Annotated in this window: 51 protein-coding genes and 2 pseudogenes; 31 read left to right on the forward strand and 22 right to left on the reverse strand. The window is 74.0% G+C overall.

The genetic code is table 11. From position 1 onward, the window contains the following. Positions 1-210 precede the first annotated feature (210 nt). The 3 genes from AB0L29_RS29250 to AB0L29_RS29260 form a co-directional block, all read right to left on the reverse strand. Positions 211-546 carry a DUF5133 domain-containing protein gene (locus AB0L29_RS29250; RefSeq protein WP_365831212.1) on the reverse strand — a complete coding sequence of 112 codons (336 nt, stop codon included), beginning with the start codon at positions 544-546 and terminating at the stop codon, positions 211-213. Positions 547-577: 31 nt separating this feature from the next. Next, positions 578-1516: a SigB/SigF/SigG family RNA polymerase sigma factor gene (locus tag AB0L29_RS29255; protein WP_365831214.1), complete on the reverse strand. Its 939-nt coding sequence runs from the start codon at positions 1514-1516 to the stop codon at positions 578-580. Between the two features lie 195 nt (positions 1517-1711). Beyond that, positions 1712-2176 carry an ATP-binding protein gene (locus tag AB0L29_RS29260; RefSeq protein WP_365831216.1) on the reverse strand — a complete coding sequence of 155 codons (465 nt, stop codon included), beginning with the start codon at positions 2174-2176 and terminating at the stop codon, positions 1712-1714. Between the two features lie 367 nt (positions 2177-2543). Between AB0L29_RS29260 and AB0L29_RS29265 the strand changes: the two genes are divergently transcribed. Continuing rightward, positions 2544-2765 (forward strand): hypothetical protein, encoded by a 222-nt coding sequence (locus AB0L29_RS29265; protein WP_365831218.1) that lies wholly within the window; start codon positions 2544-2546, stop codon positions 2763-2765. A gap of 388 nt (positions 2766-3153) precedes the next feature. Further along, the gene (locus AB0L29_RS29270) at positions 3154-3609 is read left to right on the forward strand and encodes a cyclic nucleotide-binding domain-containing protein (protein ID WP_365831220.1); all 456 of its coding nucleotides are present in this window, start codon (positions 3154-3156) and stop codon (positions 3607-3609) included. A 52-nt stretch (positions 3610-3661) separates the two neighbouring features. Here the strand turns inward: AB0L29_RS29270 and AB0L29_RS29275 are convergent, their stop codons facing one another. Next, a complete protein-coding gene (locus AB0L29_RS29275; RefSeq protein ID WP_365831222.1) occupies positions 3662-4276 on the reverse strand; it encodes a LysE/ArgO family amino acid transporter in 615 nt (204 codons plus the stop codon). Between the two features lie 66 nt (positions 4277-4342). On the opposite strand from AB0L29_RS29275, the gene AB0L29_RS29280 reads away from it, so the two are divergent. Next, entirely contained in the window at positions 4343-5242 is a 900-nt protein-coding gene (locus tag AB0L29_RS29280) for a LysR family transcriptional regulator ArgP (RefSeq protein WP_365831224.1), read from the forward strand. 48 nt (positions 5243-5290) lie between these two features. Here AB0L29_RS29280 and AB0L29_RS29285 read toward each other — a convergent pair whose 3' ends face one another. Next, complete coding sequence (locus AB0L29_RS29285) at positions 5291-6040, reverse strand: TetR/AcrR family transcriptional regulator (protein ID WP_365831226.1); 750 nt, start codon at positions 6038-6040, stop codon at positions 5291-5293. A 120-nt stretch (positions 6041-6160) separates the two neighbouring features. Here AB0L29_RS29285 and AB0L29_RS29290 point away from each other — a divergent pair, with 120 nt between their 5' ends. Continuing rightward, on the forward strand, positions 6161-7381 hold the full coding sequence (locus AB0L29_RS29290; protein WP_365831228.1) for a saccharopine dehydrogenase C-terminal domain-containing protein: 1221 nt from the start codon (positions 6161-6163) through the stop codon (positions 7379-7381). Between the two features lie 112 nt (positions 7382-7493). Then, positions 7494-7745 carry a WhiB family transcriptional regulator gene (locus AB0L29_RS29295; RefSeq protein WP_365831230.1) on the forward strand — a complete coding sequence of 84 codons (252 nt, stop codon included), beginning with the start codon at positions 7494-7496 and terminating at the stop codon, positions 7743-7745. A 102-nt stretch (positions 7746-7847) separates the two neighbouring features. On the opposite strand, the gene AB0L29_RS29300 is transcribed toward AB0L29_RS29295, so the two are convergent. Continuing rightward, positions 7848-8297: a DUF6098 family protein gene (locus AB0L29_RS29300; protein WP_365831232.1), complete on the reverse strand. Its 450-nt coding sequence runs from the start codon at positions 8295-8297 to the stop codon at positions 7848-7850. Between the two features lie 152 nt (positions 8298-8449). Here AB0L29_RS29300 and AB0L29_RS29305 point away from each other — a divergent pair, with 152 nt between their 5' ends. Then, complete coding sequence (locus AB0L29_RS29305) at positions 8450-8800, forward strand: DUF488 family protein (protein ID WP_365831234.1); 351 nt, start codon at positions 8450-8452, stop codon at positions 8798-8800. 35 nt (positions 8801-8835) lie between these two features. Here the strand turns inward: AB0L29_RS29305 and AB0L29_RS29310 are convergent, their stop codons facing one another. Then, positions 8836-10509: an FAD-binding dehydrogenase gene (locus AB0L29_RS29310; protein WP_365831236.1), complete on the reverse strand. Its 1674-nt coding sequence runs from the start codon at positions 10507-10509 to the stop codon at positions 8836-8838. Between the two features lie 24 nt (positions 10510-10533). Next, complete coding sequence (locus tag AB0L29_RS29315) at positions 10534-11154, reverse strand: TetR/AcrR family transcriptional regulator (protein WP_365831238.1); 621 nt, start codon at positions 11152-11154, stop codon at positions 10534-10536. A 263-nt stretch (positions 11155-11417) separates the two neighbouring features. On the opposite strand from AB0L29_RS29315, the gene AB0L29_RS29320 reads away from it, so the two are divergent. Both AB0L29_RS29320 and AB0L29_RS29325 read left to right on the forward strand, forming a co-directional pair. Further along, on the forward strand, positions 11418-12164 hold the full coding sequence (locus tag AB0L29_RS29320; RefSeq protein ID WP_365831240.1) for an MBL fold metallo-hydrolase: 747 nt from the start codon (positions 11418-11420) through the stop codon (positions 12162-12164). A gap of 39 nt (positions 12165-12203) precedes the next feature. Beyond that, entirely contained in the window at positions 12204-13436 is a 1233-nt protein-coding gene (locus AB0L29_RS29325) for a DUF4032 domain-containing protein (RefSeq protein WP_365831242.1), read from the forward strand. Between the two features lies 1 nt (position 13437). Here AB0L29_RS29325 and AB0L29_RS29330 read toward each other — a convergent pair whose 3' ends face one another. Beyond that, positions 13438-14310 (reverse strand): universal stress protein, encoded by an 873-nt coding sequence (locus AB0L29_RS29330; RefSeq protein ID WP_365831244.1) that lies wholly within the window; start codon positions 14308-14310, stop codon positions 13438-13440. Between the two features lie 61 nt (positions 14311-14371). Between AB0L29_RS29330 and AB0L29_RS29335 the strand changes: the two genes are divergently transcribed. The 4 genes from AB0L29_RS29335 to AB0L29_RS29350 all read left to right on the forward strand — a co-directional run bounded on the left by AB0L29_RS29335 (position 14372) and on the right by AB0L29_RS29350 (position 18312). Continuing rightward, positions 14372-14725 carry a VOC family protein gene (locus tag AB0L29_RS29335; RefSeq protein WP_365831246.1) on the forward strand — a complete coding sequence of 118 codons (354 nt, stop codon included), beginning with the start codon at positions 14372-14374 and terminating at the stop codon, positions 14723-14725. Positions 14726-14825: 100 nt separating this feature from the next. Then, the gene (locus AB0L29_RS29340) at positions 14826-16502 is read left to right on the forward strand and encodes an FAD-dependent oxidoreductase (RefSeq protein WP_365831248.1); all 1677 of its coding nucleotides are present in this window, start codon (positions 14826-14828) and stop codon (positions 16500-16502) included. A gap of 11 nt (positions 16503-16513) precedes the next feature. After that, entirely contained in the window at positions 16514-17962 is a 1449-nt protein-coding gene (locus AB0L29_RS29345) for an ATP-binding protein (RefSeq protein ID WP_365831364.1), read from the forward strand. Then, positions 17959-18312 carry a UBP-type zinc finger domain-containing protein gene (locus tag AB0L29_RS29350; protein WP_365831250.1) on the forward strand — a complete coding sequence of 118 codons (354 nt, stop codon included), beginning with the start codon at positions 17959-17961 and terminating at the stop codon, positions 18310-18312. Before AB0L29_RS29345 ends, AB0L29_RS29350 begins: the two co-directional genes overlap by 4 nt. 134 nt (positions 18313-18446) lie before the next feature. Here AB0L29_RS29350 and AB0L29_RS29355 read toward each other — a convergent pair whose 3' ends face one another. After that, positions 18447-19010: a DUF6461 domain-containing protein gene (locus AB0L29_RS29355; protein WP_365831252.1), complete on the reverse strand. Its 564-nt coding sequence runs from the start codon at positions 19008-19010 to the stop codon at positions 18447-18449. A gap of 148 nt (positions 19011-19158) precedes the next feature. Here AB0L29_RS29355 and AB0L29_RS29360 point away from each other — a divergent pair. Further along, positions 19159-19482 (forward strand): annotated as a pseudogene (locus AB0L29_RS29360) (transposase); the annotation flags it as partial. On the opposite strand, the gene AB0L29_RS29365 reads toward AB0L29_RS29360, so the two are convergent. Next, a complete protein-coding gene (locus tag AB0L29_RS29365; protein ID WP_365831254.1) occupies positions 19475-19960 on the reverse strand; it encodes a hypothetical protein in 486 nt (161 codons plus the stop codon). The pseudogene AB0L29_RS29360 and the gene AB0L29_RS29365 sit on opposite strands and share 8 nt — an antisense overlap. 282 nt (positions 19961-20242) lie before the next feature. Here AB0L29_RS29365 and AB0L29_RS29370 point away from each other — a divergent pair, with 282 nt between their 5' ends. The 7 genes from AB0L29_RS29370 to AB0L29_RS29400 all read left to right on the forward strand — a co-directional run bounded on the left by AB0L29_RS29370 (position 20243) and on the right by AB0L29_RS29400 (position 28926). Next, complete coding sequence (locus tag AB0L29_RS29370; protein WP_365831256.1) at positions 20243-21481, forward strand: serine hydrolase domain-containing protein; 1239 nt, start codon at positions 20243-20245, stop codon at positions 21479-21481. A gap of 87 nt (positions 21482-21568) precedes the next feature. Continuing rightward, positions 21569-22936, forward strand: coding sequence for a CAP domain-containing protein (locus AB0L29_RS29375; protein WP_365831258.1), 1368 nt, complete (start codon positions 21569-21571; stop codon positions 22934-22936). Between the two features lie 79 nt (positions 22937-23015). Then, entirely contained in the window at positions 23016-23693 is a 678-nt protein-coding gene (locus AB0L29_RS29380; protein ID WP_365831260.1) for an AIM24 family protein, read from the forward strand. A 221-nt stretch (positions 23694-23914) separates the two neighbouring features. After that, the gene (locus AB0L29_RS29385) at positions 23915-24970 is read left to right on the forward strand and encodes a tetratricopeptide repeat protein (RefSeq protein WP_365831262.1); all 1056 of its coding nucleotides are present in this window, start codon (positions 23915-23917) and stop codon (positions 24968-24970) included. After that, positions 24967-25992 carry a polyprenyl synthetase family protein gene (locus AB0L29_RS29390; protein WP_365831264.1) on the forward strand — a complete coding sequence of 342 codons (1026 nt, stop codon included), beginning with the start codon at positions 24967-24969 and terminating at the stop codon, positions 25990-25992. The genes AB0L29_RS29385 and AB0L29_RS29390 overlap by 4 nt, the downstream gene beginning before the upstream one ends. 87 nt (positions 25993-26079) lie before the next feature. Further along, positions 26080-27039 carry a threonine/serine dehydratase gene (locus tag AB0L29_RS29395; protein WP_365831266.1) on the forward strand — a complete coding sequence of 320 codons (960 nt, stop codon included), beginning with the start codon at positions 26080-26082 and terminating at the stop codon, positions 27037-27039. 351 nt (positions 27040-27390) lie between these two features. Continuing rightward, complete coding sequence (locus AB0L29_RS29400) at positions 27391-28926, forward strand: serine/threonine-protein kinase (RefSeq protein WP_365831268.1); 1536 nt, start codon at positions 27391-27393, stop codon at positions 28924-28926. Here the strand turns inward: AB0L29_RS29400 and AB0L29_RS29405 are convergent. Continuing rightward, on the reverse strand, positions 28918-30363 hold the full coding sequence (locus tag AB0L29_RS29405; protein ID WP_365831270.1) for a serine hydrolase domain-containing protein: 1446 nt from the start codon (positions 30361-30363) through the stop codon (positions 28918-28920). The genes AB0L29_RS29400 and AB0L29_RS29405 overlap by 9 nt on opposite strands. Before the next feature lie 73 nt (positions 30364-30436). Here AB0L29_RS29405 and AB0L29_RS29410 point away from each other — a divergent pair, with 73 nt between their 5' ends. Continuing rightward, a complete protein-coding gene (locus tag AB0L29_RS29410) occupies positions 30437-31408 on the forward strand; it encodes an LLM class F420-dependent oxidoreductase (RefSeq protein ID WP_365831272.1) in 972 nt (323 codons plus the stop codon). Between the two features lie 30 nt (positions 31409-31438). Here AB0L29_RS29410 and AB0L29_RS29415 read toward each other — a convergent pair whose 3' ends face one another. Then, complete coding sequence (locus tag AB0L29_RS29415; protein ID WP_365831274.1) at positions 31439-32044, reverse strand: hypothetical protein; 606 nt, start codon at positions 32042-32044, stop codon at positions 31439-31441. A gap of 381 nt (positions 32045-32425) precedes the next feature. On the opposite strand from AB0L29_RS29415, the gene AB0L29_RS29420 reads away from it, so the two are divergent. Further along, a complete protein-coding gene (locus AB0L29_RS29420) occupies positions 32426-32866 on the forward strand; it encodes an SsgA family sporulation/cell division regulator (protein ID WP_365831276.1) in 441 nt (146 codons plus the stop codon). Positions 32867-32934: 68 nt separating this feature from the next. Then, the gene (locus tag AB0L29_RS29425) at positions 32935-33681 is read left to right on the forward strand and encodes a DUF2238 domain-containing protein (protein ID WP_365831278.1); all 747 of its coding nucleotides are present in this window, start codon (positions 32935-32937) and stop codon (positions 33679-33681) included. Here AB0L29_RS29425 and AB0L29_RS29430 read toward each other — a convergent pair. Beyond that, positions 33584-34027 carry a DUF6328 family protein gene (locus AB0L29_RS29430; protein ID WP_365831366.1) on the reverse strand — a complete coding sequence of 148 codons (444 nt, stop codon included), beginning with the start codon at positions 34025-34027 and terminating at the stop codon, positions 33584-33586. The genes AB0L29_RS29425 and AB0L29_RS29430 overlap by 98 nt on opposite strands. 367 nt (positions 34028-34394) lie before the next feature. Here AB0L29_RS29430 and AB0L29_RS29435 point away from each other — a divergent pair, with 367 nt between their 5' ends. After that, positions 34395-34760, forward strand: a complete 366-nt coding sequence (locus tag AB0L29_RS29435) for a hypothetical protein (RefSeq protein WP_365831280.1) — start codon at positions 34395-34397, stop codon at positions 34758-34760. A gap of 9 nt (positions 34761-34769) precedes the next feature. Here the strand turns inward: AB0L29_RS29435 and AB0L29_RS29440 are convergent, their stop codons facing one another. From AB0L29_RS29440 to AB0L29_RS29450, 3 genes are all read right to left on the reverse strand, one after another. Then, positions 34770-35753 (reverse strand): aldo/keto reductase, encoded by a 984-nt coding sequence (locus AB0L29_RS29440; protein ID WP_365831281.1) that lies wholly within the window; start codon positions 35751-35753, stop codon positions 34770-34772. Between the two features lie 117 nt (positions 35754-35870). Further along, positions 35871-37088 carry an FAD-dependent monooxygenase gene (locus AB0L29_RS29445; protein WP_365831283.1) on the reverse strand — a complete coding sequence of 406 codons (1218 nt, stop codon included), beginning with the start codon at positions 37086-37088 and terminating at the stop codon, positions 35871-35873. A 419-nt stretch (positions 37089-37507) separates the two neighbouring features. Beyond that, entirely contained in the window at positions 37508-38230 is a 723-nt protein-coding gene (locus AB0L29_RS29450) for a ribonuclease H (protein ID WP_365831285.1), read from the reverse strand. 269 nt (positions 38231-38499) lie between these two features. Here AB0L29_RS29450 and AB0L29_RS29455 point away from each other — a divergent pair, with 269 nt between their 5' ends. Beyond that, entirely contained in the window at positions 38500-39396 is an 897-nt protein-coding gene (locus tag AB0L29_RS29455; protein WP_365831287.1) for an aminoglycoside phosphotransferase family protein, read from the forward strand. A 42-nt stretch (positions 39397-39438) separates the two neighbouring features. Here AB0L29_RS29455 and AB0L29_RS29460 read toward each other — a convergent pair whose 3' ends face one another. From AB0L29_RS29460 to AB0L29_RS29470, 3 genes are all read right to left on the reverse strand, one after another. After that, complete coding sequence (locus AB0L29_RS29460; protein ID WP_365831289.1) at positions 39439-39921, reverse strand: VOC family protein; 483 nt, start codon at positions 39919-39921, stop codon at positions 39439-39441. 388 nt (positions 39922-40309) lie between these two features. Beyond that, positions 40310-42448, reverse strand: coding sequence for a LamG domain-containing protein (locus tag AB0L29_RS29465; protein WP_365831291.1), 2139 nt, complete (start codon positions 42446-42448; stop codon positions 40310-40312). Positions 42449-42630: 182 nt separating this feature from the next. Continuing rightward, positions 42631-43197, reverse strand: coding sequence for a TetR/AcrR family transcriptional regulator (locus AB0L29_RS29470; RefSeq protein WP_365831293.1), 567 nt, complete (start codon positions 43195-43197; stop codon positions 42631-42633). An 87-nt stretch (positions 43198-43284) separates the two neighbouring features. Here AB0L29_RS29470 and AB0L29_RS29475 point away from each other — a divergent pair, with 87 nt between their 5' ends. Then, positions 43285-43746, forward strand: coding sequence for a nuclear transport factor 2 family protein (locus AB0L29_RS29475; RefSeq protein ID WP_365831295.1), 462 nt, complete (start codon positions 43285-43287; stop codon positions 43744-43746). Between the two features lie 344 nt (positions 43747-44090). On the opposite strand, the gene AB0L29_RS29480 is transcribed toward AB0L29_RS29475, so the two are convergent. Then, positions 44091-44513 (reverse strand): VOC family protein, encoded by a 423-nt coding sequence (locus AB0L29_RS29480; RefSeq protein ID WP_365831297.1) that lies wholly within the window; start codon positions 44511-44513, stop codon positions 44091-44093. 136 nt (positions 44514-44649) lie between these two features. On the opposite strand from AB0L29_RS29480, the gene AB0L29_RS29485 reads away from it, so the two are divergent. From AB0L29_RS29485 to AB0L29_RS29500, 4 genes and pseudogenes are all read left to right on the forward strand, one after another. Continuing rightward, on the forward strand, positions 44650-45648 hold the full coding sequence (locus tag AB0L29_RS29485) for a WYL domain-containing protein (protein WP_365831299.1): 999 nt from the start codon (positions 44650-44652) through the stop codon (positions 45646-45648). A 208-nt stretch (positions 45649-45856) separates the two neighbouring features. Beyond that, positions 45857-46047: pseudogene (locus AB0L29_RS29490) on the forward strand (epoxide hydrolase); the annotation flags it as partial. A 133-nt stretch (positions 46048-46180) separates the two neighbouring features. After that, positions 46181-46837 (forward strand): ATP-dependent Clp protease proteolytic subunit, encoded by a 657-nt coding sequence (locus AB0L29_RS29495; RefSeq protein ID WP_365831301.1) that lies wholly within the window; start codon positions 46181-46183, stop codon positions 46835-46837. Then, positions 46837-47439, forward strand: a complete 603-nt coding sequence (locus tag AB0L29_RS29500; RefSeq protein WP_365831303.1) for an ATP-dependent Clp protease proteolytic subunit — start codon at positions 46837-46839, stop codon at positions 47437-47439. The genes AB0L29_RS29495 and AB0L29_RS29500 overlap by 1 nt, the downstream gene beginning before the upstream one ends. Before the next feature lie 25 nt (positions 47440-47464). On the opposite strand, the gene AB0L29_RS29505 is transcribed toward AB0L29_RS29500, so the two are convergent. Further along, positions 47465-47875: a helix-turn-helix transcriptional regulator gene (locus AB0L29_RS29505; RefSeq protein ID WP_365831305.1), complete on the reverse strand. Its 411-nt coding sequence runs from the start codon at positions 47873-47875 to the stop codon at positions 47465-47467. 660 nt (positions 47876-48535) lie between these two features. Here AB0L29_RS29505 and AB0L29_RS29510 point away from each other — a divergent pair. Further along, positions 48536-49423, forward strand: a complete 888-nt coding sequence (locus tag AB0L29_RS29510; RefSeq protein ID WP_365831307.1) for an RNA polymerase sigma factor SigF — start codon at positions 48536-48538, stop codon at positions 49421-49423. The last annotated feature ends 62 nt before the right edge of the window (positions 49424-49485 follow it).

Here is a 49485-nt window from a genome sequence, read left to right on the forward strand (position 1 = left end):
ACGAGACGAACCGGGTGGGCGCGCAGATCTGCGCGCCCGGGCCCGCAGCCGTTTCGGTTCACCGTCGTCGTCGGCCGCTCCCCGCCCCGCGGTGGCCATGGCGCTCCCCGGTCCGTGCCGGTTCGCCGGCGCGGGCGGGGATTCTCCGTCGTTCCCCGTGCCCACGCGGGTCAGGAGCGTCGGCCGGGCCCGGGCGGACGCGCCGTCGGATCACTCGGCCAGCACCGCCGGCTCACGCAGCGGCGGAGTCCGGCGCAGCGGCAGGGGCCGGCTCAGTGGCGAGGCCGAACGCGCCGGCACGGGCTCGCCCACCGGCAGCGTCTTCCGCGCGGTCGTCGTCTCCGGCGCGGTCGCGGACGCGAGCCAGCGGTGCGCCGTCTCCAGCGCGTCCTTCACGTCCCGCGTGCCGGTGGACACGCACAGCGTGTACTCCAGGTCGCGCGCCCGGGAGGCCGGCTCGGCGGCGCCGCCCACGGCCTCGACGGCCGCCAGCGCCTCGTACTCCTCCACGAGCCGGCTCAGCACTGCGGGATGGGGCCTCAGCATGTGTGTCTCACTCCTCGTCCGGTCCGGCCCGTCAGGCCGTAGTGGTGTTGCCCGTGTTACCCGCGTTGCCCGTGTTGCCCGTAGTTCCGGTGTTGCTGCTGTTGGTGCTGCCGGTGTTTCCCGCGCTTCCGTTCCTGCGGCGGCCCGCCCGCTGCCCCATCACCTCGTCGCGCACCCGGGCGCAGCTGCGGCTGATGAGGCGGGAGACGTGCATCTGGGAGATGCCCAGCCGGTCGGCGATGCGGCTTTGCGTCATGTCCTCGAAGAAGCGCATGTAGAGGATGGCCCGCTCGCGTTCCGGCAGGCGGCGCAGTCCCTCCTTGGCGGATTCGCGGTCGACCACGACGTCGTAGGCGGAGTCCGCCGTGCCGAGGGTATCGGCGAGGCTGTAGCCGTCGTCGTCGGCCGACAGCTCGGCGTCCAGCGACAGGGTGCTGAAGCTGTCCAGCGCCTCCAGCCCGGCGCTGACCTCTTCCTCGGTCAGGCCCGTGTGGGCGGCGATGTCGGCCACGGAGGGTTCGGGGCTGCCCGGGTTCTGGGTCAGCTCGCGCCGTGCCACACGCACCTTGTTGCGCAGTTCCTGCACCCGGCGGGGCACCCGCAGGGCCCACATGCGGTCCCGGAAGTGCCGCTTGACCTCGCCGGTGATGGTCGGCACGGCATAGCTCTCGAAGGCTCCCCGGCTCGGGTCGAACCGGTCGATCGCCTTCACCAGGCCGAGAGCCGCCACCTGCCGGAGGTCCTCGATGGACTCGCCGCGGTCACGGAAACGGCTGGCGATGCGGTGGGCCATGGGCAGCCAGAGCGTCACGAGCTCGTCGCGCAGGGTGTCCCGCTCGGGTCCGTCCTCCAGCTGGGCCAGGCGGGTGAAGAGCTCGGCGGTGTCGGGTGCGTCGTCGTGCCGCCGTCGCGTGGCGGCGGTCTTCGGCTCGGGCGTGCCGGGACGGTTGGTCGGCGTATCGATCAGCATGCGGATTCGCTCCTGAACGGTCTTTTCAGGGACTTACCGCGGGAAGGGCGCTGCCCGGATCACCTGGGCGGCCCGGGGCAGTCACACCACTCCCGCAGGGGCGCCTCCGGTCCGAAGCACGAAACTGCGTCTGCCCTCACCCCGGTGGAACAAACTCCGCTTCATCGCACAATTTGCTGGCGCACTTCTCCCTGGTCAGGACAGGGGCACCACGGCGGTGATGCGCTTGCCTCCCGAGGGCAGGTCCGACACCTGGATGTCACGCGCCAGCCGGCACACGATCGGCCAGCCGTGGCCGCCGTGCCTGCGGCGCCCCTGGCGGTCGGTGGGCGGCGCGGTCACCGGCAGGTCGGCACTGCGGTCGCTCACCGAGACGCGCAGGCCCGGGCCGACCACGTCGACGCGGAAGTCGGTGACGCCGCCGCCGTGCAGCATGGCGTTGGTCGTCAGCTCCGAGGCGACGAGCAGGGCGTCCGACAGGGCGTCGGCGTCACACGGGGTGCGTGTGGCGCGGCAGCGTTCGGCCACCGCGCGCTCCACGGCCCGGCGCGCCTCGGCGGGCTTGGCGGGCCGGGCGCGGTCCTCGCCGGGCCTGGCGGGCCGGGCGCGGCCCTCGCCGGGCGGCTCGGAAACGGATTCGGTCATGTACTCCTCACACATCCTTCAGCTCCCTGCTCGGCGTGGGCCGGAAGTCCGTGAAGGCGGCGGCCGGCGCCCCGGCCGGCGAGGACGCCGAAAGGCACGGCCGGCTCCGGCCCGCCCTCGCGGCCGCCGCTCGGGCGCGCACGCGTTCACGGATGCGACGGCTCTCGCGCGGTCCTCGGCGGTCCTCCGCGGCCCTCTCCGCGGCCCTCTGTTCTGTGGTGTTCGGCGGGTCCTCGACCCGTCCGCGGCGCCCGGGCGCGTGCCGCGCGAGCGCCGCGGGGTTTGCCGTCCTCTGTCCGGCTGACCTCTCCGGGTACCGGCAAACCTCCGGCACGCGGGGAATGCCTGCCATCACGGCGCGATGCGGGGGTACGCGGAAGCCATGACCGATGTGGTGGACTCCGACGAACTGCTGCGGCGCATCCAGCGCGCGAGGGCCTGCGCCGTACAGGAGGAACGGACCTGGCGCACGCGGACCGGCGAACTGGAGCGGTCCGATCCGGAGGGGGCCCGCGAGGCCGCCGTACGGACGATGGCCTACGAGGCCGTGCTCAGGGTGCTGGACGAGATCCTGACCCCGGGCAAGCACCCCGCGCCGGAGTGACGGCCGCGGGCCCCGGCGACCGCGGGACGCGGAGGGGGACGGCCAGGACGGAGTGAAACAGGTCACTCAACCCGGTTCTGGCTGTGCGGAACCTCTCCGAGTGGTTTATCGTTCATTCACGTGTGGTGACGGAGTCGACCGCCGATCCTCCCTCACCCCCTTTACCGCCCTGGCTGGTTTCCCCCGTCCAGCCAGGGCTTTCCTCTGTCCGCCGCGTGCCCGCGCCGTGAGGCGCGTGCCCCCGCGCCCGTATCCGGGCGGCGGCGACGGCTCCCCCGGAAGGGGCCCCCGCCGCGCCCCGTACGCCGAGGTGCCCGGGGCGGTCGCAGCGGCTGAAATGGGCGTAGGGAAAGCACCGGAACCGATTGCCGGCGAGGAGCCCCGCGTCATGACCAAAGCGATCAAACTGCTGAGCGCCCTCCCGCCGCCCCAGCGGGAGCGCCTGATGGCGCTCGCCCGGGAGGTGTCCTTCCCGGAGGACGCCCGGATCTTCGAGGCGGGAGGCACCGCCGACCGCTTCTGGGTCATCCGCTCCGGCGCGGTCTCCCTCGACCAGCGGGTGAACTCCCTGCAGCGGATGACGGTCGCGAGCCTCGGCGCGGGGGACCTGCTCGGCTGGTCCTGGCTGTTCCCGCCGTACCGGTGGGACTTCGGCGCGGAGGCGTTCAGCCCGGTGCGGGCCCACGAGTTCGACGCGTCGGCGGTGCTCGGGCTGTGCGAGGAGGACCCGCGGCTCGGGCTCGCGCTGGTGCGCGGCGTCGCCGAGATCCTCGCGCACCGGCTGGAGACGACCCGGGGCAAGCTGCTGGAGCAGTACGCGCTGCACCGGCGCGGCGCGCTCTAGCCCGGCCACCGCGGACCCGGCCGGCGGGCGGGCCCCGGGGGCCGCCGCGGCCTCAGGCTCCGGCGACGAGCAGCACGCCGAGGGTGATCATGGTGGCGGCGACCAGGCCGTCCAGGACGCGCCAGGCCGCGGGCCTGGCCAGGACGCGGCCGAGCAGCCGGGCGCCGAAGCCGAGCGCGGTGAACCAGCACAGGCTGGCCAGGACCGCGCCGAGACCGAAGGTCCAGCGCAGCGGGCCCTGGTCGGCGGCGATCGAGCCGAGCAGGAAGACGGTGTCGAGGTAGACGTGCGGATTGAGCCAGGTCATCGCCAGGCAGGTGAGCACGGCCCGCCGGCGCGATCCCGCGGCCTCGCCGTCGGCCCGCAGCGCGCCGCCCGGCCGGAACACCCGGCGGGCGGCCAGCACGCCGTAGCAGAGCAGGAACGCGCCGCCGATCCAGCCGACCGCCGTGAGCGCGCCCGGCCACGCCACGACCACCGCGCCGACCCCGCCGACGCCCAGGGCGATGAGGGCCGCGTCGGACAGGGCGCAGATGCCGACGACGGCGAGGACGGCGTCACGGCGGATCCCCTGGCGCAGGACGAAGGCGTTCTGGGCGCCGATGGCGACGATCAGGGACAGGCCGGTACCGAATCCGGTGGCGGCCGCGGTCAGGGCGTTGGGCATGCCCTCGACGCTACGGAGTCGATCACTGGGAGTACAGCTAAAGATTCTTACGTATCATTAGCGGACATGACGGCTGACCTTCCGCTCGACCAGGTGCGGACGCTGCTCGCGGTGGTGGACGGGGGCACCTTCGACGCGGCCGCGGCGACCCTGCACCTGACACCGTCCGCGGTCAGCCAACGGGTGAAGGCGCTGGAGCAGCGCACCGGGCGGGTCCTGCTGCTGCGCACCAAGCCGGTGCGCCCGACCGAGTCCGGTGAGGTGCTGGTGCGGCTCGCCCGCCAGGTGGCGCGGCTGGAGCGCGACGCGTTCGCCGAGCTCGGGCTGGGCGGCGCCGGGGAGCCGACGCGAGTGTCGGTGGCGGTGAACGCGGACTCGCTGGCGACCTGGTTCCTCGGGGCGCTCGGGCGGGTGCCGCGGGAGCCGGGGCTCTGCTTCGAGCTGCACCGCGAGGACGAGGACCACACGGCGGCGCTGCTGCGCGAGGGGCTGGTGATGGCCGCGGTGACCTCGTCGCCCGACCCGGTGCCGGGCTGCGCCGTGCGGTCCCTGGGGCGGATGCGGTACCTGCCCGTGGCGAGCCCGGACTTCGCCGCGCGGCACCTGGACGGGCCGCTGCCCGACGCGCTCGCCGAGGCGCCCGTGGTGTGCTTCGACCGGCGGGACGACTTCCAGGACGGTTTCGTGCGCGCACTGACGGGCGGGGAGCGCGGGGCGAGCGCGGCGCGGCACTTCGTGCCGACCTCCGAGGGGTTCGTCGAGGCCGTCGCCGCCGGCATGGGCTGGGGCATGGTCCCCGAGGCCCAGGCGGTGCCCCTGCTGCGCACCGGCCGGCTCCTGGAGCCGGCCCCGGGCCAGACGGTGGACCTGCCGCTGTACTGGCAGCAGTGGAAGCTCGACTCGCCCGCCCTGGCGGCGGTGGCCGAGGCGGTGACGGCCACGGCGGCGCAGGCGCTGCGCGGCTAGCCCTTCCGGGTACCCGGGGCGGGGACGCCTTCGGGCCGTGCGCGCTCGTCACTCCGGCCCGCGGGGGTGACGCCGCGCCGCGGCCGCCGGATCCTCACCGAGCGCCTCCAGCCGGGCGGAGGCGCTGTCCAGCAGCATCGCCAGGGCCGTCGGGTAGGCGCTGGTGACCATGCGGGTCGCGAGCAGGGGGGCCGCCTCCGCGATGCGCGGGTGGGTGGCGGCGGGCAGCCGGGCGTAGGTCGAGCGCCACATCTCCTCGTCGGCGCGCAGCGACGCGCGCGGGAGGGCCAGCGAGGCGGCGTCGAGCGCGGCGAACGCCAGCGTGGTGTCGACGAAGGCGTGGTAGACGCGCACCGCCTCCGGCAGCGGGAACCCCGCCGTGCGCAGCACGTCCAGGATCGCCTCGTCGGCCGCCAGTTCGTTCGCCCGGCCGGAGACCCGGCTCGCGGTCAGCACGGCCGCCTGCGGGTGCGCCACGTACGCGGCGTGGATGCGCGCCCCCAGGTCCCGCAGGTCGGCGCGCCACCGGCCCGTCGGCCGCCAGCCGTGCAGGGCCTGCCCGATGAGCGCGTCGCCGATGGCCAGGGTCAGGTCGTCCATGCCCCGGAAGTACCGGTAGAGGGTGCTCGGGTCGCAGTCGAGCGCGAGTCCGAGGCGGCGCGCGGTCAGGCCCGCGCCGCCGTGTTCGCGCAGCAGCCGCAGCGCGGTCGCGACGATCAGTTCCTCGGACAGCACGCGACCGCTCCTGGTGGGCCGCCGCCGGCGCCGCCTGTCCTCGGGCACCACCGGTTTCGCCATCCCGGCCCGCCCCCTTCCGCCTTATGCCAACGCCATTGACCTTACGCGACGGCGGGGCGTTGTATCTGCGCCAGGGGCCCCGCGATGTTCCGGACCTTCGACGCAGAGGGAGTTCTCGTCATGCGTGTACTGCTTGTGGGCGCCGGCGGTGTGGGCACCGCCCTCACCCGGATCGCCGCCCGGCGGCCGTTCCTGGAGCAGATGGTGGTGGCCGACCACGACCCGGCCCGGGCCGAAGCGGCCGTCGCCGCCCTCGGCGAGGCCGGATCCCGGTTCCGGGCCGAACGGGTGGACGCCGGGAACGAGGCGGAGGTGGCGTCGCTGCTGGGGCGGTACGGCTGCGACGTCCTGCTCAACGCCACCGACCCCCGGTTCGTGATGCCGCTGTTCCGGGCGGCGTTCGGCGCCGGCGCCACCTATCTCGACATGGCGATGTCCCTGTCGCGGCCGCACCCCGAGCGCCCGTACGAGGAGTGCGGGGTCAAGCTCGGCGACGCCCAGTTCGCGCGGTCGGCCGACTGGGAGCGGGCGGGCGCCCTCGCCCTGGTCGGGATGGGCGTGGAGCCCGGCCTGTCGGACGTGTTCGCCCGGTACGCCGCCGACGAGCTCTTCGACGAGATCGAGGAGATCGGCGTCCGCGACGGCGCGAACCTCACCGTCGAGGGGCACGACTTCGCGCCGTCCTTCAGCATCTGGACGACGATCGAGGAGTGCCTCAACCCGCCGGTCGTCTACGAGGCGGGCCGCGGCTGGTTCACCACCGCGCCCTTCAGCGAGCCGGAGGTGTTCGACTTCCCCGCCGGCATCGGTCCGGTGGAGTGCGTGAACGTCGAGCACGAGGAGGTGCTGCTGGTGCCGCGCTGGGTCGACGCGCGCCGGGTCACCTTCAAGTACGGCCTGGGCCGGGAGTTCGTCGAGACGCTCAGGACGCTGCACCGGCTGGGCCTGGACCGCACCGGACCCGTGACCGTCCCCGGTCCGGCGGGGCCGGTCGAGGTCTCGCCCCGGGACGTCGTCGCCGCCTGCCTGCCCGATCCGGCGACGCTGGGCGAGCGGATGCACGGCAAGACGTGCGCGGGCACCTGGGTGCGGGGCGTGAAGGACGGGGCGCCGCGCGAGGTGTACCTCTACCACGTGGTCGACAACCAGTGGTCCATGGCGGAGTACGGCTGCCAGGCCGTGGTGTGGCAGACGGCCGTGAACCCGGTGGTCGCCCTGGAACTCCTCGCCACGGGCGCCTGGTCCGGCGCGGGCGTCCTCGGCCCGGAGGCCTTCCCCGCCCGGCCGTTCCTGGACCTGCTGACCGCGTACGGCTCGCCCTGGGGCCTGCGCGAGCAGTGACCGGCGGGCCGGTTCCCGCAACTGCCGCTGTTTTGTCACGCGCTGACAGGTGACCCGAAGAGGAGCAAGACCTTCGAAAGGGACGTCTCTACCGCGATCGCAGGTGACTTCGATGGACAACTGGCGACACCACGCCGTCTGCCGGCACGAGGACCCCGACCTCTTCTTCCCGATCGGCACCTCCGGCCCGGCCCTGCTGCAGACGGAGCAGGCGAAGGCGGTGTGCCGACGCTGCCCGGTACGCGAGCAGTGCCTGCAGTGGGCGCTGGACACGGGACAGTCCATCGGGGTGTGGGGCGGCACGAGCGAGACGGAACGGCGCGCGATCAAGCGGCGCGTGGGCTCCCGCCGCGGCGCGGGCTGACCGGTGGTGGGGCCGCCTCGGCGGCCCCACCACCGCGACGGCCCCCGGGAATCCTCCCGGGGGCCGTTCCGGTCCGCGCCGGCCCGGCGCGCGGGGCCGTCCTCAGCGGCCGCTCCGCCGCAGCGGACCCCAGGGATGCTCCTGGCGGGCCACCTCGGCCTGCGCCTCCTCGATGACCTGGTCGTCGATCCAGCACAGCGGCCGGGCGTCGACGACCAGCGGCTCGTTGTCCGGCCCGCGGGCCGTCTCCTTGCCCGCGAGCACCCAGGGCCGTACGCCGGGGCCCTTCTCGTGCGGCAGGTGGGCGTAGTCGTGCAGACGGCGGGCCACCCACAGCGGTACGGGCCGGTCCTCCCACCACGGCTCCACGTCCAGGGGATTGGCGGACAGGCCCGGCATGCGCACCCCGGTGAGGTCGTCCTTGCTGGACACGCCGGGAAGATCGGTCGCCGGGCCGCGCGACCAGCGGACGTACAGGCCCTGGCGGTGTTCCACCAGGTCGGTGAGTTCGGCGAGTGTACGCACGACCGGCAGGTCGTCCGATGCGCTCATGTCGTGACCTCCCTCGACGCTGTCAGGCGGACGGAGTACCCGCACGGAGCCGGCGGAATCGGCTGATCCGCGCGGCGGGCCGTGCCGTGCGCCGTCCGCGCCCGGCCGCAGTACGCTCGCGGCACGCCCCTCCCCCGCGGAAAGGCCCCACCGTGAGCGTTCGCGTGCGCCGTGTCCAGGAACCGCCCGAGCCGGACGACGGCGTGCGCGTGCTGGTCGACCGGCTGTGGCCGCGCGGTGTGTCCAAGGACACGGCCCGGGTGGACGAGTGGCCCAAGGCCCTCACCCCGTCGGCCGGACTGCGCCGCTGGTACCACGCGGGCGAGGGGTCCTACGAGGAGTTCCGCGCGCGGTACGAGGCGGAGCTCGCCGCCCCCGAGGCGGCCGGGCTCCTGGACCACGTCCGCGCGCTGGCCCGTGAGGGACCCGTGACGCTGCTGACCGCCGTCAGGACACCGGAGCGCAGCCACGCGGCGGTCCTGGCCCGGCTCCTCGAGACCTAGGGGCCTGCCGTCGAACTCCCGTGCGGGCAGCACGCCTAGGCGGTCTGCCGGGCCGCCGCCCGGCCCGCCGCCCGGCCGGAGAAGAGGCAGCCGCCGAGGAAGGTGCCCTCCAGGGCGTTGTAGCCGTGGACCCCGCCGCCCCCGAATCCGGCGACCTCGCCGGCCGCGTACAGGCCCTCGACGGGCCTGCCGTCGGTGCCCAGGGCGCGGGAGTCGAGGTCGGTCTGGATGCCGCCGAGCGTCTTGCGGGTCAGGACGTGCAGCTTGACGCCGATCAGCGGGCCGGCCGCCGGATCCAGGATGCGGTGCGGGGCGGCGACCCGGCCGAGCCGGTCGCCGATGTAGCGGCGGGCGTTGCGGATGCCCTGGACCTGGGCGTCCTTGGCGTACGGGTGGGTGATCTGCAGGTCGCGGGCCTCGATCTGGCGCCGGATCTCCGCCGCGTCCAGGAGCGGCTCGTCGGTGAGCCCGTTCATCTTCTCGACGAGCCGCTCGACCGTGGGGGCGGTGACGAAGTCCGCGCCCTTGCGCAGGAACGCGTCGACCGGGCCGGGAGCGCCCTTGCCGAGGAGGCGTTCGCGCAGGAACCCGGCACGGTCCTTGGCGGTGATGTCGGGGTTCTGCTCGGAGCCCGACAGCGCGAACTCCTTCTCGATGATCTTCTGCGTGAGGATGAACCAGGAGTGGTCGTGGCCCGCGAGGTCCTCGGTGGTGCGCAGGTGCCTCAGCGTGCTCAGGGTGTCGTAGCCGGGCAGGCACGAGCCGGGCAGGCGGCGGCCGAGCGCGTCGAACCACATCGAGGACGGTCCGGGCAGGATGCGGATGCCGTGCCCGGGCCAGATCGGGTCCCAGTTGTGCAGGCCCTCGGTGTAGTGCCACATGCGGTCCCGGTTGACCAGCCGGACGCCCGCCGCGGCGCTGATGTCGAGCATCCGCCCGTCCACGTAGGCCGGCACGCCGGTCACCATCTTCCTGGGCGGGGTGCCGAGCCGCTCGGGCCAGTGGCGGCGGACGACGTCGTGGTCGGCGCCGATGCCGCCGCTGGTGACGATCACCGCCTGGGCGGTGAGTTCGAAGCCGCCGACCGGGTCGCGGTTGGAGGCGACACCGCGGGGTGAGGTGTCCTCGGCCAGGAGCGTGCCGCGCACCCCGCGCGCGGTGCCGCCCTCGACGATCAGTTCGTCGACCCGGTGGCGGTGGTGGAAGGCGAGCAGTCCGTCGCGCGCGGCCTGCCGGGCGTAGCGGACGAACGGCTCGACGACGCCCGTGCCGGTGCCCCAGGCGATGTGGAAGCGGGGCACGGAGTTGCCGTGCCCGTGCGCGGTGAGGTCGCCGCGCTCGGCCCAGCCGACGGTGGGCAGGAACGTGATGCCGTGCCCGCCGAGCCAGGACCGCTTCTCCCCCGCCGCGAACTCGACGTAGGCGCGCGCCCAGCGCACCGCCCAGGAGTCCTCGTCCGCCTGCCGGTCGAACTGCGCGCTGCCGCGCCAGTCGTTCCAGGCGAGGTCGAAGGAGTCCTTGATGCCCAGGCGCCGCTGCTCGGGGGAGCCGACGAGGAAGAGCCCGCCGAAGGACCAGAAGGCCTGCCCGCCGAGGTTGGCGGCGTTCTCCTGGTCGACCAGGGCGACCCTGCGGCCCCGGCTGGTCAGTTCGTGCGCCGCGACCAGACCGGCCAGGCCCGCCCCGACGACGATGACGTCGGCATCCATGGCGACCGTCCCTTCCTCAGTTCCTCATACGGGGGTGCCGCTGCCGTCGGTCAGCAGGGCGGTGAGCAGTTGCCCGAGCCAGGCGCGGGCGCGGGTGACGTCCCGGTCCAGCAGCAGCTGGGCGGTGACGCCGTCGTAGGCGGCGACCACGGCGTGGGCCGCGCCGTCGGCGTCGCCGAGGACGGCGGGCAGCCGGGTGCGGCCGCGCACGAGCCGGCCCGCGATGGCCTGGCGCAGGCGGGCGCGGTGTTCCAGCAGGGTCCGGGCCACGTCGGGGTCACGGGCGGCGTGCACCAGGAAGTCCGTCTTGACCAGCAGCCAGTCCCGGTCCAGGAGCAGCACCTCGGTGACACGGTCCACGGCGGCGGGCACGTCCGGTTCCGGGCCGTCGGCGGCGAGGGCCCGGGACACCTGCTCGGCGATGAGGTCGGCCCGCTCGCGGTACAGGGCGAAGAACAGCTCGTCGAGGCTGCCGAAGTTGGAGTAGAAGGCCCCCCTGCTGTATCCGGCGGCCTCGCAGACCTCCTCGATCGGGACACGCCCGAACCCCTTGGCCGCGAAGACCGAGAACGCGGCCTGCAGGAGCCGCGCGCGCGTGTGTGCCCGGCGCCTGGTCACGCGCCCGGTCGTGCCCTGTCCCCCCATGCCCCCCCGCTCGTTGCGATACACGAACGTATCCGATGCACGGGTGCATCCAGAAGCCCCCGGCGCGAGGACCGCCCGGGCCGGCGGCCCCGGTGCGCCGGGCCCGCATCCGGCGCCCGCTGCGCCCGCGCCGCGTGAACCGGGGCGCGGGCGGTGAACGCCGCCGGGCCGCACGGCCGTCGACCCGGTCCCGCCGCCCGCGGCCCCTGCCCGGTCTGGTTTCCTGATGCCGTCGGACAGGGACCACAGGACGCGAGGCGATCATGCGGGCGGACGTGCACCAAGTCGCGGAGGGCACCTACCTGGTGCACGGCTCCCACACCAACTGGGTGATCCTCGCGGAGGGAGACGCCGTCACCCTGATCGACACCGGCTACCCCGGCGACCGGGAGCGGGTCCTCGCCTCGCTCGCGGCCGTGGGGAGCGCGCCGGAGGCGGTCGCCGCCGTCCTGGTCACCCACGCGCACAACGACCACCTGGGTTCCGCCGAGTACCTGCGCGCCGCCCACGGCACCCCCGTGTACCTCCACGAGGCCGAAGTGCCCCACGCGCGGCGGGACTTCCTGCACCAGGTGACCGTCGGGGAGGTCCTGAGGAACGGCTGGCGCCCCGGTGTGCTGCCCTGGGCGCTGCGCGCGGTCCGCTCCGGCGGCACGGCCCACCTCCCGGTCACCGCGCCGCAGCCGTTCCCGCGGCCGGGCCCGCTCGACCTGCCCGGCCGGCCCGTGCCGGTGCACACGCCCGGCCACACCGACGGGCACTGCGCCTACCACCTGCCGGACGCCGGCGTGCTGGTCTCGGGCGACGCCCTGGTGAGCGGGCACCCGACGTCCCGGACCGAGGGCCCTCAGCTGCTGCCGGACATGTTCCACCACGAGCGCGCCCGGGCCGTGGCCTCGCTGGACGTCCTGGCGGGCCTGGAGGGCGACCTGCTGCTGCCCGGGCACGGGCCCGTGCACCGGGGGCCGGTGCGCGACGCGGCCCTGAAGGCCCGGGAACGCGCCCTCTAAGGTGGTGCCGATCACCGGCGAGGCGAGGACACCCGAGGCATGGCACTGCAGATCAGCGCGACCAATCCGGAGCACCCCGCGCTCCTGCTGGAGCTGCCGTGGCACATTCCGCTTCAGGAGTGGCCCGAGGAGCACCTGGTGCCGCTGCCGCGCGGCATCTCCCGCCACGTCGTGCGCTACGCCCGCGCCGGCGACGAGGTCGTCGCCGTCAAGGAGCTGGCCGAGCGGCCCGCCCTGCGCGAGTACGAGCTGCTGCGCGACCTGGACCGGCTCGGCATCCCGGCGGTGGACCCGCTCGCGGTGGTCACCGGCCGCACCGGCCCGGACGGCGGTCCGCTGGAGAGCGTGCTGATCACCCGGCACCTGCGCGGCTCCATGCCGTACCGGTCGATGTTCGAGACGACGATGCGCCCGGCGACCATGCACCGTCTGATGGACGCGCTCGCCGTGCTCCTGGTGCGGCTGCACCTGGCCGGGTTCGCCTGGGGCGACTGCTCGCTGTCCAACACCCTCTTCCGGCGCGACGCGGGCGCCTACGCCGCCTACCTGGTGGACGCCGAGACCGGCGAGCTGCACCCGCGGCTGAGCGACGGGCAGCGGGAGTACGACCTCGACCTCGCCCGCGTCAACATCAGCGGCGAACTGCTGGACCTGGAGGCGTCCGGGGCGCTGCACCCCTCCGTCGACCCCGTCGAGTTCGGCACGGAGATCTGCGTCCGCTACCGGGGCCTGTGGCAGGAGCTGACCCGCACCTCCGTCTACCCGGCCGGCAAGTACCACTACATCGAGCGCCGGATACGCCGCCTGAACGACCTCGGCTTCGACGTGGCGGAGATGCAGATCGAGCACGCCTCCAACGGCGACACCGTCACCTTCGTCCCCAAGGTCGTCGACGCCGGCCACCACCAGCGGCAGCTGCTGCGCCTGACCGGCCTCGACACCGAGGAGAACCAGGCGCGGCGGCTGCTGAACGACCTGGAGAGCTGGATGGCCGCCCAGGACGACCACGCCCCGGGCGACCCCCACGGCGCCCGCCGGGAGGTGCTGGCCCACCGCTGGGTGCGGGAGGTGTTCCGGCCGACCGTGCGGGCGGTGCCCCCCGAGCTGCGCGGCGACATGGACCCGGCCGAGCTGTACCACCAGCTCCTCGAACACCGCTGGTACCTGTCCGAGCGGGCCCAGCACGACATCGGCCTGGACCAGGCCGTCCGGGACTACGTCCGCACCATCCTCCCCGAGGCGCGCAGGGCGGCGGAGCCGACGGCCGGGTGAGTCAGCCGTGCGGCACCACCGCCACCGGGCAGTCCGCGTGGTGCAGCACCCCGTAGGCGACCGAGCCGATCCGGGCACCGACGGCCGTGCGGTGCGCACGGCGGCCGACGACCATCAGCTGGGCCGTCCCGGCCACCGACAGCAGCACCTGTCCCGCGCTGCCCATCTCCACGTGCTCCACCACCGGCACGTCCGGGAAGCGTTCCCGCCACGGCCCGAGCGCCGCGGCCAGTGCCTTCTTCTCGTACGGCTCCAGGCCGCCGGCGTCGTCCAGGAGCTTGAGCGAGGCCGGGCTGTAGGCGTACACCGGGGGCAGGGTCCAGGCGCGTACCGCGCGGACGGTGGCGCCGCGCGCCGCCGCCGTCTCGAAGGCGAAGCGCAGCGCGGCGGCGCTGTCCTCGGGCGCGCCCTGCTGGCCGACGACGATCTCGTGCCCGGCGACCTCGGCCGAGGCCCGGTCGCCGGCGCGCACCAGCACGACCGGCCGGGCGGCCTCGGCGATGACCTGCTGGCCCACCGAGCCGAGCAGGAAGCCCACGATCCGGCCGTGGCCGCGTGAGCCGAGCACCAGCGTCTCGGCCTCGGCCGCCGCGCCGAGCAGCGTGGCGACGTCGTCGCCCTCCAGGACGTCGGTGCTGACGTCGAGGCCGGGATGGCGTGCGGTGACGTGGCGGACGGCGTCGGCCACCGCGTTGCGCGCCCGCTCCGCCTGGGCCCGGGGGCCGTCCGCCTCCAGCGCCTCGTGCGGCTGGAACCGCCAGGCGTGCACCACCCGCAGCGCCAGCCCGCGGCGGACGGCCTCCCGTGCCGCCCAGGCCAGCGCGGCGAGGCTCTCCTCCGATCCGTCGACCCCTGCCGTGATCGGGCGTGTCATCCGCTTGCCTCCCTGTGTCGTGATCACTGCGTGCCGGGCCAGTCTTCACTACCCTGCCCGCATGGCCTTGGAGTGGGAGCAGGTACTGGTGGACGCGGCCGACCCGGTGGCGCTGGGCCGCTGGTGGGCCGAGGCGCTCGGGTGGGTGGTGGTCCACGACGCCGCCGACGAGTACGAGATCCGGCCCGAGCGGGACCGCCTGCCGGGTCTGATGTTCGTCCCGGTGCCGGAGGGCAAGACGGTCAAGAACCGCCTGCACCTCGATCTCCGGCCCGACGACCAGGAGGCGGAGGTCGCCCGCCTGCTCGCGCTCGGCGCCCGCCACGCCGACGTGGGGCAGGGCGAACAGACCTGGGTGGTCCTCGCCGACCCCGAGGGCAACGAGTTCTGCGTGCTCAGCTCGCGCCGCGGCTGACCGCCGCACCCGGGCGAAGCCGGGCGTTCGAACATACGATGGGCGCAACGCGGTGGCGGGGCGCCGTGTCGTGACACCGGACGCTCGACGTGGGGGACGTATGGCACAGGCCGCCGACGCAGCACGGACCGTCATCATGACGGTGGACGACGACCCGGGCGTCTCGCGCGCCGTCGCCCGGGACCTGAGACGGCGCTACGGGGCGTCGTACCGGATCGTGCGGGCGGAGTCGGGCGAGTCGGCGCTGGAGGCGCTGCGGGAGCTGAAGCTGCGCGGCGACCTCGTGGCCGTGATCCTCGCCGACTACCGGATGCCGCAGATGAACGGCATCGAGTTCCTCGAACAGGCCCTGGACGTGTATCCGGGCGCGCGCCGGGTGCTGCTGACCGCGTACGCGGACACCAGCGCGGCGATCGACGCGATCAACGTCGTCGACCTCGACCACTACCTGCTCAAGCCGTGGGACCCGCCCGAGGAGAAGCTCTACCCGGTCCTGGACGACCTGCTGGAGGCCTGGCGGACCAGCGACTTCCGTCCCGTGCCCGCCACCAAGGTGGTCGGCCACCGCTGGTCGGCGCGCTCCTCGGAGATACGGGAGTTCCTGGCCCGCAACCAGGTGCCGTACCGCTGGTACTCGTCCGACGAGCCCGAGGGGCGGCGGCTGCTGGCCGCGGCGGGCGAGGACGGGATGCGGCTGCCGGTGGTGGTCGCCCCGGACGGCACGCCGCTGGTCGAGCCGGAGGCCGTCGACCTCGCCGCCCGGGTGGGGCTGGCGACGACGCCGACGGCCGACTTCTACGACCTGGTGGTCGTCGGCGGCGGCCCGGCCGGGCTGGGCGCCGCCGTCTACGGGGCCTCCGAGGGCCTGCGGACCGTGCTGGTGGAGCGGTCGGCGACCGGCGGGCAGGCCGGCCAGAGCTCCCGCATCGAGAACTACCTGGGTTTCCCCGACGGCGTGTCCGGAGCGCAGCTCACCGAGCGGGCGCGGCGGCAGGCGGCGAAGTTCGGCGCGGAGATCCTCACCGCGCGCGAGGTGACGGGCCTGGAGACCGGCGGCGCCGCGCGGGTCGTACGGTTCTCGGACGGCTCGGCGGTCGCCGCGCACAGCGTGATCCTGGCGACCGGCGTGTCCTACCGGCAGCTGCGGGCCCCCGGGTGCGAGGAGCTGACCGGGTGCGGGGTGTTCTACGGGTCGGCGCTGACGGAGGCGCCCTCCTGCCGGGGCCAGGACGTGTACGTCGCGGGCGGCGCCAACTCCGCCGGGCAGGCGGCGATGTACCTGTCCCGCACCGCCAAGTCGGTGACGCTGCTGGTGCGCGGGCCCTCCCTGACGGCGTCGATGTCGCACTACCTGATCCAGCAGATCGAGGAGGCGCCCAACATCGTCGTGCGCACGGGCACGACCGTCGGGGCCGCGCACGGCGACGGCCACCTGGAGCAGCTGACGCTGCGCGACGTGACGACCGGGGGCAGCGAACTCGTCGACGCGCAGTGGCTGTTCGTGTTCATCGGCGCGGCCCCGCTGACCGACTGGCTGGACGGCACGGTGCTGCGGGACGGGGACGGGTTCCTCCTGGCCGGGCCCGACCTGACGCCCGACGGGCGGCCGCCGGCGGGCTGGGAGCTGGACCGGCCGCCGTACCACCTGGAGACCAGCGTCCCCGGCGTGTTCGTGGCGGGCGACGCCCGCGCCGAGTCCGCCAAACGCGTCGCGTCCGCCGTCGGAGAGGGTGCCATGGCCGTCATGCTCGTCCACCGTTACCTGGAGCAGTCGTGAGCGGGCGGCCCATGCCGTGCAGCCCGCAGGAGATCGGCTCCCTGTTCCTGTTCGAGAAACTCACGCCCGGGCAGCTCGGCCGGCTGTGCGCCGAGGGCCGGGTGGAGAAGTTCGAGCCGGGACCGGTGTACGCCGAGGGCGACCCCGCGACCTGCTTCTACGTGATGATCGAGGGCACGGTCGTGCTCTCGCGCCGGGTCGGCGACGACGACGTGGAGGTGACCCGGACCTCCCAGCCCGGGGTGTACGCCGGGGCCATGCAGGCCTACCTCGGGGACCGGGTGCGGCAGGTCTACAACAACTCGATGCGGGTGACCGAGCCGACGCGGTTCTTCGTCCTGCCGGCCGGCACCTTCGCCGGTGTCATGCAGGAGTGGTTCCCCATGGCGGTCCACCTCCTGGAGGGGCTGTTCTTCGGCTCCAAGAACACCCAGCGGATGATCGGGCAGCGCGAACGGCTGCTGGCGCTCGGCTCGTTGTCGGCCGGTCTGACCCACGAGCTGAACAACCCCGCGGCGGCGGCCGCCCGGGCCACGGCGACGCTGCGGGAGCGCGTGGCGAAGATGCGGCACAAACTCCGCGTCATCTCCGCGGGCCCCTACTCGCGCGAGGCCCTGGCGAACCTGATCGAGATCCAGGAGCGCACGGCCGAACGCGTCGCCAAGGCGCCCTCCCTGAGCCCGCTGGAGGCCTCCGACCGGGAGGACGCCCTGGCCGACTGGCTCGACGACCACGGCGTCGAGGAGGGCTGGCGGATCGCCCCCGTCTTCGTCCAGGCGGGTCTCGACGTCGACTGGCTGGAACAGGTCGCCGCGGCCGTGGACGAGGACATCCTCCCGGGCGCCGTCGGGTGGCTCAACTACACGGTCGAGACGGAACTGCTGATGGGCGAGATCGAGGACGCCACGGGCCGGATCTCGCACCTGGTCGACGCCGCCAAGCAGTACTCGCAGCTCGACCGCGCTCCCTACCGCGTCGTCGACGTGCACGAACTCCTCGACAGCACGCTGCTGATGCTCTCGGGCAAGATCGGCGAACGCATCGAGGTCGTCAAGGACTACGACCGTACGCTGCCGAGGATCCCGGCGTACCCGGCCGAGCTCAACCAGGTGTGGACCAACCTCGTCGACAACGCGGTCTTCGCGATCGGCGAGGCGGGCGGGGAGGGGACGCTGACCGTGCGGACGGCGCGGGAGCACGACCGGTTGCTGGTGGAGTTCCGCGACACCGGGACCGGGATCCCGCGCGAGGTCCGCGACCGTATCTTCGACCCCTTCTTCACCACCAAGCCGGTCGGTGAGGGGACCGGGCTCGGCCTGGACATCTCCTGGCGGATCGTGGTCGACAAGCACCACGGCAGCCTCCAGGTGGAGTCCGAGCCGGGCGACACCCGGTTCCAGGTGCTGCTGCCGCTCACGGCGGCGGGGACCGGGACCGACACCAGTGAGGAGCCGCAATGACCGACGGGAACGGAATCGACCCCGGTGTGCCGCCGAGCGGTACGGGGTGCGTCGAATGCGAGGCCGAGGGCGGGTGGTGGTTCCATCTGCGGCGGTGCGCGCAGTGCGGGCACGTCGGGTGCTGCGACAGCTCGCCCGCGAAGCACGCGACGGCCCACCACCGGGCCACCGGGCATCCCCTGGTGCGGAGCTTCGAGCCGGGTGAGGAGTGGTTCTGGAACTACGACACGAACGAGCTGTACGAGTCGGGGCCCGAGCTCGCGCCGCCGGCCAGCCACCCCGCGGACCAGCCGGCTCCCGGACCGGCCGGGCGGGTGCCGGCGGACTGGGCGCGGGTGCTGCGCGGCTAGGGTCTCGTCGACTCCCCCACGACGAGATCACCGCCTTCCCGGCCTCGCCGGTCGTCACCCTTGCAGCGGCTGCTCGACAGCCCCTCCACCGGTCCGGGACGGTCCGGACCGTCCCGGACCGGTCGCATGAGGGGTCACTCCGGCAAGGGGCTCAACCGGCCGCTCATGCGCGGATCGTCCACCTCTCCCGGGTGCGTCAGCCGGATGCCGAAAGCGTTCTCGACGAGCGCCAGGACGGCGTGCGGAGGGGACCACTCGCCGGGGACGAGCCCCAACGGCCGCATGTGCTCATCGAGCCGTGTCGGGTCCTGTCCGGTCGGTTCAATCGCCTGGAGCGTGTGGAAGTCGACGATGACGTCGCCGTCGACCGCGTACTTGAACCAGTACATCGGCTTCTCGTTGTGGTGCAGGGCAACGGCCTCGGTGCCGGCGGACACGGCGCTCAAGATCTGCTCCTCGAGCCCGTGCGCACCCCCTTGTTCCCACGCCCAGGTCCATGCTCCGTCGACGCCCGTGGTGACGACGGGTTCCTCATCGTCGAGGAGGTCGTCGCCAAAGTCGTCCGACAGGTCCATCCCGTCGCGAAGTGCGAGGGTTTCCTGGTCGACTCCCATGCGGGTGAGCAACTCGACAGGGCTCACCCCCCGTACGAAGGTCAACGTGTAGAGGGGGAAGTCGCCTATCCGGAACGTCTCCAAGCCGCGTCCTGCGTGTGCACTCGTCATTCGGCGGATGCTGTCACACCCCACTGACACCCCGGCCAACCACCGTCGCTGACGGGTCGACTGCATCGGAGCCTTCTTCGTGGCTCCGCAACGGGGCCTGCGGCCTTCGGGGATCGAGGCCGGCGGCGGCAGCACCTTCCCGGCCGCCGGCCACCTCGCCGCCTGTGCCGGACTCGCCCCGGCGACCTGCAGTTCCGGGTCCTCGATCCGCGGCGAACAACCCTCCCGGAAAGGCGACAAGCGGCTCAGACGAGCCTTCTTCCTCTCCGCGCTCGCGGCCCTGGGCGGCCCGGCCTCCCGGGCTCGCCACGGCAAGAGGACCGCCCGGGGCAGGCACCACACCCAAGTCCTGCCCTGCCTCGCCCGGCGGCGGGCGGACGTCCTCTTCGCGATGCTCCGTGACGGAGCCTTCCACCAACCGCGGCCGGCGCCGATCGTCACATGACGGGCGGCTCAGCCAGGAGGACGACCCGGTCGGAGGCGACGTCGAATCCCAGCACGGGATGTCCGTCATCACCCTGCGGATCCATCAGCACCGGCTTACCCAGCCGTCGTCCGATCGCCCGGAGGAAGCCGCAGAACACGTCAAGTCGCCCCTGGCCCTGCAACTCCCTCAGGTCCACATCAAAGCCGATCTCCTCCGCCGTGCAGAACTCGAAGATCGCCAGGATCCCCTCTACCGGCCAGACCCGAAGATCCGCGCATTCGGCGTCGGGCGGGCGGGACAGCACTGTCTCCGCCCGAGGCACCGGCATCACGGCATCGCCCTCGGAGTACTGGCACTTCCAGCCGCTCTCGCTGATGAGATCGAGGACCGCTTGCCAGTCCGCCACCGAGGCGTCAGGGACACGCACGTCCGGCAGCGGCCCCATCTCATCAGGGTCGAAGAAGTACTTGACGTCGTCCCACAACAGATCGGACACGCCGCCATGCTGCCCCGCAGCAGCCCCCAGCACAGCCCGATTTTCCCGACCGAAGGCATGGGGCCCCCGCGAGCAGGACATCCTGCGGCTGCTCGCGGGGGCCGTAGCAACCGGCGGATCGGCGAGGAGCTGTTCATCAGCGGCAAGGCGCGCATAGTCGCTTTGCCCGCATTTCATCGCCATACCGTGCCGGTCCGCATCGCCCGGTAGTCGGCCCGTGACCAACGCCGTGCGAACCGTGCGGAGGTGACGGGACGTGAGCGGAAGCGGGAGAAGAGCCGGATGGCCCCAGCAGCAACGGTACGCGCGGGTGCGGCCGCGGCGGTCCTCGCCCTGTCCCTCCTGACGGTCCCCGCGCATGCCGCGCCCCGGGACCTCGGCGGTGCGGCGGCCGGCCCGCCGCCCGAGCCCGACCTGACGGGGCTTCGGGCCCTGCTGCGCACGGCCCGGTCGCAGGGCGCGCCGGGTGCGGCGGCGCGGATCGACGACGCGGGGACGGTCCTCACGACGGCCGTCGGCGTCGCCGACCGCGGGACCGGACGGACGCTCGGCACCGCGGACCGGTTCCGCATCGGCAGTGTCACCAAGACCTTCTCCGCGGTGGTGCTCCTGCAACTGGCCGACGAGGGGAGACTGCGACTGGACTCCCCGGTGAACCGTCGTCTTCCCGGGCTGCTGCCCGACGGCCGGATCACGGTGCGGCACGTACTCGGCCACCGCAGCGGCCTGTACGACTACACCGACGAGATGTTCGCCAGGACGGTGCCCGGCTTCGAGGCCGTGCGCAGGCGGGTCTTCACGCTCCGGCAGCTGGTGGACCGGTCGCTGCGCCATCCCCGGACCACCGCCCCCGGCGGCGCCTACTCCTACTCCAACACCAACTTCGCCGTCGCCGGGATGCTCATCAGGAAGCTGACCGGCCATTCCCTGGCGACCGAGTACCGGGAGCGGATCATCGCGCCGCTGAAGCTGCGCGACACCTTCTACGTGCATCCCCGCACCGCGATCCCGGGCCGTCACGCCCGCGGCTACCTCACCCCCGACGCGGCGGGCGCCGCGCTGGTCGACGCCACCGAGCAGACGGCGTCCTGGGCGCAGAGCGCGGGCGCGCTCGTCTCCAGCGCGCGGGACCTCAACACCTTCCTCGCGGCCCTCCTCGGCGGCCGGCTGACCTCCGCCGCCGGGCTGGAGCAGATGCGGCGGTGGGTGCCGGCGGGCACCGGTCAGGCGTACGGGCTCGGTCTGCGGCGGCGCGACCTGCGGTGCGGTGTGCCGGTCTACGGCCACACGGGCGCCGTGCAGGGCTACTACACGTACGCGTTCGCGTCGGGGGACGGCCGGCGCAGCCTGACCGCGTTCGCCACCATCTCCCACAACGGCACGGTGATGGACACGATGCTGCGCACACTGGACTCCGCGTTCTGCGGCAGGCGGGCGACGGCCCGGCGCGGTTCCCCCGGCGGGCGGCAGGACGTCCCCCGGTGGGACGGGGCCGGCGCTCCGGGTGGCGTCCGCAACTGAGCACCGCCGGGCGGGAACCCCCGCGCCCCGGTGGCCGTTGTCCGGACACCATCCCCTCGGTCCGGCGGACGACAGCAGGGCGGCGCGATGAGCGAGTTGGCACCCGGGGGCAACCTGCCCCTTCCGGACGGCGTCGTGACCGTCCGGGTACCCGGTCCCTTCGACGTGTCCGCGCTGCTCACGGACGACGGCGGCAAGGTGCGGGACGACGGCGACTTCGTGTTCTACAACCAGCCCGACGCCCCGGGCGTCCGGCTGCGGGGTGACACGCTCACCGTCGATCCGGCGCGGCTGCGCGCCGGCGTCACCCGGGTCACGGTGGCCGTCAGCCCCGGCGAGCCGGGGACCCCCCTGAGCCGCCTGCCCTCCCCCACGCTGCACGTCGGCGACGCGGGCGGCGGTCCGCTCGCCCGGTTCGCCCCGCCGCGTCCCGGCCAGGAGACCGTCCTGCTGCTCGCCGAGGTCTACCGTCGCGGCGACCGCTGGAAGCTGCGGGCCCTGGGGCAGGGGTACGCCGACGGACTGGCCGGTCTGGCGCGGGACTTCGGCGTGGAGGTGGACGACGCGCCCGCGCCCCCGGCACCCGCGCCGGTCCCGGGCGGCCCGGCCGGGGCTTCCCGTCCCGCCCCGGCCGCCGTGCCCCCGGGGGGCGGCACTGCGCCGTCCGCTCCCTCCCTCGACCCCGACGGCCTGCTCGGTCCGGTCAACCAGGCCCGTACGGCGGCCGGTTCACCGCCCGTCTCCCTCGACGCCCGGTTGATGGCCGCCGCCCGGGCCCACGCCGCGGCGATGGCCGCAGCAGACCTCCTCGGGGTCGAGAGCCGGGACGGCGTCTCCGTCTACCAGCGGGTCACCTCCGCCGGATACGCGTACCTCACGATCGGCGAGCACCTGGTCCGCGGCCCGCGCACACCGGCCGAGTTCCTCGCGTACTGCCGGCGCACCGAGGCGGCCCGGCGCGTCCTGTACGCCCCGGCCTTCACCCACGCCGGCCTGGCGCATGCGGGCGGTGGCCCCTCCGGCGACACGTACTGGACCGCGGTGTGGGCCGGGCCGCTCACCCCGGACGGCCTGGCCCGCACGACCGCCGACGTCGTCGGTCTCACCAACCGGGAGCGCGTGCGGGCCGGACTGCGTCCGCTCGCCCCCGACCCGCGCCTCGCCGCCGCCGCGCAGGCGCACAGCGCGGACATGGCGGCCCGCGGCTTCTACTCCCACACCTGCCCCGACGGCGGCCGTCCCTGGGACCGGGCCGCCGCCGCGGGCGCCGGCCGGCGTTCGATCGGCGAGAACATCGCCTGCGGGCAGCGCTCCCCCGCCGAGGTGGTGGAGGGCTGGATGAACAGCCCGGGCCACCGCGCCAACATCCTGAAACCCGACTTCACGCATCTCGGGATCGGCTTCGCCGGCGGCGGCCGGGCGGGCACGTACTGGACGCAGCTCTTCGGCGGCTGACGGCGGGCGGCACCGGCCGTCACCCGCGCGCGAGCCGGGGTCCTAGGCGAAAGGAGGCCGTCCGGGTGAGGATGCCCGTATGAAGGGTGATCTCTTTTCCAGCGAGCACATGGTGCAGCCGGCCACGGCGCCGGGCATGACCGTCCAGAACGCCAAATGCATCCGGTACGCGGTGAACGGCGAGATGCTCGCCCGGCAGGGCGCGATGGTCGCCTACCGCGGCAGCCTCCAGTTCGAGCGCAAGGGCCAGGGCGTGGGCGGCATGCTCAAACGCGCGGTCACCGGGGAAGGACTGCCGCTGATGGCGGTGCGCGGACAGGGCGAGGCCTGGTTCGCGCACGAGGCGCAGAACGTCTTCGTCGTGGAGGTCGACCCGGGCGACGAGTTCACCGTCAACGGCCGCAACGTCCTGTGCTTCGACGCCTCGCTGTCCTACCGCATCGCGACCGTCAAGGGCGCGGGGATCGCCGGGGGCGGCCTGTTCAACAGCGTCTTCACGGGGCAGGGCCGGCTGGGGCTGGTGTGCGAGGGCACTCCGGTGGTCATCCCGGTCTCGCCGCAGTACCCGGTGTACGTCGACACGGACGCGGTGGTGGGCTGGACGGCGGGCCTGGCCACCTCCCTGCACCGTTCGCAGTCCATCGGGTCGATGCTGCGCGGCGGTTCCGGGGAGGCGGTGCAGCTGATGCTCCAGGGCGAGGGGTACGTCGTCGTCCGGCCGAGCGAGGTGACGCCGCAGAAGGCGCAGCAGCACTGACACCCCGTGGCGTGATCTGCGCCTCACGGGCAACCCCGTCCGCTCCACCGACGTCTTGACCTGCGACAGGTGACGCCCTGGCCCCTGGCCAGGGCTGATTCCGGACGCGCTATACACACTACGTATACACGCCACGTATACACATCACGTATACATCCCGCGTATACACAAAGTGTGCACAGGGTGCGTCCGGACGGTGTGCACACGGACGAAAGGCATCGATGTACGGCAAGGCATTCGCCCCGGAGTACCAGGGCGCTCTCACCACCCTGTCCGTCAACTCCTCGCTGACCGAGGTACTGGCCGCCGGCACCGAGCAGTTGAAGGCGGCCGAGCGGGCCGGCGAGCACGGCGAGGCGGCGCGCTCCGGGCTCGCGGTGGCCGAGGCGCACCGCCGGCTGGGCCGCGTCGAGGAGGCGGACCGGGCGTGGAAGGCCAGCTACCGCGCGGCCCGCGAGGCCGGGGACGTCGCGGCCATGGCGTGGGCGCTGTGGAGCGGCGGCACCCTCGCCCGGCAGCGCGGCGCGCTCCCCCTCGCCCGGCGGCTGCTCCAGCTCGCGGCCGACCTCGGCGAACGCGGCGGGGACGTCGTCGTGCGCGGCTACTCCCTGGCGGGCCTGGCCGAGACCGGACGCATCCAGGGCGACTACGAGGCCGTGGGCCGGCTCCACGAGCAGCTGCTGGCCGAGGCCCGGCGGCGCGGCGAGGCCCGGCACACGGTGTGGGCACTGGAGGGCATCGCGCAGATGCACCGCAACACCGGTGCCTACGACACCGCGTACGCCCTGTTCGAGGAGGCGGCCGGGATCGCCGCGCGCGCCGACGACCGGCGCGGCCACGCCTGGGCGCTGCGCGGACTGGCCGACGTCGTCTCGGTGCGCGACGGCGACACCGAGCGGGCGCTGGCCCTGCTGTCCGAGGCGGAGGCGACCTGCCGGGCGATGAAGCTGTCCAGCGCGCTGGCCTACAACCACAAGATGCGCGGCAACGTCCTGTACCGGGCCGGGCGCTACGCCGAGGCCCGCGAGCTGTACGAGCTGGCGCTGACGGAGTTCCGCGCCATGCGCGAGCCGCGCGGTGAGGCGCTGGCGCGGCTCGGACTGGCCAAGTCACTGGCCAGGCTGGGCCGGGACCGGGCGGAGACCGCCGCCGAACTGGCCGACCTGGCGCGGACACTGGAGCGGATCGGGCTCCGGCACGCCCGGGAGATGGTGGCGCGGGCCCAGGAGGAGTTCTGCACCGCGGTGGACGCGGGCACGACGGAGGCCGCCCGGTGACCGCGCTCCCTTCCACCGCGCCCGTCCACGCCCCGCAGGTCCTCGACCGCTGCCGCGCGCTGGTACGGCCCGCGCTCGCCGAGGCCGTCGGACGGCTGCATCCCTGGGTCGGGGAGATGGCCGCCTACTCCTTCGGCTGGTGCGAGGTGGGCGGCGCTCCGGCCGCCGCCTCCGGCGGCAAGGGCGTGCGGCAGGCGCTGGCCGTGCTGGGGGCCGAGGCGGCCGGTGCGCCCGGGCGGGCCGGGGTGGCGGCGGCCGTCGCGGTGGAGCTGGTGCACGCCTTCTCGCTGCTGCACGACGACATCATGGACGGCGACGCGGCCCGGCGACGCCGCCCGGCCGTGTGGAAGGCGTACGGCACCGGACCCGCGGTCCTCGCGGGCGACGCGCTGTTCGCGCTGGCCGTCGGGACGCTCGCCGCCGAGCCGGGCGGCCCCGGGGCCGTGCGGACGCTGTCCGCGGCCCTGGGCGACCTGGTCAGCGGGCAGGCCGACGACCTGCTGTTCGCGACGCGTCCCTGGACCGGGCCGGGGCGGGTGAGCCTGGCGGAGTACCGGAGCATGGCCGAGCACAAGACGGGCGCGCTGCTGGGCTGCGCCGCCGCGCTGGGTGCCGTGCTCGGCGGCGCGGCGCCCGGGACGGCCACCGCCCTGGACCGGGCGGGACGGCACCTGGGCATCGCCTTCCAGATCGTCGACGACGTGCTGGGCATCTGGGGCGACCCCGCGGTCACCGGCAAGCCCGTCCACGGCGACCTGCGGGAGGGCAAGAAGACGTTCCCCGTGCTGGCCGCGCTCGACTCCCCCGCGGCCGACCGCCTTGCCGCCCTCCTGCGGACCGGCGCCGACCCCGGGGAGACGGCCGCGCTGGTCGAGGAGGCGGGCGGCCGGTGCGCCGCGCTGGCCGAGGCGCGGCGCCACCTCACCGCCGCGGAGACGGCGCTCGCCGGCCTGCCCCTGCGGGCCCGCGCGGCCGACGAGCTGAGGTCGCTGCTCGACTTCCTCGTGCGCCGGAACCTGTGAGGCGGCCGCTCCGTGTTGACCTTGGCCGCCTCGGCGGGCCAGGGTTCGTACGGCGCGCCGTGACCCCGTGCCGGAGAGGTGACTGCTGTGATCGGCATCCCGGAGATCGAGACCGCGGCGGAGCGGATCGCCGGACACGTCGTACGCACCCCGACCGTGCCGAGTCCGGGGCTGTCGGCGCTGCTCGGCGTCCCGGTCACCGCGAAACTGGAACTGCTGCAGCGCACCGGCTCGTTCAAAGTGCGCGGGGCGGCGGCGAAGCTGCTGTCCCTGAGCGAGGCCGAGCGGGCCGCCGGGGTCGTCGCGGTCAGCGGCGGCAACCACGGGATCGCGCTCGCGGTCATGGCCGCCGACCTCGACGTGAAGGCCACGGTGGTCATGCCGCGCTCGGCGCCCGCCCGGGCCGTCGAGATCGCGCGGACCGCGGGCGCGTCCGTGCGGCTGGCCGACGACATGGACGGCGCGTTCGCGCTCATGACGCGGCTCCAGCAGGAGGGGCTGACCCTGGTCCACCCCTTCGACGACCCGGTGGTGATCGCCGGGCAGGGCACCGTCGGGCTCGAGTTCGCCGACGACGCCGGCGAGCTGACGGACGTGCTCGTCAGCGTCGGGGGCGGCGGGCTGATCGCCGGTGTCGCGGCGGCCCTGCGGGCCCGTCGCCCCGGCGTGCGCGTCTGGGGCGTGGAGACCGAGGGCGCCCAGGCCATGTCCGAGGCACTGGCGGCGGGCGGCCCGGTGCCGGTCGCGCTGTCGTCGATCGTGTCCACGCTCAGCGCGCCCGCCGTGTCGCGGCTGACGTACGACCATGTCTCGGCCCTGGTCACCGAGGTGCTCGTGGTGCCCGACCGGGAGGCCGTACGGGGCTCGCTGGACCTCGCCGACCACGCCAAGGTGTGGGCCGAGCCGGCCGCCGGGTGCCTGCTGCCCGCCGCCCGGCACGTCGTGGAGCGGGTCGGTGACGGCGCGCGGCTCGGGCTGGTGGTGTGCGGGGGCAACGCGACCACCGGCGACCTGATCGCCTGGGCGGACCGCTTCGGGCTGCGCTGAGGGGAGCCGGGCGGGGCGTTCGGGAAGGGCGGGGATCCCGGCGTCGCATTCCGGCCGGACGACGGCGAGTTCCCTGCATTCACCACCTTTCCTTTACCGGCGGTTACCACCAGGTCGGTCCGGTGCCCTTGGTTTCCGCCGGGGCCGGAGCGGAATTTCGGTCCACCCGGTCCGGGCACGTCGTCCGAGGTGAGGGACAGCGCCGCCCGGAGGGGCGCTTTTCCTCTCGCACGCACGTCCGCTTGTCCTGATCTGAAGACAGTAAGTCCCCCGGGCCGGAATTCCGTTGAACGCGCCCCGCCCCGCCCGCCGTACCCCAGGGAAAGGTGAGGACCACGGGTTCAGCGAGGGATGGCCATGGGCAGGGCGCACGTCTCCACACACCAGTTGGTCGCCGGCCGGTACCGGCTGCTCGAGATCGTCCACCGCGAACCCCGGCGCATCTGCTGGTACGGGCGGGACGTCCGGACGTCCCGCCCGTGCCTCGTCACGCGGACCGGGCTCCCGGACGAACCGGGCTCGGGCGGGCGCCGGGCCGCCGCGCGCGTCCTACGCACGTACGAGACCATGGCCCGGCTGTGTCCCGGCCGGACCGCCACGGTGACCGACGCCGTCGAGGAGGCCGGTGCGCTGTGGACCGTCACCGAGTGGATCGACGGCACACCGCTGGCCGTGCTCCTCGCCGAGCGGGGCACGTTCGACCACGTGCGGGCGGCGCGCCTCGGCCTGGAGCTGCTCGACGTGCTGGACGCGGCCCACGCCGAGGGCATCACCCACGGTGAGCTCAGCCCCGGGCAGGTGTTCGTGCGCGCGGAGGGTTCCGTCGTCGTCACCGGTTACGGGCTCGCCGGCGCGACCCTCGCCCCCCGGCTGACGGCACCGTCCTACGCCTCCCCGGAGCAGGCCCGCGACGAGCGGGTCGGGCCGGCGGCGGACCTGTGGGCACTGGGCGCGATCCTCTACACGATGGTCGAGGGGCGCCCGCCCTTCCGGGAACGGGAGCGCCCCGAGGCCACCCTGAAGGCGGTGGACCGGCTGCCGCTGCGCACGCCGGTGCGCGCCGGGCCGCTCACCAAGACGGTCCAGGGGCTGCTGCGCAAGGACTCCCGCGAGCGGCTGAGCCGTCCGGCGGCCCGTGAGGCCCTGACGCGCGTCCTGGCCGAGGACCCCGGGGCGGCCGCGGGGACGGTGCCCGGTCCCCGCCTGCGCGGCAGGTACGCCGCCGCCCGCGCGGTGGGCCGGCGGTGGAGCGGACGGGCGGCGGCCGCCGGAACCCTCCTGGCCGTCGTCACCGCCGCGGTCGCCGCGGTCGCCGTGCTCGCCGCGACCCACGGACCGCCCGGCACGGGCGGCTCCGCCGCCGACGTGCCGTCCCGTCCCCCGGCCTCCGCGGCGCCCGCCCCGTCCCCGTCGGCCGCCGTGCCCTCCGGCTTCCGCCCGTACCGGGCGCCGGAGGGGTTCTCCCTCGCGCTGCCCGCCGACTGGCAGCGGCAGCGCACCTCGCGCGTGTCCGGCCTGGCCTACCGGGTCGTCTTCGGCGCGGACGGCGATCCGCGCACGCTCGCGGTCACCTACAGCGAACGCGTGGGCCCGGACCCCGTCGCCGTCTGGCGCGACGACGTCGAGCCGGGCCTGGAGCGGTCCGGGGAGTACCGGCGGATCGGCGAGATCCGGGCGACGACGTACCAGGGGCGCGAGGCGGCCGACATGGAGTGGTACGCGCAGGCCGGCGGCACGCGTGTGCGCACCCTGGGCCGGGGCTTCCTGCTGGGCGGCGGGCGCGGTTTCTCCCTGCGGTGGACCACCCCGGCCGCCGACTGGGCGGACCCGGCGAACCGGGAGGCGCTCGCCGCCTTCCTGCGGACGTTCCGCCCGGCCTCAGCCTGAGCCGCGCGGCGCCCGCAGGGAGCGGAGCGGACCCGCGTGCAGCGGCCGGGTGCGCCATCGCGCCGTGAACGTGCGGTCCGGCAGGGAGCACGTGACCGCGAGCCGGTGCGGTGTCTCGAGGAACACCACCTCCACGGCGAGGGTGCCGTCCGCGCGCCAGCCGCCGCTCACCGCCGTCGGCACGGGCTCCTCGGCGACGGTCCAGCCGCCCCGGCCCAGCCGCAGGTCCAGTCTCCGGCCGTCCTCCGTGAGGGTCAGCGTCCAGCCGTCCGCGCCCGGCAGGACCGCGGCCCCGGTCAGGCCCGGCTGCTCCGCGCAGACGCCGCCGGACGGGGTGAACCCGGCACCGGACCAGGCCCGTGCCCCGCCCGGCGGCCCGGGCGCGCCCGCGGCCGGCGGCAGCGCCAGTCCCCGCAGCCGCTCGAGCAGGGCCGCGTCGGCGGCCTCGCGGCCGGGCAGCGGCGCGGGGCGGAAGGCGGGCAGCAGATGCCGCCAGACGAGGTTCAGGTACTCCTGCATCCGCTCGGTCGCCGACGTCGCCGCGATCACCGCGTCCTGCCCGGGCAGCACCAGGCAGAACTGGCCGTACGCCCCGTCGCCGCGGTAGCCGTGCCGGGACATCCAGAACTGGAAGCCGTAGCCCCGGTCCCAGTCCTGCCGGTCCCGCTCGCCCGTGGCCCCGGCGGTCGGGACGTGCGCGCGCGCCGCCCGGGCCGTCCAGCCCTCCGGCAGCAGCCGCCGGCCCTCCCACACCCCGTCGCACAGGTACAGCCGGCCGAGCCGCGCGACGGCGTCGGTGGTGGCGTGCAGCCCGCTGAAGCCGATCTCGCGGCCGGAGCGGTCGCGCAGCCAGGCGGCCTCGCCGATGCCCAGCGGGTCCAGCAGCCGGGGCCGCAGGTAGGCGGTGAGCGGCCGGCCGGTGACGCGCTGCACGATCGCGGCGAGCGTGTAGGCGGCGGGCTGGTTGTAGGCGAAGACGGTGCCCGGGTCCCGGTCCGGCGGCAGCAGCAGGAATCCCCGGACGGGCTCCGCGGGGTCGAGCGCGTACGCCTCCTGCACGGTGTCGCGCACGTGGCCGCTGGCCATGCAGGCCACGTGCCGTACGCGCATCGCCCGGCTGCGCGGGTCGGTGACGTCCGCCGCAAACTCCGGGAAGTACGACACGACCGGGGCGTCGAAGTCGAGCAGCCCCTCCGCCTCGGCGAGGGCGGCGGCGGTCCCGGTGAAGCTCTTGCTGAGCGAGTACAGCAGATGGGGGCGTTCGGCGGTGTACGGCGCCCACCAGCCGGCGGCCACGAGACGGCCGTGGCGCACGATCATCAGGCTGTGCGGCTCGATGCCGGGTGCGGCGTCGAGGGCGTCGAGGAAGGCGTGGACGCCGAGGGCGTCGACTCCCTGGGCGGCGGGGGCGGCGACGGGCAGCGGGCGGGCGCTCATGACGGCATCCTGCCCCGGCCGGCGGGGGCCGACCGCACCGTTTTCGGTCCCCCGGGCCGGGGACTCGGCGGTCATGGTGCAGATCGGATACACGATGATGACCGAGCAGGCCGGCCCCCGAGAGCTCGTCGACCACGTGGTGCGGGCCGAGGCGGCCGGCTTCGACTTCTCGGTGACCTCGGACCACTACTTCCCGTGGCTGCGCTCCCAGGGTCACTCGCCGTACGCCTGGAGCGTGCTGGGCGCGGCCGCCCAGGCCACCTCGCGCATTCCGCTGATGACGTACGTGACGTGTCCGACGTTCCGCTACCACCCCGCGGTGGTGGCGCAGAAGGCGGCGACGATGCAGCTGCTGTCCGAGGGCCGCTTCCGGCTGGGCCTCGGCTCGGGCGAGAACCTCAACGAGCACGTGGTGGGCGGCGGCTGGCCGTCCGTCGACGTGCGGCACGAGATGCTCGAGGAGGCGGTGGGGATCATCCGCGCCCTGTTCGAGGGCGGGCACGTGAACCGCCGCGGCACGCACTTCGACGTGGAGTCCGCACGGCTGTGGGACCTGCCGGACCAGCCGCCGCCCATCGGCATCGCCGTCTCCGGGGAGCGGTCCTGCGCGCTCGCGGGCCGGCTCGGCGACCTGGTGATCGCCACGGAACCCAAGGCGGGGCTGCTGGAGGCGTTCGACCGGCACGGCGGTGAGGGCAAGCCGCGCGTGGGGCAGCTTCCGGTGTGCTACGACCCCGACCGGGACGCCGCGGTCAAGCGCGCGCACTCCCAGTTCCGCTGGTTCGGCAGCGGCTGGAAGGTCAACTCGGAGCTGCCGCACCCGGACGCCTTCGAGGCGGCGACCCAGTTCGTCACGCCCGACGACGTCGCCGGGTCGATCCCGTGCGGCGACGACCCGGAGGACTTCGTGGAAGCCGTACGGCCGTACGCCGAGGCGGGGTTCACGGAGATCGCCCTGGTCCAGATCGGCGGCGAGTCGCAGCCGGCGTACCTGGACTGGTCGGAGAAGACCCTGCTGCCCGCGCTGCGCGACGCCTTCGGCTGACGGTGACCGCAGGGCCGGCCCGCCCCGCGCTCACCGCGGGGCGGGCCCGTTGCGGAGCATGTCCTCGACGGCTCGCTCGGCGAGGTGGACGCGGCGCGCCGCCGGGGCCCGCTTGACCAGGGCGCTCATCCGCTGTGCCTCCTCGGTGCCCGGCAGGAGGCCCGCCAGCAGGGCGGGCAGCAGCAGGCGCCGCACGAGGAGTTCGTCGCCGGAGGTGACGTGGGGCCGGCGCACGACCGAGACGTTGACCCGGACCGCGTGTTCGTTGCCCGGCGGGACCCCCGGCCGGTCCGTCTCGATCGCGGCGTAGCGGAAGCCGTGGGCGAGGTCGCAGGCGGCACAGCCGACGGGACCGCGGCCGAGCCGGCCGCCGCAGCCGGAGCAGACCAGCCGGTCGAGCGCCGTGTCCACGACCCGCCAGTCGTGGCGGTCGGGTTCGGCCGCCACCATCTCGGCGAGGGCGCGCTCCTGCCCGGCGTCGCCGACGCCCCAGGGGCGCAGGAAGCGGGCCCAGGCCTCCTCCACGATGGAGTCCACCAGGGCGCGGCAGGCGGCACAGCCGGGGGCGCCGCCGTACTCGTACCCGCCGCACTGCGCGCAGCGGCGCGGCGCCGTCCCGACGTCCGGTCGTGTCATGGTTCCCTCTCCCGCGTTCCCTCTTCCGTCACCGCCGTGGCGAGTCTTCCGCGTCGCGGCCGGCGGCGGAAGCGGTGTGCGCCCCGTGCCCGCGCGCTGCCGGCGCCCCGACGGATCCGCCGGTCCCGGGCCGCGCCTGCGGGAGCGGCGCACGGGGTTGCGCGGCGGCCGGCGGAAGGCGGCCGGGGAACCGGCCGCCGACGGCGCCGGCGCGTTGCACGGGGAGGCCGTGGTCCGGCGCCCGGAGGAGCTGCGGCGGGCCGTCGCCCGCTGTGCCGGGCCGCTGCGCGGGGCCCGCGGGAATCACCTGGAGAGCCGAGCATCTTGCGCGGATCGGGGGTAGTAGAGGGCTCTACGTCGGTTCTTCCCGGAGGCCCTCTCGTGAACTCGTTCGTGCACAAGTCGCTGGTGGTGCAGCTCCAGGCGGGCGACACGGACCGCTTTCCCGTCCTCGCCCACCTGAGCTACGACGCCGCGGACCCGTTCGCCGTCACCGTGGTCTTCAGCCACGACGGCCGCGTGCTCGCCCGCTGGCAGCTGGACCGCGAGATGGTCGCCGAGGGCCTGACGCGTCCGGTCGGCGTCGGGGACGTGCGGATGCGCCCCGAGTCGCGCGGCACCTGGCAGGAGCTGCGCATGGAGTTCTACGGCGACGCCCGGGCCGACGGCGGGCGGCACCACGCCGTGGTGTTCGCGTGGGCCGCGACGGTCTCCGCCTTCCTGCGCGAGACCTACGAGCTGGTCGCCGCGGGGCAGGAGGAGGTCCGTATCGACGACTTCCTGGCCGGCGTCCTCGCCGAGGGCGGACGCGCGACCAGCTGAGTAGCCGTACTCATGTGGCCGGCGGACCCGCGCCGCCACGATGGGCTCCCGTCGAGAGGAGCCCGCCCATGTCCGCCGCGCCCACCGCTTCACCCGCGCCAGGACGTCCGCTGCCCGTGGTCCTCGCCTGGGCCGTGGTCGCGGTGCTGGCCCTGTCGGCCTGGGGGCCGCACGACCGCCTGACCTGGTTCCTGGAGACGGTCTGGGTGATCACCGGGCTGCCGCTCGTCGTACTGCTGTGGCGGCGCTTCCCCCTGACGAACCTGCTGTGCTGCCTGCTGGCCGCCCACGCGGTGGTGCTGACGGCGGGCGGCCACTACACCTACGCCGAGGTGCCGCTCGGCGACTGGGTCAGGGACACCTTCGGGCTGGAGCGCAACCCCTACGACCGGTTCGGCCACCTCGTACAGGGCTTCGTCCCCGCCGTGCTGGTGCGGGAGGTGCTGGTGCGCACCTCGCCGCTGCGCGGCAGCCGCTGGCTGGCACCGCTGACGGTGTGCGCCTGCCTGGCCTTCAGCGCCGTCTTCGAGATGCTGGAGTGGGCGGCCGCGGTGGCCGGCGGCCACGCGGCGGACGCCTTCCTCGCCACCCAGGGCGACGTGTGGGACACCCAGTGGGACATGTTCTGCGCGCTGATCGGCGCGACCGCCGCCCTGCTGCTGCTTGCCCGCGCGCACGACCGGCAGCTGACCGCGCCGGTCGTCACCGCGCCGTCCGTCAGCGCGTCGTCCGCGGCGACTGCGTCGTGTACCGGTGCCGCGTCCACAGCGGTATCCCGAACCAGCACAGCAGATACCACAGCACCACGCCGCTGACCAGCCAGGGCACGAAGTCGTCGTGGGTCGCCACCCGCAGGATCAGCAGCAGCGAGGCCGTCGTCGTGGCGAGCAGCAGCACCAGGCCGAGGAACGTCATCCGGGAGGCCCACCGCACCGCCTGCGGCTTCACGCGCCGGCCGGAGACCAGGCGGTGCAGGGACACCGGGCCGATCAGGGCGCCGGTCGCGCAGGCGCCCAGGACGACCGTGACGATGTAGATGACCCGGTCGGTGTCGGCCAGGTCGTCGTACTTCGGAGTGAACACCACGGTGAGCAGGAAGCCGAAGAGGATCTGCACGCCCATCTGGGCCACGCGGATCTCCTGGATGAGCTCCTGCCACATGCGGTCGGCTCTCTCGTCCTCCGTCTCGTTTCGCCCCCTGCGCCTGGCCACGTCCTCCGCCTCGTCGCGCCCCTTGCTCCTGGCCACGTCCTGCGCCTCGTCGCGCCCCTTGCTCCTGGCCACGTCCTGCGCCTCGTCGCGCCCCTTGCGCCTGGCCACGTCCTGCGTCTCGTCGCGCCCCTCGCGCCTGGCCGCGTCCTGCGCCGAGTCCGTCACTGCGCCCTCCCTGTTCGAACGACCTGCGTACTTCTCCTCCTGCGTGTTCCCCGCGGAAGGCCGTCGTCCCGGGTGCGCCCGGCCGGTTTCAGGGATCGGCGGACGGTTACACGGACCCCGTCACGCTCAGGTTCTAGGAGGTCGTGGACGCATGTCCGGTACACAGCTCACCGTGACGCTCAGCGGCGGAGGCGTGGACGACGCGCGAGCGGTCGTCCGGGCCCTGGAGGAGGTGTTCGGCGCGCCCGAGGAGCTTCCCTCCGGCGAGAACGCGACGGTCCGCACGGCGACCTTCGGCAACGTCACGGCCACGGGGCCGGACGGGGGCGCGCAGGGCGGCGGGGGCGGGGCAGCGGGCACCGCTCGCCTGTCGGAGCCCGTGACCGTCACCGTCCAGGGCACCCCGGAGGCCGTGCAGCGGGCGTCCGACGCGCTCGGCCACGCCTTCACCGCACGCGACCAGGGCGCCGCCTCCGGCGACCAGGAGCAGGAGAGGCAGCTGCTCCTGGAGCCGTAGCGCAGAGCTCTACCAGCGGGACTCCACCTGGTCCTTGACGCGCCGGTCGTACAGGTCGCGGATGGCGGCCAGCGTCCGGTCGGACAGCTCCGGCAGCCGGGCGGCCGCCGCGTTGGCGCGGGCCTGCTCGGGTGAGCGGGCGCCGGGGATCACGGTGGTCACGCCGGGCTGCTGGATGATCCAGCGCAGCGCCAGCTGGGCCGGGGTGTAGCCCTCGGGGGCGAGCGCGGCGAACTCGGCGGCGGCCTCGACGCCCGTGTCGTAGTCGACGCCGGAGAAGGTCTCGCCCACGTCGAAGGACTCGCCGTGCCGGTTGTAGGTGCGGTGGTCGTCCGCGGCGAAGACCGTGTCCTTGGTGTACTTGCCGGACAGCAGGCCGGAGGCCAGCGGGACCCGGGCGATGATGCCCACGCCCGCCTCCCGGGCGGCCGGGAGCACTTCGCGCAGCGGCTTCATCCGGAACGGGTTGAGGATGATCTGCACGCTCGCCACGTTCGGCCGGGCGATCGCGGTCAGCGCCTCGGCACAGGTCTCGACGCTGACCCCGTACGCGGCGATGCGCTCCTCCTCCACCAGGGTGTCCAGCGCGTCGAACACCTCGTCCGTGGAGTACACGGGTGTGGGCGGGCAGTGCAGCTGCACCAGGTCGATGCGGTCGACGCCGAGATTGCGGCGCGAACGGTCGTTCCAGGCGCGGAAGTTGTCCAGGACGTAGTTCTCGGGGATCTGCTCGACCCGGCGGCCCATCTTCGTCGCGACGAGCACGTGCAGGTCGGGCCTGCCGCTCAGGAACGCGGCGATGGTCTGCTCGCTGCGTCCGTCGCCGTAGACGTCGGCGGTGTCGAAGAAGGTGACCCCCGCCTCGGCCGCCGCCTCCAGCACCGCGAGGGCCTCCTTGTCGTCGACCTCCCCCCAGTCGGCCCCCAGCTGCCACGTCCCCAGCCCGACGACGGATGCGTGCTGGCCCGACCTGTCGAATGTTCGCTCGTCCATGACGTCAGTCTGTCATCCGCCGTCACCCGGCGCGGGACGGATCGCCTCGGCCGGACGGCCGTACGGGGACCACCCGCACGGGTGAACCGGTTCCGCGGGCGGGGCCCGCCGGCGGTGTCAGGGCCGGTCCCGGGCGGCCAGGGCCCGTGCCTGCGCGGTCCGGGACAGCCTCGGGCCCAGCCAGCGCTTGAACCGGCGCAGTGTCTCCAGCCGTCCGGCCGCCCGGTCGAGCCGGTGGTACAGCCGGGGCGGGACGTGGGGCAGCAGGGGCGAGTGGCGCTGGCCGAGCAGGGCGAACATGCGGTCCGGGGGCAGGTCCAGGTAGCGCGGCAGGTTCTCGTACCACTGGGCGCTGTAGCGGGCCGCGCTCTGCGCGGGCAGGAGGGCCGCCCGGCGTTCCCGCTCGTAGCGGGCGAGGGCCTGCGGGAGCGCGGTGTGCTCGCGCAGGGCGCCGGCCAGGGCGACGGCGTCCTCCAGGGCCAGGGTGGTGCCCGCGCCGATCGAGTAGTGCGTGGTGTGGGCGGCGTCGCCGATCAGGACGAGGTTGCCGTGGTACCAGGTGCGGTTGGTCAGCGTGCGGAAGGCCGGCCACCGCATGCCGGCGGGACCGGCGAACAAGGGGTGGCCGTCCAGCACGTGGGCGAAGAGCTTCTCCAGCAGGGCGAGTCCGCCGGCCTCGCCCGCCCGGTCGAGGCCGAGGCCGGTCCAGGTCTGCGGGGCGCACTCCACCACGCAGGTGCTGCGTCCGGCGCCGTAGCCGTAGCCGTAGCACCAGATCCAGCCGTGGCCGGTCTCCACGAAGGCGTGGGTGAAGGCGTCGAAGACCTTGCTGGTGCCGAGCCAGACGTAGCGGTTGCGGCCGGTCGAGAGGCGGGTGCCGAAGTGGTCGGCGTGGCGGGTGCGCAGCGCGCTGTGGACGCCGTCGGCCGCCACGATCAGGTCGGCGTCGGCGGGCAGGTCGCCGGCGGTGACGGGGTGCGCGTACTCCAGCCGCACGCCGAGCGAACGGGCCCGGGCGGCGAGGATCTCCAGCAGGCGGTGACGGCCGATGCCGTGGCCCCGGTCGCCGGAGTGCCGGGTCGTCAGGTCCCGTACGTGGGCGACGCCCTCGTCCCACCGCACGGAGTTCTCGTCGAGGGCGCGCGCCGTCTCCGGGTCGTGCGCGTGGAGCGTGTCGAGCAGGCCCCGCCAGTACGTCACGCCCCAGCCGTAGGTCGAGCCCTCGGGGTCGCGTTCGTGGACGGTGACGTCGTGGGAGGGGTCCTGCCGCTTCAGCAGGATCGAGAGGTAGAGGCCGGCGGGCCCGCCACCGACGCAGGCGACCTTCACGCGCACTCCCGGGCGTCACTGAAAGCAGTCATGGAATGACGCAGGGTAGCAGGGGTGTGTGTCGCGGACCGGCCCACCGGATCGGCGCCGCAGGAGGTGGGCGCGTCGGTGGCGCCGCCGTACCGGGACGGGAGCACCGGCCGTTCGCCGCGTTCCGGGCCGTGGCCACCGGGGTCTCCCCCGACGACCCGACGACCCGGTGTTCCGGCCGCACCGCGCCTGCTTCGACCAGCTGGGGGCCGGGTGGCGGCGCCGGCGTCCCGGGGCCGACTGCCCGCCGGCGGCCGGGACGCCGGACGTGGCCGGTCCGAACGACACGATGCAGCCGTGGAACGACGTGACTGCGGTGGAACGACGTGACTGCGGCGGACCTGCCGGAGTCACGTCGTTCCACGCCTTCGACGCCTGGTCCTGCGGGGGGCCGGTCAGGCGCTCTCGGCCGCCGTGCGGCACTCCGGGTGGCCCCAGCCCTGGGCGTTCTTGGCGATGGGCTCGCCGGCCGCGTAGGAGCGGCCGCACTGGCAGCGGCCGGGGAACTTCGCCTTGATGGTGCGCGAGGAGGCCCTGGCGCCGCCCGAGGAGGCCTTGGCGTTCCGTGCCGGGCCGCCCCGCGGCCGGGAGCGCGGCGCCTTCGCGGGCGTGGCCGGCGCGGGCGGCGGTTCCGGCGAGCCCAGGGCGCTGCCCGCCGCCTCCTGGGCGGTGGCCGCCTGGCTGGCGGCGCGGTCGGCGAAGTCGTTGAGCGGGTCGCCGTCGACCTGGTGGGCGGGCACGTAGCGGAACTCGACCGTGCGGCCGTCGAGCAGCTCGTCGATGCGCACCACCAGGTCCTGGTTGGCGACCGGCTTGCCGGCGGCCGTCTTCCAGCCGTTGCGCTTCCAGCCGGGCAGCCAGGTGGTGACGGCCTTCATGGCGTACTGCGAGTCCATCCGGACCTCGAGCGGCACGTCCGGGTCGGTCGCCGTGAGCAGGCGCTCCAGCGCGGTGAGTTCGGCGACGTTGTTGGTGGCCTTCCCCAGGGGCCCCGCCTCCCAGCGGGCCGGGGTCTCGGTGGCGTCCGCGACGACCCAGGCCCAGCCCGCCGGTCCCGGGTTTCCCTTCGAAGCCCCGTCGCACGCGGCCACAACACGTTCACGCATGGACACGATCATGCCACGGCCGGGTGGGGCGCCGGAGCGCGGGCACGGCTCGTCGGCGGAACGCGCGCGGGTCCGCGCGCGACGGGGCAGCCGAAGCCGTGACCGGTCCGCTCCCCCGGCACCCTGCGCATCGCCCCGCGCCGGTCACACGGGTGTCGGCGCGGGTGCGGTGTGCCGGCCCGGGTGGGCGGCGCACGGGCGCGGTGCGCGCCGGCCGTCCGGACGCCCGTGCGGTGGAATTCGCTGGACGGCGCGCGCCGCCGGCCGCTGGGATGGGCGGCATGTGTGCCGTGCGGATGCATCCGGACGAGGTGGACGTCGACGCCTCGCTCGCCGGCCGGCTGATCGCCGGGCAGTTCCCCCGGTGGGCGGATCTGCCGGTGCGGCGGCTGCGGTCCGCGGGGACCGAGAACGCCATGTTCCGCCTCGGTGCGGACAAGGTGGTGCGGCTCCCCCGGCATCCCGGTGCCGTGCGCAGCGTGGCGCACGAGCAGCACTGGCTGCCCCGGCTCGGCCCCCGGCTGCCCTTCGCCGCGCCCGAGCCCCTCGGACGGGGCGAGCCGGGCGAGGGCTTCCCGTGGCCCTGGTCGGTCTACCGCTGGCTGGAGGGCGCCACCCCGGTGGCCGGCGCGCTCCAGGAGCCCGGGCCGCTGGCGAGGGACCTGGCGGAGTACGTCACCGCCCTGCGCCGGATCGATCCGGCGGGCGGGCCCGCCGGTCACCGGGGCGTGCCGCTGGCGACCCGGGACGCGCCGACGCGCGAGGCGATCGCGCGGCTGGCGGGCAGGGCCGGCACCGGCGCGCTGACGGCCCTGTGGGAGCAGGCCCTGCGGGTGCCGGAGCACATCGGCCGGCCCGTCTGGGCCCACGGCGACCTGTCGCCCGGGAACGTGCTGGTCGACGGGGGACGGCTGGCCGCGGTCATCGACTTCGGCAGCGTGGGCGTGGGCGATCCCGCCGTCGACCTGATCGTCGCCTGGAACCTGCTGCCCGCCGAGGCGCGCGGTCCCTTCCGCGAGGCGGTGGGCGCCGACGAGGCGCAGTGGGCGCGGGGCCGCGGCTGGGCCCTGTCCATCTCGCTGATCCAGTTGCCGTACTACTGGAACACCGATCCGCCGCTCGCGGAGAACTCGCGGCTGGTGATCCGGGGGATTCCGGCCGAGGCCGAGGCCGGATAGGGGCGGGCGGGGTCTCGTCGTCCCGCCCGTCCGGCGCGGTCGTCACTCGCCCGCGTAGGCCTTCTCCAGAGCCGCGATGTCGAGCCTGTGCATCGACAGCATGGCCTTCATGGCGCGGCCGGCCTTCTCCTGGTCCGTGTCGCCGATCATCTCGGCCAGCCGCTTCGGGACGACCTGCCAGGACACGCCGTACTTGTCCTTGAGCCAGCCGCAGGGGCCCGGCTCGCCGCCGTCCTCGGTGAGCTTGTTCCAGTAGTGGTCGACCTCCTCCTGGTCGTCGCACTCGATCTGGAAGGAGACCGCCTCGTTGAACCTGAACTGCGGGCCGCCGTTCAGCGCGACGAACCTCTGGCCGTTGGCCACGAAGTCGACGGTGAGCACCGAACCGGCGGGGCCCGGGCCGGCCTCGGTGTAGCGGACGGTCCGTCCGACGCCGGAGTCCTTGAAGACCGAGACGTAGTAGTGCGCGGCCTCCTCGGCCCGGCCGTCGAACCAGAGACAGGTGGTGAATCCGTCGGTGGTCATGAGTACCTCCTGGGGCGGTGAACGCGGTCATCCGTATCGACCGGTGCTCGCCGCGAAACTCATCGGTCGCGCGGCCGGTCCGCCTGCGCGGCCGCCGGAATCCGCATGACCGCCGCCACGGGCCGCGCCTGGCGACCTGAGCCGGGGATGCGCCGGCGGCAGGCGGCGACTGCGAGACCTCCGACGCCCGTGCGGGGCCGGTGCCGGCCGTGCCGGCCCGGTCCGCCGGGAGCGCTTCCCGTCGCGTCGTCCGGTGTCCGAGGCCCAGGACCGCCGGTGGGCCCCTCCCCGGGCACCGTCCGCCCGGGGACAGCGGCCGCTCCCCACCCGCGAGCCGCCCCTCCTCCAGCCTGTTCCACGGAAGCCGCGGACGACGAACCCGGCGGCGTCAGCCGCACAGGCAGGGATCGGTCTCGTGGCCCAGGCTGCCGGCGTCGAGGTCACGCAGAGCGCCCGCGAACGCCTGGATCTCGTCGACGTCGCCCTTCAGGTACTCGCCCCAGCCGTCGGCCGTGCGGGCACGTCCCACCTGGAGCGGGCCGGTGCTCGTCCAGCCGTTGCGGAGACGGGCGGTGGCCTCGGTGCTCGTGTGTCCGTCGGCGTACAGCTTGACCGTGTCGGTCGCATCGTCGTAGACGATGGCCAACCGCGTGCCATGGCCGCTGCTGCCGTCCGACCGCGTGACCTGCGAGACGACCTTCTCGGGCGCGCCCGCCTCGTCCTGCTCCGGCATGATCAGCTGCCAGGCGTACTCCGACGGGTCGTAGCGCAGCCTGAACGCGTCGGTGTGCTCACCGGCCTGCGAGAGGACCGTCATCGGCCGGGTGGCGTCGGCTTCCCCGATCCTGGCGACGACTCCGAGGGTGAAGCTGTCACCGGTGTCCACCACGGGGGCGTCGAGGACCGCGTGGCCGCTCTCGCCGTCCAGCACCAGGTTGCCCTCGCCGACCAGTGGGTACGGCTGCCACGGGCAGTCGGGGTCGATGTCGGGGATGCAGCCGTCCGGACCCCGGTGGATCGACGCGCCCGCCCCGAGCCGCAGCGGCGAACCGCCCTTGTTCTCGGGCGTGGTGCCGTCGGCGGCCGTGCTGAACGACCAGTGGCCGAGCAGCTTCGGCTTGCGCTGGGCGAGCTCGGTCACCTCCTGCGGGACGACAAGGCGGTCGTACGCGCGGACGTCGCCGATGTCACCGTGCCAGCGCTGCCGGTAGCCGTTGTTGCCGCGGATCCGGCCGATCTGGAACGCGCCGTCCGCCGCGACCGGCGCGGCCTCGGCCTTGGTGCCGACCTCGTGGCCGTTGACGAAGAGCTGGGCGTACCCCGTCTCGGTGTCGTGGACGCCGAGCAGGTAGGCCCACTCACCGGCCTCCGGAGCACCGCCGGCGACCTTCGCGTCGCCGAGGGTGAAGGTCCAGGCGGCGGTCCCGTTCCCCGGGGCCTCCAGACCGAGGGCATAGGCCGTGCCGAACGCGGTGTCCTGGCTCAGCACGGTCATGGCGCGGCCGGTCTCCGCCGGGCGCACCCAGGCGCCGACGGCGAAGGTGCTGCCGCTGTCGACGGCCGGGGCGTCCGTGGTGAGGAAGCCGTGACCGCTGCCGTCGAGAGCGGCCGTGGAGGTGAGCGGGGTGCCCGAGGGCGCGGGGCCGCCGAAGGTCACGCCGCGCCCCGCCCGGGCCGCCTGGCCGGCCTCGGCGGCCGCCGTGGTGGAGCCGGCCGCGTCGGCGAGCTTCCAGCGGGAGACCGGCGCGCTCGCCGCCTTCGGGTGGAACCGGTAGTCGGTGCGTCCGCTCATCCGGCCGGCGCGGTCGAGGGCCTGGACGCTGAGGGTCTCCGGGGCCCTGCTCAGCGGGACGAAGCGGATGGTGGCCGGTCCGCCGGGCTCGGCGGGGCGGACGGTGCCGTGCGGGCCGCCGATGAAGCTGTACCGGTACTCGACGACGTCCGGCGAGGGGGAGTCCATGGTGAAGCTGCCGTAGACCCCGACCCCGCCGACCCACCACGTCTCCGCGGGGTACTCCGGCGAGCTCACGACGGGAGCGTCCGGGCTCCGGTCGTCGTGGACGAACCGGCATGCGGCACCGGGCTCCTCGGAACTCCAGGCGGAGTTCGTCCTGCCGTCGTTGGCGCGGACGTGCCAGGAGATGACGGTGTCGGCCGGGATGTCGGACGGGACGGTGACCCGGTGGATCCAGTCCGGGTAGGCCGGGGAGGTGGTGAGGGAGCGGCGCTGCTCGGCGCCGTCCGCGTCCGACCACCAGATCTCGAACTCGGCGTTGACCTGCTCCGGGTATCCGATGCGGTCGTCCTCGGCCGGATCGGTCAGCCGGGCCGTGAGGACCGGAGGACTTCCGACGTAGGCCAGCGTGTCACCTGTCGCGCAGTCCTCGAACTCGGTCTGCAGGTTCTGGACCACGGGCGGCAGGTTCTCCTTCTCCGCCGCGTACGCGGTGCCGGGGGCGGCCGCCCCCACGACCACCGCGAGGCAACTGCCCCACAGCAGGCCTCGTTTGCTGAGTCTCCCTGACACGGATGGATCCCCCTCCTCGGAACGGACGCTCGATCATCGAACATCCGAGCTGGAGGAGGTTAGCAGTGCTCACCGGCGTTGCCGATCGGGTTTCCTGACGGGCCACCGGAACACGGCCCTTCAAGGGAGGCGTCGCGGCAGAAGGCGGCACCGGGGTTCGGAGCCCGTACGGCCGGGGACCGTCAAGGCGCCCCGAGCAACGTCGCGACGGCTGCGCGTGCGTGACGGGCCGGGGCCGGGTCCCCGGTGATGCCGGCGGTCACGATGGCTCCTTCGGCGAGCAGGAAGACGGGGTCGGCCGCCGACGCCCCGGCCGCGTGCACCCACTCGGCGATCTGGTCGCGGAACGCCTGCTTGTGCGATCGGACTTCGGCGAGTACCGCCTCGGACGACGGGCCGAGTTCACCGTGGGCATTGACCCAGACGCAACCGCGGAAACCGGGCTCCGCGAACCATTCGGCGAGCCAGTCGAAGACCGCAAGGACGCGCTCGCGAGGATCCGGGAGTTGTTCCACGTGGGCGGCAAGGCTGTCCCTCCATCGCCGGTCGCGGCGTTTGAGCACCGCAACGACGAGGTCTTCCTTGGTGGCGAAGAGCCGGTAGATCCGCTTGAGGGGCAGACCGGATGCCGCGCGGATCCCGTCCATGCCGACCGCCTGGATTCCCCGCTCGTAGAACAGCCTCTCCGCCGCGTCGAGCAGGACGTCGCGGTCCAGGCGGGTCTGTTCCTCGGTGATCGGGGCCGGCATCCGGAAACTCCTTGACGTTGAGAACGGTCGTTCTCTATCTTAGCCCCACTGATAGAGAACGACCGTTCTCAACATGAGGGGGCCGCAGTGCCGGAAGATCGTCCGCCCTACCCGCCGTTCACGCGGGAGACAGCCCTGCAGAAGGTCCAGGCGGCTGAGGACGCATGGAACACCCGCGATCCCCAGCGCGTGGCACTGGCCTACACACCGGGCTCGCGGTGGCGGAACCGGGACACGTTCGTCAGCGGCCGCGAAGAGATCATCGCTTTCCTGGCGCAGAAGTGGGAGCGCGAACTCGACTACGCGCTGCGCAAGAGCCTGTGGGGGTTCCACGAGAACCGGATCGCCGTCCGATTCCAGTACGAGTGGCACGACGCGGCAGGCCGGTGGTGGCGCAGCTACGGCAACGAGTTGTGGGAGTTCGACGAGCGCGGCCTCATGCGACGCCGCGAGGCGAGCATCAACGACATCGCCATCACCGAAGCCGACAGGCGCATCCACGGCCCCCGCCCCGAGGACGAGCACGGGATCGACATCCCGCTCCGGTAGTTCTCCCCACCCGAGGCCGCCATGTCGTGTCAAGCCGCTTGAGGAAGCTCCTCTGCGTCCGGTCGGCCCCTTCGTTCGACGAAGCTCCGACTCAGGTCACCAGTAGTGCTGTGTCCGGGGACGACGTTGCCCTCTTCGGCCCTGCGGGGCCGGGCCAGGGGCCGTACCGTCCGGGCCACGTGACGTCGAGGACGCCGGGGCTCTTCCACTCGATGCCGGTCCGGCCGAGCTGACGCATGCGCGTGACAAGGTCCGATTCCCGTGTGCGCCGGCTGCCGTCGGCGTGCCGACGCCGAGAGCAAGCGGGGCGGGCAGCCGTTGCGAGGCGCCCGCCCCGGGGCGGGTCAGCCGCTGTAGGGGGCCGTGACGTCGAGGACCCAGGTCACGCCGAAACGGTCGGTGAGCATGCCGTACAGCGGAGCCCACGCCGCGGGCCCCAGCGGGCGCAGCACGTTCGAGCCGTCGGCCAGACGCCGCCACAGAGCGCTGATCTCCTCGGCGTCCTCGCCGCGCACGGACACGAAGAACGGGTTGGCGCCCTGCTCGTACGGCATCGCCGAGGGCACGTCGTAAGCCATGACGTGGAAGCCGTTGTCGGCGACGACCTGGCCCCACATCACCCAGTCCGCCTCGCTCTCGTCCTGGACGTTGCCGGCGTCCTTGTAGGTCACCGTGACGGCGTGCCCGCCGAAGACGGACCGGTAGAAGGCCAGCGCCTCGCGGGCCGAGCCGCGGAAGTTCAGATGCGTGGTGGTGGTGACGGACATGGTCTGCTCCTGCTTGGAAATGCACCGGATGAAGCGCATGCGAGTGACGGGCGGAATGCCCTGATCTGGAATCCGTGATGCAGCATGGCATCCATACAGGACAGGATCTGTCCTGTACTTTCCGCATGATGGAGGCGTGCAGAAAACGTCCTCGCGGCTCCTGACCCTGCTCTCTCTGCTCCAGGCACGACCGGAGTGGAGCGGGGACGACCTGGCCGAGCGGCTGGAGGTCACCGTGCGCACCGTGCGCCGTGACATCGGCCGCCTTCGCGCGCTGGGCTACCCCGTTGCCACGGACAAGGGCCCCGGCGGCGGATACCGTCTGCGTCCCGGATCGCAGATGCCACCGCTGCTCTTCGACGACGAGCAGGTCGTCGCTCTGGCCGTCGCGCTGCAGAGCACCGCCCAGCCCGCGATCGCGGAGGACGCCGACCGGGCGCTCGCGACGATCAGGAACGTCCTCCCTGCGCGCCTGCGGCAGCGCATCGAGGCACTCCGCATCGCCACCGTCCGCCCACCCGGTCCCGGCGTCCCGCCGGCCCACGCCCCGGATCTGCTCACCACCGTGAGCACCGCGATCCGGCGCCGCGAAGAACTGCGCCTGGACCACACCCCGCGCCAAGGGGCCGCACCACAGCGACGCCGGGTGGAACCCCATCACCTCGTGGCCTGGCGTACCCACTGGTACCTGCTGGCCTGGGACCTCGAACGCGACGACTGGCGCACCTTCCGCACCGACCGCATGACCCCGCGCACGCCGACCGGTCCGCGCTTCACCGTACGCCAGGTGCCGGGCGGGGACGTCTCCGCGTTCGTCACCAGCCGCTTCCGGGGCTCCGACGGCACTGATGCGGCCTGGCCCTGCCAGGGCGAGGCCATCCTGGATCTTCCCGCCTCGGAAGTCGTGCCCCACACCGCCGACGGCATCGTGGAACCGCTCGGTCCCACGCGATGCCGCGTCATCACGGGATCCTGGTCCTGGACCGCCCTTGCAGCCGACCTTGGCCGCTTCGACGCGAACCTGCACGTCGTCGGCCCGCCGGCCCTTCGCGAAGCCTGCGCCACACTCGCCCGCCGCTACGCCGCCGCCGCAACCACCGAGCCCGACCGGCGGCTGGACACACCCGGCGAGTGACGGACCGAAACCTCACGCGTTCAGGAACATCCCATGGCGCCTTCCGGCCTCACCTCGGCGACAGCTCTTCATCGGGTTGCTGCCGGCCGGGGTATCGAGGCCGGTCCTCTTCCTGGTCGTCCTCGACGACGTCGGGGTCCGGGAACGGACGCAGGTCCTGGCCGCCCGGACCTCACGCAGCGCGACCTCAACGATCTCAACGACCGCATCGGCCGCGCCCGCCGCCCTCGCCCTCTTCCCCGCCGGACTCCAACTGCCCCTGCGCACAAGGCGGAACGCACGGAGAACCTCGTGCGCCGGACGGAGTTCGACCGGGGCGGTCACTTCACCGCGATGGAGGAGCCGGGCCTGCCGGTCGAGGACGTACGGGCGTTCTTCCGGCACCTGCGCGAGAGGTGAGCGCTCTGCCCGTGGCGAATCTGCCGCAAGCCTAGAAACGCCCCGCGGCCCCGTCGTCCGGCCGAGAGTGGAGACCGCGGCGTCACCCGCCGGGTGACGAGCGAACCACGGCCAACGACGATTGGGAGCACCGATGTCTCCACTCACCGCCGGCTCCGGGCCGGCCCTGCTGCCGCGTGCGGAGGAGGGCGACACCCCTCCGACGCGGTTCGACGACCACCTGGCCGCCCAACTGCTCGCCCAGCGGATCGTGCTGCTGGGCACGCAGGTGGACGAGGTCTCCGCCAACCGGGTCTGCGCCCAGTTGCTGATCCTGTCCGCGGAGGACCCGCGCACCGACATCAGCCTGGTCGTCAACAGCCCCGGCGGCTCGGTGCACGCGGGCCTGGCCATCTACGACACGATGCAGCTGATCCCCAACGACGTCTCCACGCTGGCCATGGGATTCGCCGCGAGCATGGGGCAGTTCCTGCTCAGCGTCGGCGCGCCCGGCAAGCGTTACGCCCTGCCGAACGCGCGCATCATGATGCACCAGCCGTCGGCCGGCATCGGCGGCACCACCGCCGACATCGAGATCCAGGCGGAGAACCTGGAGTTCACCAAGCGGACCATCGAGCGGATCACCGCCGAGCACACCGGCCAGAGCCCGGAGACCATCTCCCGGGACGGTGACCGGGACCGCTGGTTCACGGCCGAGGAGGCCCGGGAGTACGGGATGGTCGACCGGGTCGTGGAGTCGCTCGCCGACATCCGCCCGGCCGCGACCCGGCGACGGATGGGACTGCAGTGATGGGCACGTACACGATTCCGCACGTCATCGAGCGCACCGCCCAGGGCGAGCGGTCCTTCGACGTGTTCAGCCGGCTGCTGAACGAACGGATCATCTTCCTGGGCACCGAGATCGACGACGGCGTCGCCAACGTCGTCATCGCGCAACTCCTCCATCTGGAGTCGGCGGCCCCGGAGAACGAGATCTCGATCTACCTCAACTCCCCCGGCGGATCGTTCACTTCGCTGATGGCGATCTACGACACCATGACGTTCGTACAGGCGCCGATCTCGACGTTCTGCGTCGGCCAGGCGGCCTCCACGGCGGCCGTGCTGCTGGCGGGCGGGGATCCCGGACGGCGCTTCGTGCTGGAGCACGCCCGGGTGCTGCTCGGCCAGCCGGCCACCGGCGGAGCGCGCGGCACGGTCTCCGACCTGGCGCTCCAGGCCAAGGAGATGGTGCGGATCCGCTCCCAGGTGGAGGAGGTGCTCGCGCGGCACACGCACCACGACGTGGCGACGCTGCGCGCGGACATGGACCGCGACAAGGTGTTCACCGCGCAGGAGGCGGTGGCCTACGGGCTGGCGGACGAGGTGCTCAGCCGGCGCCTCGTGCGGGTGTGAGGCACCGGCCGGCGACGGGCCGCCGTCAGGCGGCCAGGCACAGCCCGTCGTGCGAGGACGGTGACGCGCCCCGACTCCCGCCCGTGTAGCGCGAGGTGACGCGGACGAGCTCGCCCTGGGCCCGCGACAGCAGGTCGCCGAGGCCCAGGCCGAGGGCGCGGGCGGCGGCCGCGAGGACCTCCGAGGAAGCCTCCTTGCGGCCGCGTTCCACCTCCGACAGGTAGGGCATGGAGATCCGGGCCTGCTCCGCCACGTCCTTCAAGGTGCGCTCCTGCGCGAGGCGTTCGCGCCGCAGGACGTCACCGACCAGGTCGCGCCACAGGGGTTCCCGGGGGGCGGGCGCGGCGGACCCCTGACGTGGCACGGTGCCCGCCGGGCGGGCGGCCGGCGGGCGCAGCGGGAGGACACGGGCTTCGTTCGGCACTTGGTTGCTCACCTCTTCAGCCTAGGAGCCGTGGACGCCGGGGCAAGGGAGCGGTGTTCCGCCCTGGGGGAAATCCGCGGGCGGCACAGGACGGGTTCAGGTGGCGCGCGGCGGGTTGAGGTGGCGCGCAAGGCGGGTTCGGGTGGCGCGCAGGGGCGTCGGGCGAGGCCGCGGGGCCCTGCGCCCGGGTCCGGCCCGCTCGGTCGCGCGCACCGGTACCTCACGCAGCGCGATCGGCTCGTCGCCGTTCCCGCCGGCCGGGCCGGGCCCGGCGCCCCGGCGGTGAAACGGTCGGCGAACTCGGCCCCGGCGTCCGGCCCGGCACACCGCGTCCGCCGCCTCGGCCGCCGACCGCGCGCGGGGATCCGGCGGGTGCGCCGCGCTCCCCGCGAAACCGCCCGCACCGCGCGGACCGCCCCCGGGGGCCGGTGAGCGTGCCGCGCCGGCCGGGGCTTCGCCCGGGCCGGGCCGGCTCCGGTTGGCCGATACCGGTCATACGGGTGATGATGGGCCGTGCGCCACCGGGCCGCCACCGAGTTTCCCGGCCGCGACCAGCGGTTTTCCACCTGTCCGAAAATCCGGGGGCATGCGCTGCCATGACCTGGGTACCCGCAACTCGGAAGGACCTGAGCAGATGTCGAGCCGTGACTTTCGTGGGAGAGGTAGAGGGTGATGGACACCGCCGTGATCCGGTCGCAGGCGCGGACCGTCGAGGAGAACGCCGAGGCCAGGACGGGTGACGCACCGCTGCCGGGAGTCGTGGACCCGAAGACGGTGGCCCCCCGGGACGCCCGGGAGCTGTCGCGCCAGTTCTTCCAGCGCCTGACGGAGCTCGAAGAGGGCACGCACGAGTACCAGTACGCGCGCAACACTCTTATTGAGATGAACATGTCACTCGTGCGGTTCGCGGCCGGCCGGTTCCGGGGCCGCGGCGACGACATGGAGGACATCGTCCAGACCGGCATGATCGGCCTGATCAAGGCGATCGACCGGTTCGAGCTGTCGCGCGAGGTGGAGTTCACCTCCTTCGCCCTGCCGTACATCGTCGGAGAGATCAAGCGCTTCTTCCGTGACACCACCTGGGCGGTGCACGTGCCGCGGCGGCTGCAGGAGCTGCGGGTGGAGCTGGCCAAGGCGCGCGAGGAGCTCGCCAGCCGGCTCGACCGCGAGCCGACGGTCGCCGAACTCGCCACGCTGATGAACATCAGCGAGAACGAGGTGATCGAGGGCCAGATCGCCGCCAACGGGTACAACTCCTCCTCGCTGGACGCCGCGCTCACCGGCGACGGGCCGGAGAACGGCGAGGCCGTCCTCGCCGACTTCATCGGCGTCGAGGAGCACGGGCTGCGGCTCGTGGAGGACTTCCACTCCCTCGCCCCGCTCATGGCCGAACTCAGCGAGCGCGACCGGCAGATCCTGCACATGCGGTTCGTGGAGGAGGCCACGCAGGCGGAGATCGGCGAACGGCTCGGCTGCTCCCAGATGCACGTGTCCCGGCTGATCAAGCGGATCATCACGCGTCTGCGCGAGGGCATGCTGGGCGAGCTCGGCTGCGCCTGACCGGCCCGGACCCCGAAACGCGGGTGCCGGGGCCACCACCGGGGTGGCGGGGGCAGCGCCGG

The sequence above is a fragment of the Streptomyces sp. NPDC052701 genome (assembly GCF_040678355.1).
In the GTDB taxonomy this organism is placed as follows: domain Bacteria; phylum Actinomycetota; class Actinomycetes; order Streptomycetales; family Streptomycetaceae; genus Streptomyces.

Coding starts and splice junctions, on each gene's coding strand:
- AB0L29_RS29410 (WP_365831272.1), top strand. CDS start 30,437: ATGGTGCAGATCGGATACACGATGATGACCGAGCAGGCCGGCCCCCGA.
- AB0L29_RS29265 (WP_365831218.1), top strand. CDS start 2,544: ATGACCGATGTGGTGGACTCCGACGAACTGCTGCGGCGCATCCAGCGC.
- AB0L29_RS29480 (WP_365831297.1), bottom strand. CDS start 44,513: ATGTCCGTCACCACCACCACGCATCTGAACTTCCGCGGCTCGGCCCGC.
- AB0L29_RS29315 (WP_365831238.1), bottom strand. CDS start 11,154: ATGGGGGGACAGGGCACGACCGGGCGCGTGACCAGGCGCCGGGCACAC.
- AB0L29_RS29450 (WP_365831285.1), bottom strand. CDS start 38,230: ATGATCGTGTCCATGCGTGAACGTGTTGTGGCCGCGTGCGACGGGGCT.
- AB0L29_RS29335 (WP_365831246.1), top strand. CDS start 14,372: ATGGCCTTGGAGTGGGAGCAGGTACTGGTGGACGCGGCCGACCCGGTG.
- AB0L29_RS29495 (WP_365831301.1), top strand. CDS start 46,181: ATGTCTCCACTCACCGCCGGCTCCGGGCCGGCCCTGCTGCCGCGTGCG.
- AB0L29_RS29275 (WP_365831222.1), bottom strand. CDS start 4,276: ATGCCCAACGCCCTGACCGCGGCCGCCACCGGATTCGGTACCGGCCTG.
- AB0L29_RS29435 (WP_365831280.1), top strand. CDS start 34,395: ATGTCCGGTACACAGCTCACCGTGACGCTCAGCGGCGGAGGCGTGGAC.
- AB0L29_RS29250 (WP_365831212.1), bottom strand. CDS start 546: ATGCTGAGGCCCCATCCCGCAGTGCTGAGCCGGCTCGTGGAGGAGTAC.
- AB0L29_RS29460 (WP_365831289.1), bottom strand. CDS start 39,921: ATGACCACCGACGGATTCACCACCTGTCTCTGGTTCGACGGCCGGGCC.
- AB0L29_RS29400 (WP_365831268.1), top strand. CDS start 27,391: ATGGCCATGGGCAGGGCGCACGTCTCCACACACCAGTTGGTCGCCGGC.
- AB0L29_RS29285 (WP_365831226.1), bottom strand. CDS start 6,040: ATGGCGAAACCGGTGGTGCCCGAGGACAGGCGGCGCCGGCGGCGGCCC.
- AB0L29_RS29350 (WP_365831250.1), top strand. CDS start 17,959: ATGACCGACGGGAACGGAATCGACCCCGGTGTGCCGCCGAGCGGTACG.
- AB0L29_RS29385 (WP_365831262.1), top strand. CDS start 23,915: ATGTACGGCAAGGCATTCGCCCCGGAGTACCAGGGCGCTCTCACCACC.
- AB0L29_RS29270 (WP_365831220.1), top strand. CDS start 3,154: ATGACCAAAGCGATCAAACTGCTGAGCGCCCTCCCGCCGCCCCAGCGG.
- AB0L29_RS29260 (WP_365831216.1), bottom strand. CDS start 2,176: ATGTGTGAGGAGTACATGACCGAATCCGTTTCCGAGCCGCCCGGCGAG.
- AB0L29_RS29415 (WP_365831274.1), bottom strand. CDS start 32,044: ATGACACGACCGGACGTCGGGACGGCGCCGCGCCGCTGCGCGCAGTGC.
- AB0L29_RS29295 (WP_365831230.1), top strand. CDS start 7,494: ATGGACAACTGGCGACACCACGCCGTCTGCCGGCACGAGGACCCCGAC.
- AB0L29_RS29455 (WP_365831287.1), top strand. CDS start 38,500: ATGTGTGCCGTGCGGATGCATCCGGACGAGGTGGACGTCGACGCCTCG.
- AB0L29_RS29320 (WP_365831240.1), top strand. CDS start 11,418: ATGCGGGCGGACGTGCACCAAGTCGCGGAGGGCACCTACCTGGTGCAC.
- AB0L29_RS29430 (WP_365831366.1), bottom strand. CDS start 34,027: ATGTGGCAGGAGCTCATCCAGGAGATCCGCGTGGCCCAGATGGGCGTG.
- AB0L29_RS29345 (WP_365831364.1), top strand. CDS start 16,514: ATGCCGTGCAGCCCGCAGGAGATCGGCTCCCTGTTCCTGTTCGAGAAA.
- AB0L29_RS29330 (WP_365831244.1), bottom strand. CDS start 14,310: ATGACACGCCCGATCACGGCAGGGGTCGACGGATCGGAGGAGAGCCTC.
- AB0L29_RS29375 (WP_365831258.1), top strand. CDS start 21,569: ATGAGCGAGTTGGCACCCGGGGGCAACCTGCCCCTTCCGGACGGCGTC.
- AB0L29_RS29255 (WP_365831214.1), bottom strand. CDS start 1,516: ATGCTGATCGATACGCCGACCAACCGTCCCGGCACGCCCGAGCCGAAG.
- AB0L29_RS29280 (WP_365831224.1), top strand. CDS start 4,343: ATGACGGCTGACCTTCCGCTCGACCAGGTGCGGACGCTGCTCGCGGTG.
- AB0L29_RS29300 (WP_365831232.1), bottom strand. CDS start 8,297: ATGAGCGCATCGGACGACCTGCCGGTCGTGCGTACACTCGCCGAACTC.
- AB0L29_RS29380 (WP_365831260.1), top strand. CDS start 23,016: ATGAAGGGTGATCTCTTTTCCAGCGAGCACATGGTGCAGCCGGCCACG.
- AB0L29_RS29425 (WP_365831278.1), top strand. CDS start 32,935: ATGTCCGCCGCGCCCACCGCTTCACCCGCGCCAGGACGTCCGCTGCCC.
- AB0L29_RS29440 (WP_365831281.1), bottom strand. CDS start 35,753: ATGGACGAGCGAACATTCGACAGGTCGGGCCAGCACGCATCCGTCGTC.
- AB0L29_RS29340 (WP_365831248.1), top strand. CDS start 14,826: ATGGCACAGGCCGCCGACGCAGCACGGACCGTCATCATGACGGTGGAC.
- AB0L29_RS29510 (WP_365831307.1), top strand. CDS start 48,536: ATGGACACCGCCGTGATCCGGTCGCAGGCGCGGACCGTCGAGGAGAAC.
- AB0L29_RS29370 (WP_365831256.1), top strand. CDS start 20,243: ATGGCCCCAGCAGCAACGGTACGCGCGGGTGCGGCCGCGGCGGTCCTC.
- AB0L29_RS29325 (WP_365831242.1), top strand. CDS start 12,204: ATGGCACTGCAGATCAGCGCGACCAATCCGGAGCACCCCGCGCTCCTG.
- AB0L29_RS29290 (WP_365831228.1), top strand. CDS start 6,161: ATGCGTGTACTGCTTGTGGGCGCCGGCGGTGTGGGCACCGCCCTCACC.
- AB0L29_RS29310 (WP_365831236.1), bottom strand. CDS start 10,509: ATGGATGCCGACGTCATCGTCGTCGGGGCGGGCCTGGCCGGTCTGGTC.
- AB0L29_RS29470 (WP_365831293.1), bottom strand. CDS start 43,197: ATGCCGGCCCCGATCACCGAGGAACAGACCCGCCTGGACCGCGACGTC.
- AB0L29_RS29405 (WP_365831270.1), bottom strand. CDS start 30,363: ATGAGCGCCCGCCCGCTGCCCGTCGCCGCCCCCGCCGCCCAGGGAGTC.
- AB0L29_RS29500 (WP_365831303.1), top strand. CDS start 46,837: ATGGGCACGTACACGATTCCGCACGTCATCGAGCGCACCGCCCAGGGC.